The 57671-nt window shown below is 55.0% G+C and carries 52 protein-coding genes (2 of these 52 cut by a window edge); 28 read left to right on the plus strand and 24 right to left on the minus strand.

Features of this window, described 5'->3' with window-relative positions; all coding sequences use genetic code 11:
- From mdtC to SBO83_RS07280, 6 genes are all read left to right on the plus strand, one after another.
- Nucleotides 1-2037 carry the 3' portion of a multidrug efflux RND transporter permease subunit MdtC gene (gene mdtC, locus SBO83_RS07255; protein WP_396131003.1) on the plus strand. It extends 1080 nt beyond the left edge of the window, so the window shows 2037 of its 3117 coding nt (coding positions 1081-3117); the start codon falls outside the window, past its left edge; the stop codon is at nt 2035-2037.
- A complete protein-coding gene (gene mdtD / locus SBO83_RS07260) occupies nt 2034-3509 on the plus strand; it encodes a multidrug transporter subunit MdtD (RefSeq protein ID WP_396131004.1) in 1476 nt (491 codons plus the stop codon). Before mdtC ends, mdtD begins: the two co-directional genes overlap by 4 nt.
- Nucleotides 3506-4891, plus strand: coding sequence for an envelope stress sensor histidine kinase BaeS (baeS, locus tag SBO83_RS07265; RefSeq protein WP_353502919.1), 1386 nt, complete (start codon nt 3506-3508; stop codon nt 4889-4891). The genes mdtD and baeS overlap by 4 nt, the downstream gene beginning before the upstream one ends.
- Nucleotides 4892-5611: an envelope stress response regulator BaeR gene (baeR, locus tag SBO83_RS07270; RefSeq protein ID WP_396131005.1), complete on the plus strand. Its 720-nt coding sequence runs from the start codon at nt 4892-4894 to the stop codon at nt 5609-5611. It begins immediately after the preceding gene.
- A 160-nt stretch (nt 5612-5771) separates the two neighbouring features.
- Nucleotides 5772-6110, plus strand: coding sequence for a YegP family protein (locus tag SBO83_RS07275; protein WP_396131006.1), 339 nt, complete (start codon nt 5772-5774; stop codon nt 6108-6110).
- Between the two features lie 525 nt (nt 6111-6635).
- Nucleotides 6636-7781: a DegT/DnrJ/EryC1/StrS family aminotransferase gene (locus SBO83_RS07280; protein ID WP_396131223.1), complete on the plus strand. Its 1146-nt coding sequence runs from the start codon at nt 6636-6638 to the stop codon at nt 7779-7781.
- 4 nt (nt 7782-7785) lie between these two features.
- Here the strand turns inward: SBO83_RS07280 and SBO83_RS07285 are convergent, their stop codons facing one another.
- From SBO83_RS07285 to SBO83_RS07305, 5 genes are all read right to left on the minus strand, one after another.
- A complete protein-coding gene (locus SBO83_RS07285) occupies nt 7786-8070 on the minus strand; it encodes an FkbM family methyltransferase (protein WP_396131007.1) in 285 nt (94 codons plus the stop codon).
- A gap of 253 nt (nt 8071-8323) precedes the next feature.
- Nucleotides 8324-8722 (minus strand): hypothetical protein, encoded by a 399-nt coding sequence (locus tag SBO83_RS07290; RefSeq protein ID WP_396131008.1) that lies wholly within the window; start codon nt 8720-8722, stop codon nt 8324-8326.
- On the minus strand, nt 8715-9824 hold the full coding sequence (locus SBO83_RS07295) for a Gfo/Idh/MocA family protein (protein WP_396131009.1): 1110 nt from the start codon (nt 9822-9824) through the stop codon (nt 8715-8717). Before SBO83_RS07295 ends, SBO83_RS07290 begins: the two co-directional genes overlap by 8 nt.
- Before the next feature lie 10 nt (nt 9825-9834).
- Nucleotides 9835-11001 carry an ATP-grasp domain-containing protein gene (locus SBO83_RS07300; RefSeq protein ID WP_396131010.1) on the minus strand — a complete coding sequence of 389 codons (1167 nt, stop codon included), beginning with the start codon at nt 10999-11001 and terminating at the stop codon, nt 9835-9837.
- A 102-nt stretch (nt 11002-11103) separates the two neighbouring features.
- Nucleotides 11104-12138, minus strand: a complete 1035-nt coding sequence (locus SBO83_RS07305) for a glycosyltransferase (RefSeq protein ID WP_396131011.1) — start codon at nt 12136-12138, stop codon at nt 11104-11106.
- 304 nt (nt 12139-12442) lie between these two features.
- Between SBO83_RS07305 and trhP the strand changes: the two genes are divergently transcribed.
- The 9 genes from trhP to SBO83_RS07350 all read left to right on the plus strand — a co-directional run bounded on the left by trhP (nt 12443) and on the right by SBO83_RS07350 (nt 22623).
- Nucleotides 12443-13825, plus strand: coding sequence for a prephenate-dependent tRNA uridine(34) hydroxylase TrhP (gene trhP / locus SBO83_RS07310; protein WP_396131012.1), 1383 nt, complete (start codon nt 12443-12445; stop codon nt 13823-13825).
- Nucleotides 13826-14311: 486 nt separating this feature from the next.
- Nucleotides 14312-15223, plus strand: coding sequence for a lipid kinase YegS (gene yegS / locus SBO83_RS07315; RefSeq protein WP_396131013.1), 912 nt, complete (start codon nt 14312-14314; stop codon nt 15221-15223).
- Nucleotides 15224-15423: 200 nt separating this feature from the next.
- The gene (manD, locus tag SBO83_RS07320; RefSeq protein WP_396131014.1) at nt 15424-16638 is read left to right on the plus strand and encodes a D-mannonate dehydratase ManD; all 1215 of its coding nucleotides are present in this window, start codon (nt 15424-15426) and stop codon (nt 16636-16638) included.
- A gap of 10 nt (nt 16639-16648) precedes the next feature.
- Entirely contained in the window at nt 16649-17683 is a 1035-nt protein-coding gene (locus SBO83_RS07325; protein WP_396131015.1) for a Zn-dependent oxidoreductase, read from the plus strand.
- 112 nt (nt 17684-17795) lie between these two features.
- Nucleotides 17796-19085 (plus strand): MFS transporter, encoded by a 1290-nt coding sequence (locus tag SBO83_RS07330; protein ID WP_396131016.1) that lies wholly within the window; start codon nt 17796-17798, stop codon nt 19083-19085.
- 77 nt (nt 19086-19162) lie between these two features.
- Nucleotides 19163-20512, plus strand: coding sequence for an MFS transporter (locus tag SBO83_RS07335; protein ID WP_396131017.1), 1350 nt, complete (start codon nt 19163-19165; stop codon nt 20510-20512).
- 263 nt (nt 20513-20775) lie between these two features.
- Nucleotides 20776-21300 carry a superoxide dismutase [Cu-Zn] SodC gene (gene sodC / locus SBO83_RS07340; RefSeq protein WP_396131224.1) on the plus strand — a complete coding sequence of 175 codons (525 nt, stop codon included), beginning with the start codon at nt 20776-20778 and terminating at the stop codon, nt 21298-21300.
- Nucleotides 21294-21827: a DUF3455 domain-containing protein gene (locus SBO83_RS07345; RefSeq protein ID WP_396131018.1), complete on the plus strand. Its 534-nt coding sequence runs from the start codon at nt 21294-21296 to the stop codon at nt 21825-21827. The genes sodC and SBO83_RS07345 overlap by 7 nt, the downstream gene beginning before the upstream one ends.
- 157 nt (nt 21828-21984) lie before the next feature.
- Nucleotides 21985-22623 carry a response regulator transcription factor gene (locus tag SBO83_RS07350; RefSeq protein ID WP_353502933.1) on the plus strand — a complete coding sequence of 213 codons (639 nt, stop codon included), beginning with the start codon at nt 21985-21987 and terminating at the stop codon, nt 22621-22623.
- Here SBO83_RS07350 and SBO83_RS07355 read toward each other — a convergent pair.
- Both SBO83_RS07355 and SBO83_RS07360 read right to left on the minus strand, forming a co-directional pair.
- Nucleotides 22620-24056 carry a PAS domain-containing sensor histidine kinase gene (locus SBO83_RS07355; protein ID WP_396131019.1) on the minus strand — a complete coding sequence of 479 codons (1437 nt, stop codon included), beginning with the start codon at nt 24054-24056 and terminating at the stop codon, nt 22620-22622. The two genes, SBO83_RS07350 and SBO83_RS07355, sit on opposite strands and share 4 nt — an antisense overlap.
- A gap of 93 nt (nt 24057-24149) precedes the next feature.
- Nucleotides 24150-24719: an RNA polymerase sigma factor gene (locus SBO83_RS07360; protein ID WP_034792162.1), complete on the minus strand. Its 570-nt coding sequence runs from the start codon at nt 24717-24719 to the stop codon at nt 24150-24152.
- A 252-nt stretch (nt 24720-24971) separates the two neighbouring features.
- On the opposite strand from SBO83_RS07360, the gene sctW reads away from it, so the two are divergent.
- Genes sctW through sctU form a run of 11 tightly spaced genes read left to right on the plus strand, consistent with a single transcriptional unit; the run spans nt 24972 to nt 35715 of the window.
- Nucleotides 24972-26141, plus strand: a complete 1170-nt coding sequence (gene sctW / locus SBO83_RS07365; protein ID WP_396131020.1) for a type III secretion system gatekeeper subunit SctW — start codon at nt 24972-24974, stop codon at nt 26139-26141.
- Nucleotides 26142-26189: 48 nt separating this feature from the next.
- On the plus strand, nt 26190-28298 hold the full coding sequence (sctV, locus tag SBO83_RS07370; RefSeq protein ID WP_396131021.1) for a type III secretion system export apparatus subunit SctV: 2109 nt from the start codon (nt 26190-26192) through the stop codon (nt 28296-28298).
- Nucleotides 28299-28308: 10 nt separating this feature from the next.
- Complete coding sequence (locus SBO83_RS07375) at nt 28309-29280, plus strand: FHA domain-containing protein (protein ID WP_396131022.1); 972 nt, start codon at nt 28309-28311, stop codon at nt 29278-29280.
- A complete protein-coding gene (locus SBO83_RS07380; RefSeq protein ID WP_396131225.1) occupies nt 29274-30638 on the plus strand; it encodes a FliI/YscN family ATPase in 1365 nt (454 codons plus the stop codon). Before SBO83_RS07375 ends, SBO83_RS07380 begins: the two co-directional genes overlap by 7 nt.
- Nucleotides 30622-31089 (plus strand): type III secretion protein, encoded by a 468-nt coding sequence (locus SBO83_RS07385; RefSeq protein WP_396131023.1) that lies wholly within the window; start codon nt 30622-30624, stop codon nt 31087-31089. The genes SBO83_RS07380 and SBO83_RS07385 overlap by 17 nt, the downstream gene beginning before the upstream one ends.
- The gene (locus tag SBO83_RS07390; RefSeq protein WP_396131024.1) at nt 31086-31772 is read left to right on the plus strand and encodes a type III secretion system HrpP C-terminal domain-containing protein; all 687 of its coding nucleotides are present in this window, start codon (nt 31086-31088) and stop codon (nt 31770-31772) included. Before SBO83_RS07385 ends, SBO83_RS07390 begins: the two co-directional genes overlap by 4 nt.
- Nucleotides 31769-32872 carry a FliM/FliN family flagellar motor switch protein gene (locus SBO83_RS07395; protein ID WP_396131025.1) on the plus strand — a complete coding sequence of 368 codons (1104 nt, stop codon included), beginning with the start codon at nt 31769-31771 and terminating at the stop codon, nt 32870-32872. The genes SBO83_RS07390 and SBO83_RS07395 overlap by 4 nt, the downstream gene beginning before the upstream one ends.
- Entirely contained in the window at nt 32872-33537 is a 666-nt protein-coding gene (gene sctR / locus SBO83_RS07400; RefSeq protein ID WP_034792170.1) for a type III secretion system export apparatus subunit SctR, read from the plus strand. The genes SBO83_RS07395 and sctR overlap by 1 nt, the downstream gene beginning before the upstream one ends.
- A gap of 21 nt (nt 33538-33558) precedes the next feature.
- On the plus strand, nt 33559-33822 hold the full coding sequence (gene sctS, locus SBO83_RS07405) for a type III secretion system export apparatus subunit SctS (protein WP_034792172.1): 264 nt from the start codon (nt 33559-33561) through the stop codon (nt 33820-33822).
- 1 nt (nt 33823) lies between these two features.
- A complete protein-coding gene (gene sctT / locus SBO83_RS07410; RefSeq protein ID WP_353502943.1) occupies nt 33824-34630 on the plus strand; it encodes a type III secretion system export apparatus subunit SctT in 807 nt (268 codons plus the stop codon).
- Nucleotides 34630-35715 carry a type III secretion system export apparatus subunit SctU gene (sctU, locus tag SBO83_RS07415; protein WP_185689496.1) on the plus strand — a complete coding sequence of 362 codons (1086 nt, stop codon included), beginning with the start codon at nt 34630-34632 and terminating at the stop codon, nt 35713-35715. The genes sctT and sctU overlap by 1 nt, the downstream gene beginning before the upstream one ends.
- A 133-nt stretch (nt 35716-35848) precedes the next feature.
- On the opposite strand, the gene SBO83_RS07420 is transcribed toward sctU, so the two are convergent.
- From SBO83_RS07420 to SBO83_RS07470, 11 genes are all read right to left on the minus strand, one after another.
- Nucleotides 35849-36832, minus strand: coding sequence for a hypothetical protein (locus SBO83_RS07420; protein ID WP_396131026.1), 984 nt, complete (start codon nt 36830-36832; stop codon nt 35849-35851).
- Nucleotides 36833-37082: 250 nt separating this feature from the next.
- Nucleotides 37083-37271 (minus strand): HrpT family type III secretion system protein, encoded by a 189-nt coding sequence (hrpT, locus tag SBO83_RS07425; protein ID WP_185689494.1) that lies wholly within the window; start codon nt 37269-37271, stop codon nt 37083-37085.
- Between the two features lie 9 nt (nt 37272-37280).
- A complete protein-coding gene (gene sctC / locus SBO83_RS07430; RefSeq protein WP_353502946.1) occupies nt 37281-39323 on the minus strand; it encodes a type III secretion system outer membrane ring subunit SctC in 2043 nt (680 codons plus the stop codon).
- Between the two features lie 183 nt (nt 39324-39506).
- Nucleotides 39507-39734, minus strand: coding sequence for a type III secretion protein HrpF (locus SBO83_RS07435; protein WP_353502947.1), 228 nt, complete (start codon nt 39732-39734; stop codon nt 39507-39509).
- A 137-nt stretch (nt 39735-39871) separates the two neighbouring features.
- Nucleotides 39872-40492 (minus strand): type III secretion system stator protein SctL, encoded by a 621-nt coding sequence (sctL, locus tag SBO83_RS07440; protein WP_396131027.1) that lies wholly within the window; start codon nt 40490-40492, stop codon nt 39872-39874.
- Complete coding sequence (locus tag SBO83_RS07445; protein ID WP_396131028.1) at nt 40479-41090, minus strand: hypothetical protein; 612 nt, start codon at nt 41088-41090, stop codon at nt 40479-40481. The genes sctL and SBO83_RS07445 overlap by 14 nt, the downstream gene beginning before the upstream one ends.
- Nucleotides 41091-41109: 19 nt before the next feature.
- A complete protein-coding gene (gene sctJ, locus SBO83_RS07450) occupies nt 41110-41895 on the minus strand; it encodes a type III secretion system inner membrane ring lipoprotein SctJ (RefSeq protein WP_353502950.1) in 786 nt (261 codons plus the stop codon).
- A gap of 5 nt (nt 41896-41900) precedes the next feature.
- Nucleotides 41901-42263 (minus strand): EscI/YscI/HrpB family type III secretion system inner rod protein, encoded by a 363-nt coding sequence (locus SBO83_RS07455; RefSeq protein WP_185689489.1) that lies wholly within the window; start codon nt 42261-42263, stop codon nt 41901-41903.
- A gap of 64 nt (nt 42264-42327) precedes the next feature.
- On the minus strand, nt 42328-42546 hold the full coding sequence (locus tag SBO83_RS07460; protein ID WP_185689488.1) for a hypothetical protein: 219 nt from the start codon (nt 42544-42546) through the stop codon (nt 42328-42330).
- 139 nt (nt 42547-42685) lie between these two features.
- A complete protein-coding gene (locus SBO83_RS07465) occupies nt 42686-43669 on the minus strand; it encodes a sigma 54-interacting transcriptional regulator (protein ID WP_396131029.1) in 984 nt (327 codons plus the stop codon).
- An 826-nt stretch (nt 43670-44495) separates the two neighbouring features.
- Nucleotides 44496-45563, minus strand: coding sequence for a transglycosylase SLT domain-containing protein (locus tag SBO83_RS07470; protein WP_396131030.1), 1068 nt, complete (start codon nt 45561-45563; stop codon nt 44496-44498).
- A gap of 265 nt (nt 45564-45828) precedes the next feature.
- Here SBO83_RS07470 and SBO83_RS07475 point away from each other — a divergent pair, with 265 nt between their 5' ends.
- Complete coding sequence (locus SBO83_RS07475; RefSeq protein ID WP_396131031.1) at nt 45829-46353, plus strand: transglycosylase SLT domain-containing protein; 525 nt, start codon at nt 45829-45831, stop codon at nt 46351-46353.
- Here SBO83_RS07475 and SBO83_RS07480 read toward each other — a convergent pair.
- The 6 genes from SBO83_RS07480 to SBO83_RS07505 form a co-directional block, all read right to left on the minus strand.
- The gene (locus tag SBO83_RS07480; protein WP_353502955.1) at nt 46303-46728 is read right to left on the minus strand and encodes a type III secretion system chaperone; all 426 of its coding nucleotides are present in this window, start codon (nt 46726-46728) and stop codon (nt 46303-46305) included. The two genes, SBO83_RS07475 and SBO83_RS07480, sit on opposite strands and share 51 nt — an antisense overlap.
- Nucleotides 46729-46807: 79 nt before the next feature.
- A complete protein-coding gene (locus SBO83_RS07485; RefSeq protein WP_396131032.1) occupies nt 46808-51892 on the minus strand; it encodes an AvrE-family type 3 secretion system effector in 5085 nt (1694 codons plus the stop codon).
- Nucleotides 51893-52068: 176 nt separating this feature from the next.
- Entirely contained in the window at nt 52069-52533 is a 465-nt protein-coding gene (locus SBO83_RS07490) for a CesT family type III secretion system chaperone (RefSeq protein ID WP_396131033.1), read from the minus strand.
- A gap of 12 nt (nt 52534-52545) precedes the next feature.
- The gene (locus SBO83_RS07495) at nt 52546-54117 is read right to left on the minus strand and encodes a hypothetical protein (protein ID WP_396131034.1); all 1572 of its coding nucleotides are present in this window, start codon (nt 54115-54117) and stop codon (nt 52546-52548) included.
- A gap of 57 nt (nt 54118-54174) precedes the next feature.
- Entirely contained in the window at nt 54175-55743 is a 1569-nt protein-coding gene (locus SBO83_RS07500) for a hypothetical protein (protein WP_396131035.1), read from the minus strand.
- 163 nt (nt 55744-55906) lie between these two features.
- Nucleotides 55907-57211, minus strand: a complete 1305-nt coding sequence (locus SBO83_RS07505; RefSeq protein ID WP_396131036.1) for an Nramp family divalent metal transporter — start codon at nt 57209-57211, stop codon at nt 55907-55909.
- 441 nt (nt 57212-57652) lie between these two features.
- Between SBO83_RS07505 and SBO83_RS07510 the strand changes: the two genes are divergently transcribed.
- A protein-coding gene (locus tag SBO83_RS07510; RefSeq protein WP_396131037.1) for a type I secretion system permease/ATPase crosses the window boundary here: on the plus strand, nt 57653-57671 show its 5' end (the start). It continues 2147 nt past the right edge of the window; 19 of the gene's 2166 nt are visible here — the first part of the coding sequence; it begins with the start codon at nt 57653-57655; the stop codon falls past the right edge of the window.

Below are 57671 nucleotides of genomic sequence, written 5' to 3' on the forward strand. Positions count from 1 at the left end.
GGTCGCGCCACGCTTATTCCCGCCGTGGCGGTGCCGGTTTCACTGATCGGCACCTTCGCCGCCATGTATCTGTGCGGCTTTAGCCTCAATAACCTGTCGCTGATGGCGTTGACCATCGCCACCGGCTTTGTGGTGGATGACGCTATCGTGGTGCTGGAGAATATTTCTCGGCATATCGAAGCGGGGATGAAACCAATGAACGCCGCCCTACAAGGGGTGAAGGAAGTGGGTTTTACCGTGCTATCGATGAGCGTTTCACTGGTGGCGGTGTTTATCCCGCTGCTGTTGATGAGTGGCTTGCCGGGGCGCCTGTTCCGCGAATTTGCCGTGACGCTTTCTGTGGCTATCGGCATATCGCTGGTCGTCTCACTGACCTTAACGCCGATGATGTGCGCCTGGACGCTACGCGCCTCCTCTGTGCCAAAACAGCCGAAAAAGCGCGGGCTGACTAGCCTGTTGCTGCGCATGCAGCAGGGCTACGGGCGCTCGCTGAACTGGGTGCTCAACCACGCCCGCTGGGTAGGCGTGGTGCTGCTGGCGACCATCGCCCTCAACGTTTGGCTCTATATTTCGATTCCCAAAACCTTCTTCCCCGAGCAGGACACCGGGCGGCTGATGGGCTTTATTCAGGCTGACCAGAGCATTTCGTTTCAGGCGATGCGCGGCAAAATGTCGGACTTTATTCGTATCGTCAGTCAGGACCAAGACGTCGCCAACGTCACCGGCTACACCGGCGGATCGCGCACCAACAGCGGCATGATGTTTATTTCGCTCAAGCCGCTGTCCGAGCGAAAAAGCAATGCCCAAGAGGTGATTGCCCGCATTCGCGTGGCCGCCGCCCAAGAGCCGGGCGCGGGGCTTTACCTGTCGGCGGTGCAGGACGTGCGGGTCGGCGGGCGGCAGGGCAACGCCAGCTACCAATACACGCTGCTGTCGGACAATTTGCAGGATTTACGCCAGTGGGTGCCGAAAGTCACCGACGCGCTGACCAACCTGCCGGAGCTGGCCGACGTCAGTTCCGACCAGCAGGATAAAGGCGCAGAGATGCAGCTGACCTATGACCGTGCCACCATGGCCCGGCTGGGGATCTCCATTTCGGCTGCCAACGCCTTGCTCAACAACGCCTTCGGCCAGCGGCAGATTTCCACCATCTACCAGCCGCTCAATCAGTACAAAGTGGTGATGGAAGTCGCACCCCAGTACACCCAGGATGTCAGTTCGCTGAGCAAAATGTTTATTATCAACAGCGAGGGGAAATCGATCCCGCTGTCTGATTTTGCCAAGTGGCAGCCCGCCAGCGCGCCGTTGCAGGTCAACCATCAGGGGATGTCGGCGGCGGGAACGATATCGTTTAACCTGCCGGAAGGCGGCAGCTTGTCGGACGCCTCGGCGGCGATTGAGCGCACCATGACTCAGCTCGGCGTGCCTGCAACCATTCACGGCCAGTTCGCCGGCACGGCGCAGGTATTCCAGGAAACGCTGCGTTCCCAGCTCTTGCTGATTATCGCCGCCATTGCCACGGTGTATATTGTGTTGGGCATATTATATGAGAGTTACATTCACCCGCTGACGATATTGTCTACCCTGCCGTCAGCCGGCGTGGGTGCGCTGCTGGCGCTGGAGCTGTTTGGCGCGCCCTTCAGCCTGATTGCTCTGATCGGCATTATGTTATTGATTGGTATCGTGAAAAAGAACGCGATTATGATGGTGGATTTCGCGCTTGATGCGCAAAGGCGCGGCCAACTCACCGCCCGCGAAGCTATCTTTCAGGCCTGCCTGCTGCGTTTTAGGCCAATCATGATGACTACGCTGGCGGCGCTGTTTGGCGCGCTGCCGCTGGTTCTCACCTCGGGCGATGGTGCAGAACTCCGCCAGCCACTCGGCATCACCATTGTCGGCGGTCTGGCGATGAGCCAGCTACTGACGCTTTACACCACGCCGGTGGTTTACCTGTTCTTTGACCGATTGCGCAGCCGCTTTAGTCCTAACTCAACAACAACAACCAAAATTGCGCCATTGGCGGATACGGATTTATGACTTCACCGACAGAGATAACAGAAACACCCCCACCCGCACCTTTGCCGCCCTCGGTTCGCTGGCAGCTGTGGATTGTCGCCTTCGGCTTCTTTATGCAAGCGCTCGACACCACCATCGTCAATACCGCCCTGCCATCGATGGCGGTCAGTCTGGGTGAAAACCCGCTGCATATGCACAGCGTGGTGGTGGCCTACGTGCTGACCGTGGCGGTGATGCTGCCCGCCAGCGGCTGGCTGGCCGACCGTATTGGCGTCAAATGGGTGTTCTTCTCGGCGATTGTGCTGTTCACCGTCGGCTCGCTGCTCTGCGCGCAGTCCTCCAGCTTACAGGAGCTGGTGATGTCCCGCGTGGTGCAAGGCGTGGGGGGCGCGATGATGGTGCCGGTCGGGCGGCTGACGGTGCTGAAAATCGTGCCGCGCAGTGAATATATGGCGGCGATGACCATGGTGACGCTGCCCGGACAGGTCGGCCCGCTGCTTGGCCCGGCGCTCGGCGGCTTTTTGGTGGAGTACGCCAGCTGGCACTGGATCTTCCTGATTAATCTGCCAGTGGGCATCGCCGGTTGTATCGCCACCATCATGATTATCCCCAATTACCAGATGCAGACCCGGCGCTTCGACATCAGCGGCTTTGTGATGCTGGCGATTGGCATGGCGACGCTAACGCTGGCGCTGGACGGTAGCCGTGGGCTGGGGCTTTCGGGCTGGCAGCTGGCGCTGCTGGTGGCGGTGGGTTTGGCATCGCTCGGCATTTACTGGCTGCACGCGCGCGGCAATCTCTCCGCCCTGTTCTCCCTGCGCCTGTTCCACACCGCCACCTTTAAAATTGGCCTGATTGGCAGCTTCTTTGGCCGCATCGGCAGCGGCATGTTGCCCTTTATGACGCCGGTCTTTTTACAGCTCGGCCTCGGCTTCACGCCTTTCCACGCCGGTCTGATGATGGTGCCGATGGTGCTCGGCAGCATGGGCATGAAGCGCGTGGTGGTGCGGCTGGTGAACAAACTGGGGTATCGCCGGGCGCTGGTCACCGCTACGCTGCTGCTGGCCTTGATAACCCTGATCTTCCCACTGATTGCCATTTACGGCGCGTTCTGGATGATCCCTATCGTGCTGTTCTTCCAAGGGATGGTGAACTCGCTGCGCTTCTCGTCGATGAACACGCTGACGCTGAAAGACCTGCCGCCGCGCCTTGCCAGCAGCGGCAACAGCCTGCTATCGATGATTATGCAGCTGTCAATGAGCGTCGGGGTGAGCGTCGCCGGTATCTTCCTCGGCCTGTTCGCCCATCAGCAGGTGCAGGCGGGCAGCGAGAATATGCACACCGCCTTCCTATATTGCTATTTATGCATGGCCTTGGTTATCGCTATTCCGGCGTGGATTTTCTCCCGCGTGCCGAACGATGACCGAAAAAATGCCCTGATTGACCGTCGCCGCGCGCAAGCAGGCTCACCCGATCCGATGAGAAAATCATGAGACCAGGAATCACCGCCAAGCTGTTTATGGCTATCTTCTTCACCTGCGGCTTGGTGTTAATCACCATGAACTGGGGCGTGAGGATGAGCTTCGAACGCGGATTCATCGACTATATCCGCCAGAGCAATGAGCAGCGCGTCGAGCTGTTGGCTGACACCCTGCAAGACCAGTACAAGCAGCACGGCAACTGGGAGTTTTTGCAAAAAAACGACAAGCTGATCTACCAGATTATGCGTTCGTTTGAGCAGAGCAACGGCAGCAGCCTGCCGCCACAGGGCTGGCGCACCAAGTTCTGGATCCTCGACAGCCATGACCAGCGCATTGGCGGCTCCGACTACCCGATCCCGCCGGACATGCGCGGCCCGCGCCGCGTGATGGTGGTGAACGGCGTGACTATCGGCACCGTGCTGTCGACCCCCGCCGAACGCCTGACGCGCAATGCCGACATCAACTTTGATCGCCAGCAGAATCGCACCAGTTGGATCATCGTCGGTTTCACCGCCCTGCTGGCAGCGGCGGTCACTTGGCTGCTGTCACGCGGCATGTTGGCGCCGGTTAAACGTTTAGTGAAGGGTACGCACCAGCTGGCAGCGGGCAATTTCAGCACCCGCGTTAAAGTGGACAGTCAGGATGAGCTGGGCAAGCTGGCGCAGGACTTCAATCAGCTGGCGACCACCCTCGAGAAGAATGAGCAGATGCGCCGGGCCTTTATGGCCGATATCTCCCACGAGCTGCGCACTCCGCTGGCGGTGCTGCGCGGCGAGCTGGAGGCGATGCAGGACGGCGTGCGCAAGATGTCGCTCGACTCACTCGGCTCGCTCCAGTCCGAGGTGTCGATTCTGACCAAGCTGGTGGATGATCTGCATCAGCTGTCGCTATCAGACGCGGGGGCGCTGGCCTATCGCAAAGAAGAGATCGACATTGTTCATCTGATCCAACTGGCCGAGGCCGGTTTCCGTGACCGTTTCCAGCAAAAGCAGTTGACCCTAACTACCCAACTGCCGGAAAAAGTGCTGCTGTTCGGCGATCCGCAGCGCCTTTCCCAACTGTTCAATAATTTGCTGGAAAACAGCCTGCGCTATACTGATCCCGGTGGCGGTCTGGAAATCATCGCCAGCAAAAAAGACAAATCGCTGCATATTTGCTTTCAGGACAGCGCGCCGGGCATCAGCGACGAGCAGCTTCAGCGCATCTTCGAACGATTTTACCGTACCGAAGGTTCACGCAACCGCGCCAGCGGCGGCTCCGGCCTCGGACTGGCGATTTGCCAGAACATTGTCGAAGCCCACGGCGGGCGGATTAGCGCTAGCCATTCACCTTCCGGCGGCGTCTGTATGACGATTTGCCTGCCGCTTTCGATCCCACATGGACAGAGAAACTGAATGAACGACTCCACACTCTCCGCCAACGCGCCGTTGAAAATTTTGATTGTTGAAGATGAGCCAAAGCTAGGACAGCTGCTGGTGGACTACCTCGAAGCCGCAGGTTACGCCACTCAGTGGTTGTCCAACGGTAGCGACGTGGTGCCGCTGGTGAAAGCCAACCCACCGGCGATGATCCTGCTGGATTTAATGCTGCCGGGCATCAGTGGCCTGAGTATCTGCCGCGACATTCGCCAGTTCTCCGACATTCCTATCATGATGGTGACGGCGAAAACCGAAGAGATCGATCGCCTGCTGGGGCTGGAGATCGGCGCGGATGACTATATCTGTAAGCCTTACAGCCCGCGTGAAGTAGTGGCGCGGGTCAAAGTTATTTTGCGCCGCTGCGTGCGCCCGGTGGAGGGCGTCAGCGAAGATTTCGGCCTGCATATTGACGAAGCCTGCTTTCAGGCCAGCTATCAGGGCCACGAGTTGGATCTCACCCCAGCAGAATTCCGCTTGCTGAAAACCCTGTCGGTCAAACCGGGTTACGTCTTCACCCGCGAAGTGCTGTTGAATAATTTATACGATGACTACCGCGTGGTAACCGACAGAACTATCGACAGCCATATCAAGAACCTGCGCCGCAAGCTGGAGTCCATCGACGGCGATAAGGCCTTTATTCGCGCGGTTTACGGCGTGGGATATCGCTGGGAAGCCGAACCCTGCCAGCTCATTTGAGTGCCGTTACCGGCGGCTGATAAATGTAAAGAACCTGAGAGTCTGTTAAACAGATCACAGTTTTAGTTATAAAAACATCAGGCGGCAGAGTGCTGCCTGTGAAAAATCAGCCATTAACTACACTTATCTCTGGATGAAATCACTCACTGGAGAAACTTTTATGGCTACCGGTCACTACGAACTCAAGAAAGCCAAGAATGGACAGTTCCACTTTAATTTAAAGGCGAGCAATGGCGAGACTATTCTCACCAGCGAAATGTACGCCAGTAAGGCCTCTGCTGAGAATGGTATTGCCTCAGTGCAGACTAACTCCCCGGATGAGAAGCAGTACGAAGTGAAACCGGCAAAAGACGGTCAGCACTATTTTGTCCTCAAGGCGAAAAATCATCAGATTATCGGCGTCAGCGAAATGTACACCGCCGAAGCCTCGGCCCGTAAAGGCATTGCCTCGGTGACGAAAAACGGCCTAACCACGGATATCCGTGATTTGACCGCTTAGGTTCACCAGAAAATGGGGCGACTTGGAAAGGCAAATCATCCTTTACAACGACTATTTAATGGTCAAATCAGTCTCTGTGATATAAACATTAAATACCCACCTCAGTGGCACTTAAGTGATACCCCAATTGATAAATGACCAAATTTCAGGTTTTACATTGGGGTATCCATAAGTGTCACATGGGGAATTTACCCATTATTGAATAATAATGAATGCTCCCTAAGCACTTACTACCTTAGAAATATCATTTAACACCTCATTGAAGTCCGAGACTGTAAAGCCCACTTCCTTTCCGCTATAAGCGGAAGCTCCTCTTCCAGCCCACCTTTCCCGCTCTCTTCATCCCATTGAAATAAAACAATTTATTTAATGGCATGGGACTTGCTTAATCATTCTTTATTACTGAATTGTGAACAATGAAGTCCTGAGTTACAGCTATTGCTAATAGCGGTAATTCCGACCGATCCATTTCAAAAGCATATAACAGGCATTGCGGAACAAATGAAGACAGCTGACGCAGAAAAGATGAGTGCAATAACCGTAACAAAACCCTTCATGCCACCTTTAGATAAATATCTAGAGTATTTGAAAGATATATGGGCGTCCAAAAACCTTACCAATGGAGGCCCGTTTCACCAAAAACTGGAAACGGCTCTGGCTGAGTATCTAGGCGTGCCTTATGTCTGCTTATTTAACAATGCAACATTAGCGCTTATTGTAGCAATGCAGGCGCTAAGAATTCAGGGGGAAGTGATCACGACGCCCTACTCATTTGTTGCCACCGCACACAGTGTCATCTGGAATCATCTTACGCCGGTATTTGTTGATATCGATAAAAACAGTTGCTGCATGAACCCCCATAAAATTGAGCAGGCTATCACACCTAAAACCAGTTTAATCATGCCAGTCCATGTTTATGGCCGTAGCTGTAACACCAGGTTAATTGGCGAAATTGCCAATAATTATGGTTTGCGCTGTATTTATGACGCTGCTCACGCCTTTGGGGTTACAGATGAAGGCGGTTCAATTTTAAGGCATGGCGATCTTTCTGTACTGAGTTTTCATGCAACTAAAGTGTTCAATACATTCGAGGGCGGTGCAATCGTTTGTAACGACATTAATATGAAAAAGCGCATTGATTATTTGAAGAATTTTGGATTCGCTAATGAAACTAAAATTGTCGCATCAGGTATCAATGGAAAGATGAATGAACTTCAGGCGGCGTTTGGATTACTGCAGTTGGATTATATTGATGAGGCTATTTCCAAACGTAAAGCCATTGATAGCTTATATCGCGAGCTTTTAAATGAAGTTCCAGGGATCAGGAGTCCTGAACCATGGGATTCTGCGACCCATAATTACAGTTATTTCCCTATTTTTGTTAACACTGAATATCCTCTGACGCGAGACGCATTATACGACAAACTGAAAGAGGCGGGGGTGCACGCAAGACGCTATTTTTATCCATTAATATCGAATTTGCCGATTTATAGTGATTGCTCGGGTGCCACAGCTACAAATTTGCCAATTGCCAACGCAGTGGCGGATGAAGTTCTTTGCTTACCCATCTATCCTGATTTAACCCATGATGAGGTTGTCACGATCAGCGAGTTGGTGAAATCATCTGCTTGCGTTAGTCATCATACCCCCTCTTCAGAACGGGTTTTTTAAAAAGTTAAACGAGTACACGATCAACAGGAATTGCATAAAGCACTAATTCAAAGGACAACTCTGGATGATGGGCTCGTAAATAAAACCTGTAGTTTGGTGAAAGAGATTTAATAAATTGCGGGATCGTAACCAGATCCTCTGGCTTATGGTAGACGCTGATTGCCAGAACAGGTTGGTACGATTTAATGGTATCAGTGGCACCATGCAGGGCTTTGAGTTCAGAACCTTCGACATCCATCTTGATGAAAGTAGCTGCATCGTCCTGTAAAGTCGCATCAATGCTACCCACGATAATAGAATTTCCTGTGCTGCATCACTATTAATATGTGAAGAGAGATCTTTTCCTGAATGGAAATACAGAACAGACTCTTTATCCCAAACACCTTTATTAACACACTCGCAAAAATCCATTAAGCCTGTATTTTCTGTTAGCTGAAAAAACTTTTATCATCAGGATCAAAGGCGATAATACGCTGGGGTAACATTCTATTCTGTCGGGTAATTTCAGCCATAAAGGCTTCAATACTGTCACCATTGTAGGCTCAGTCGATAAAAATCTCATTATCCTTTAATTGAACCACGTTCTGAGGAAAATAATGTTGCGCTTCATAAACGGTATGGCAGTAGCTGCGTTCTGCACAGATTCGCTGATTGATAAATGCTACCATTTTCGCCCGGGATTTATCATCCGATAATTCATCATACAGAGTGCCCAAGGGCTGTGCATGGGCGAAGAAAAAATCGGCCGTATAGTATCTTGTGGTATTCACGCCAATAAAGGCGGGGTCGAATACCAGTATCTCCTTCGCAGTTCCCTTTAATAATTCAAGCCTCTCATCATCAACTATTTGTAGTGCGATAATATAGTTATAATACGCAGATCCTTCTATCAACTCCTCAATAGAAATAACAGGGACATAATGAAATGGAAAATCAGACATCTACTTTACTATTATGAGTAGCGCTGCGTTGAGCCTGAGTTAAAAAATTCAACCCTCTTATTGCTGCATCAGCACCAATAGCGAATGATATTTTCTCATTATTAAGACTTGCCGCGATATCTGCATAATAGTTGGCAAATGCTTCAATAAAACCGGCAGGATGCCCAGCCTTGAATCGACAATAACGCGATTGTGATGCGACTAAATTATTTGCCGCTGTTCTGTCAATCAGTATATTTTCACCATACACATTATTGAATCGCAAAATTTCCGGATCCATTTGCAGCCATTCAGCACTTCCTTTTTCGCCAAACACGCGAATTTTCAATCCATTTCGGTAACCTAACGCTGCTTTACCAAACCAGTAGTTACACACCATGTCATCCTCATAGCGTGAAACAATATTCACAGTATCAACCACGCCCGGGACCAGAGCAAAATGGCTGTTTACGGCATAAACATCCTTTGCATTCTTATTGGTCAGAAAATCGACTAACTGATGAAGATGGACACCCAGGTCAAGGTAAACCGTAGGAATATCAGCATCTTCACAGCGCCATGGCTGCGGAGAGGGAGCGTTTCCTTCAATACTCATTCGGGCAAAACCCTCCTGCGGCATCTCAACCATCACTTGCTGAATTTTCCCCAGCTCGCCTGTCTGAATACGCTGACGCAGCTCCCGTACCATCGGATAGCCGGTATAATTGAAAGTTACATATAGCCTTCCATCCAAATTTCCGATGGTTTTTTGAATATCCAAAGCATCCTGAACATTGCTGACCAGTGCTTTTTCACAAATAACAGTTAAACCATATTCAAGGCATGCCATCACGATTTCACGATGCGTGGGAGTTGGTGTCAGAATAACCACCGCATCTAACTTCTTATGTTCCGTCTCGAGAAATGCGTGGGCATCGCGATAAACGCGGTCAGTGTTAATCCCCCAATCCAGAGCCGTCTGTGTATTAATTTCGCTATTACGGCTGAAGCAGCCTGCAACTAATTTAAAATGGCCATCCATTTGACAGGCGATTTTATGTGCCTCTCCAATAGCGGAGTTTTTGCCCCCACCAATGAAACCTAAATCCAAAGGTTTTTTCATTTCACATTCCTTACTGCTCGTTAATTTGTATATAGTTTTTTAATTCAGGAGTTATCGTTTTAAGTGCTGAAAAATTATCAAGCTCGGCAAATATGACCCCAGCCCGATCATGGGGTGCCGGATTCACACTCTCTCCTGGTAATTTTAACGGCACTGTTTCAATGACCCTTCCATCGAGCTTGCTAAAGTCGAAAGTAGTAAATTGCTGAGTCTGTGAGAGTGAAACAGTGTGGCGCACAATCGCCCTGCATGGCGTGGGCCGTTGCAATTCAAAGGCACTTTTTAAACCAAGAAATGGCTGAGAAAAATAGTGGGAATAGGGAATTCCCGTCGAAAGTTCAATTAGGCGAGAATAGAGATCTCCCGGAGAACGACGCGTTAATTCAATCAACCAAAAACATGTTTCATTGGCGATAAACTGGGTATGTAATAAACCATCGGTTAGCTGTAGTTCTCTGACCAGAGTTTGCATACATTCGTGCACATTTTTACGAATACTTTCCGATAATGTGACGCTAATACAACTACTATTAACCTGCCACGGGTAAACCGTGCAGTACTCGTCGACAAAAAATTCACAAGCGATATTGCCATCGCGAATAAAAGCAGAGTGACTGTATAATTGCCCTTCGCAGAAGGTCTCGATGACTATCTGGCCCGATGCAGAAACTTCACGGGCGGTTTTAACCGCCGCATCTAATTCTGCCAGATTATTTATCTTTATAATGCCAAGCCCGCTATACGCATCTACCGGTTTTACCAATAGCGGCAATGGCAATCTTTTAGCATACTCAAGGTTATAAACCGCCTGTGGTATTGGATAACCCTGTTTATTGGCCCAACGGCGAAATGCATCTTTCATAAAGATGATTTCGCTCACCTCTGGCGTATCAAAGCCGGCTAACCCCAATTGTTGGGCAACCCAGGCTCCCGTTAAATAAGAAATATCGGTGACGCCGGGTAGCAAAGCATTAATGCTATGCAGTTGAGCAATATCCAGCACGGTTTCGCGACTAGCGTAGTTTTCGATGATGCTACGATCTGCAAATTGATGGCCCGGATCATGTTCTTTACCACTACACACCGTCACAAAAAAACCTTGTTCTTTTGCTATCTCAATAAATGGCACTGCGGAAAATCCCGCATCCAGAATAAGCACTTCTTTTTTTTGAGTCATAACCTATTCCCAACAATATCTATATCGATGTGGGTAATACTAAATATTGCCGCATCCGATTTAATTACTGGCATATTATTTATGTGCCCTCAGAACTTGAGCCTATTGTAAGCGCCGTCTCAACTCTTCCGCATGAGACAGCTTTGCGCGTTCGTCTTTAATAAAGTTTTCTTTTAGCCGGTATAAATCCGGCAGTACTGCAAGCCGGTCATCGCAATATTCAATGGAAAGTGAAAGATGTTTCTCAGCATCAATATAATTTTTATCGTCAACGCACGCTTTACACTTCAAAAAATGCAGAAGCGCATCCTTGGGTCTTTCAATTAACAAGCTATCAATCGCATTTTGATCAAGTGACCGGTTTTGCATGTAACGTGTCCAGCGAATATTCATGGCTGTAGGCCATGCATCTTCATCCATCCAGCAATCAAGAATCATCATTCTATTTTTATACATCAATGTTTCTTTATCTGCTCGATACCAGGTATTACTGCCATGACGGCAATAACAGGCAACAGTGCGTTTATCAGCTATAAATGGACCTTTCTTTGCCAGTTTGAGAAAAACATCCCAGTCTACCTGCATCAGACCTTTAGCAGGCTTTTCTATTTCGATAAAGGCAGATTTACGAATTAATGTTCCAATAAAAAGGATATGATTCCCATAGGTCAAAAGTGGCTCAAAAAGATCGCCAGAAAGGAATTTATCCTTATAATTACCCTTATATTCATGTCGACTTCCATCTTCATTCATAACCTCTATACCGCCATAACACAGCACTGCGGATTCATTATCCTCCATGATGGCGACTTGCATCGCAATTTTATCCGGATAAATGAAGTCATCAGAATCAACAACAGCAATATATTTGCCCTTTGAACTCAGAATGGCTTCAATCCCAGGATTTTCTTCCTGAGATGTACTATTGCTAAAATAGTTTTCTTTCCTATCAATAAATTGAAATTCATGCTTACGTTGATATTCTTTGATAATCTCTTGTGAGTCATCTGTAGACGCATCATCCACAACAATAACTTCAAGGTTTTTATATGTTTGTGAAAATACGCTATCTAATGCTCTTACAATATATTTAGCGTGATTATAGCTAGTAACAATAACACTCACGAGTGGCGACATAACCGATCCTCCTTTGCAAATGACTGTTGTTTTAGCAATATCTATGCCAACTTAAAAAACCTACAATAATCATTATGTTAGAAAAAGAAAGTGCTCATTACACTCTCTTTCCGGAAGAGGCGTTTCTCTTACGGAAAAATACTTTCCGGTTAGGCCTGCACTTTACGCAAAATTGATCTAGCCCCAGTAAACTTCAAATACCCACACTGATCGGCTGCTTTTTGCATTTTCAGAGGCTACAATTTCGGCCTTTCGTCGCCCCGCTATGGGACGGCCCTGACTTGATATCAGACTGAGATTGCTTATGTTTACTCCGGAATTACTCTCTCCGGCCGGTTCGCTGAAGAATATGCGCTACGCCTTTGCCTATGGTGCAGATGCGGTTTACGCCGGTCAGCCGCGCTACAGCCTGCGGGTGCGCAATAACGAATTTAACCACCAGAATCTGGCTATCGGCATTAACGAAGCCCACGCGCTGGGTAAAAAATTCTACGTGGTGGTTAACATCGCGCCTCACAACGCCAAGCTGAAAACCTTCCTGCGCGACTTACAGCCGGTGATCGACATGGGCCCGGACGCGCTGATCATGTCCGACCCCGGCCTGATTATGATGGTGCGTGAAGCCTTCCCGCAGATGGACATTCACTTGTCGGTGCAGGCCAATGCGGTGAACTGGGCGACGGTAAAATTCTGGAAACAGATGGGCCTGACGCGGGTTATTTTGTCCCGCGAGCTGTCACTGGAAGAGATTGCCGAGATCCGTGCACAGGTGCCGGATATGGAAATAGAAATCTTCGTCCACGGCGCGCTCTGTATGGCTTATTCCGGCCGCTGCCTGTTGTCTGGCTACATTAATAAGCGCGACCCTAATCAGGGAACTTGCACCAACGCCTGCCGCTGGGAATACAAAGTGCAGGAAGGCAAAGAGGATGATCTCGGAAATATTGTGCATCAGTACGAGCCGATTCCGGTAAAACAAGTGGCTGCGGCTGAAAAGGTCGAGCCTACACTCGGCGTCGGCCAGCCGACGGATAAAGTGTATATGCTGGAAGAGGCGATGCGTCCGGGCGAATATATGAGTGCCTTTGAGGATGAGCATGGCACTTATATCATGAACTCCAAAGACCTGCGCGCCATTCAGCACGTCGAAACCCTGACCCAAATGGGCGTGCATTCGCTTAAAATCGAAGGCCGTACCAAATCCTTCTACTACTGCGCCCGCACCGCGCAGGTCTATCGCCGCGCAATTGATGATGCCGCCGCGGGCAAGCCTTTCGACCCAAGCCTGCTGACCACGCTGGAAGGCCTGGCGCACCGTGGCTATACCGAGGGCTTCCTGCGCCGCCACACCCATGACGCGCAGCAGAACTATGAATATGGTCACTCGGTGAGCGATCGCCAGCAGTTTGTCGGCGAGTTTACCGGCAATCGCGTTGACGGCTGGGCGGAAATTGACGTGAAAAACAAGTTCAGCGTCGGTGACAGCGTCGAGATGATGACGCCAAAGGGAAATGTGCAATTCACCCTCGAAGCCTTACGCAACAAAAAAGGCCAGCCGGTGGATGTCGCACCGGGAAATGGTCATATTGTTTACGTCTCACTGCCGGAAGACATCAATTTAGAATTCGCTATTTTGTTGCGCAATCTGGTAGAGACTGACACGCGTAACCCACACGCTAAACCCTGACCTTAATAATTAGCGCTAATTACGCCACTAACCGTGGCGTTTTTTATTGGAATGAAATAAAACAAAAACAATAAAAAATCTAAAAATAAGAATCCGGTCACATTCAGCAACAGAGGCTTTAGATACTATCCTCTTCGCAATTTAGACGAATGAAAAATAAGTTATCCAACGATACTAAGAACCACCTCCTTGGCCGGCTCAATCTCCCTTGAGCTGGCTTTTCTTTTTTACAGAAGTTTATTATTGGCGGCACTCGTTCTATTAACAGAATAGGTTAATAGAATTAATAACTCCGATAATTAAATAGCAATTCATTCATGCGTTCAATTAACGCTCACCAATATTAATCTTCCTACTTAATTAATTCGCAGGGAATATCCCTAAGATTTGCCTTTTGAATACCTGATTATTCCGATAGCCGTGGTGGTTGTTTGTCATCTATCCTTAGAGGCAGAGTCTGAACCTTGTTACGGACAGGAGACATTAATGAAGGAAAGCATAAAAGAAACGCCCGAGGCGCTTCTGATAATAAATGGAAAAGGGGCAGGCAATGAGATGTTACGCGAAGCCATTTACGCCCTGCGCAGCGAAGGCGTTGCCCTTGCAGTCCGTGTCACCTGGGAACACGGCGACGCCGCGCGCTATGTGCATGAAGCCATTGATTTAGGTTGTGAAACGGTGATTGCCGGTGGCGGCGACGGCACCATCAATGAAGTTGCCACCGCGCTCGCCAAATTGCCAGAGGGTCAGCGTCCGGCGCTAGGCTTGCTGCCGCTGGGCACCGCCAATGATTTCGCTACCAGCTGCGGTATCCCGCCAGAGTTCGATCAGGCGCTGCGCCTGGCGATTAAAGGCCGTGCGGTGGATATCGATCTGGCGCGTGTTAACGGCGATCGCTACTTCATCAATATGGCTACCGGCGGTTTTGGCACGCGGATCACCACCGAGACGCCTGAAAAGCTGAAATCAGCACTGGGCGGCGTGTCTTACTTTATTCATGGCCTGCTGCGCATGGACACCCTTAAAGCCGACAGCTGCGAAATTACCGGGCCGGATTTTTCATGGGCTGGCGATGCGCTGGTGATTGGCATTGGTAATGGGCGTCAGGCCGGCGGCGGGCAGCAGATTTGCCCCGACGCTCTGATCAATGACGGCCTGCTGCAACTACGTTTGCTCACCTCAGAAGAGCTGCTGCCGTCGTTTATTCGTAGCCTGGTCAGCAATGAAGAGAATAAAAACGTTATTTCTATCTCTCTGCCTTGGCTGGAAATCAAAGCCCCCCATGACATGACCTTTAATCTGGACGGCGAGCCGCTCACCGGCACCGAATTCCACATTGAGATTCTGCCTAACGCCATTCAGTGCCGCCTGCCGCCGCACTGTGCGCTGCTGGGCTAACACCGCCCTTCCAGACTTTCGCTAGCTAATCCTCTGCCTTCTCCTTTCATGGGAGAAGGCCATCTCTATCTTCCCTCCTCCTAAGATCTTTGTGATCCCCACCAGCAAAATCCAATATGGATACTTGTATGGTAGTCAGCATAAAGCGTATTTTTCACTCAATGTACTTATGTCTTCCTGCTTGGAAAAAGGTCTGATTGATGAAAATTGTTAACGCTGAAGTATTTGTCACTTGCCCGGGCCGTAACTTCGTCACCCTGAAAATCACCACCGACGGCGGCCTGACGGGGATTGGCGACGCCACGCTCAACGGGCGCGAGCTGTCGGTGGCCTCTTATTTGCAAGATCACGTCTGCCCGCAGCTGATTGGCCGCGACGCACATCAGATTGAGGATATCTGGCAGTTCTTCTACAAAGGCGCCTATTGGCGTCGTGGCCCGGTGACCATGTCAGCCATTTCGGCGGTGGACATGGCGCTGTGGGACATCAAAGCCAAAGCTGCCAATATGCCGCTGTATCAACTGCTGGGCGGGGCTTCGCGCACTGGCGTGATGGTTTACTGCCACACCACCGGCCACTCCATTGATGAAGTGCTGGATGACTACGCCAAACATAAAGAGCTTGGTTTCAAGGCGATCCGTGCGCAGTGCGGCGTGCCGGGGATGAAAACCACTTACGGCATGGCGAAAGGCAAAGGTCTGGCATACGAGCCAGCTACCAAAGGCGTTTGGCCGGAAGAGCAGCTGTGGAATACCGAAAAGTATCTCGACTTCACGCCAAAACTTTTCGAGGCGGTGCGCAACAAATTCGGTTTCAACGAGCACCTGCTGCACGACATGCATCATCGCCTGACCCCTATCGAAGCCGCGCGCTTTGGTAAAAGCATCGAAGAGTATCGCCTGTTCTGGATGGAGGATCCGACGCCTGCTGAGAACCAAGAGTGCTTCCGCCTGATCCGCCAGCACACCGTCACGCCAATTGCGGTAGGCGAAGTGTTCAACAGCATCTGGGATTGCAAACAGCTGATTGAAGAGCAGCTGATCGACTATATCCGCACCACGCTGACCCACGCGGGCGGCATCACCGGCATGCGCCGCATTGCCGATTTTGCCTCGCTGTATCAGGTGCGCACCGGCTCGCACGGACCTTCTGACCTATCGCCAATTTGCATGGCCGCCGCCCTGCACTTCGACCTGTGGGTGCCTAACTTTGGCGTGCAGGAGTACATGGGTTATTCCGAGCAAATGCTGGAAGTCTTCCCACATAGCTGGACCTTCGACGACGGCTATATGCATCCGGGCGAAAAACCGGGGCTGGGCATTGAGTTTGACGAGAAGCTGGCCGCGAAATATCCGTATGAACCGGCACACCTGCCGGTGGCCCGTCTGGATGACGGCACTTTGTGGAACTGGTAAGGAAATCATCATGAAAAGCGTTGTTATTCAACAGCCTGGCCAACTGGTCATTACAGAGAAACCCTTGCCGCAGCCCGCGGCGGGCGAGGTACGGGTGAAAGTCGCCTATGCCGGAATTTGTGGCTCCGACGTGCACATTTATCATGGGCACAACCCTTTTGCTAAATACCCGCGCGTCATCGGCCATGAGTTTTTCGGCCATATTGACGCCGTGGGCGAAGGCGTGGAAAGCAGCCGTGTCGGCCAGCGCGTGGTGGTTGACCCAGTGGTGAGCTGCGGCCATTGCTACCCCTGCTCTATCGGCAGGCCGAACGTTTGCAGCACGTTGCAGGTTATCGGCGTTCACCGCGACGGCGGTTTTAGCGATGCGGCCTGCGTTCCGGCCAGTAATGCCTATGTGGTGCCGGACAGCATTCCAGATAAGTTAGCCAGCATGGTGGAACCCTTCACCATCGCCGCCAACATCACCGCCTTCCTCAAGCCACAGCCGCAGGACACCGCGCTGATTTACGGCGCAGGGCCGATGGGCCTGACGGTGATCCAAGTGCTGAAAGGGGTTTATGGCGTGAAACAGGTGATCGTCGCCGATCGCATTGATGAACGCCTGACCATGGCGCGGGAAAGCGGCGCGGACTGGACCATCAACAACCATCACCAGTCGGTAGCTGACGCGCTGGCAGCTGAAGGCGTGAAACCGACGCTTATCGTGGATGCCGCCTGCCATCCGGCTATTTTGCAAGAAGCGATCCTGTTGGCCTCGCCGGCGGCGCGCATCGGCATGATGGGCTTCTCCGGCGAAGCCAGCCCGTTAACCCAACAGAGTATTACCAGCAAAGAAATTTCTCTGTTTTCCTCGCGCCTCAACAGCCATCGCTTCCCGCAGGTGATTGAATGGATGGCGGAAGGGAAAATCAGCCCGCAGAAGTTGGTGACGCACTGGATGCCCGCCAGCGACGTTGAAACGGCCATGACCCTGTTCGAGAAGGACCAGCGCGCCTGTTGCAAGGTTTTGCTGCGGTTCCCGATGGAAAGCGCGCATGGTTAAAGCAGAAACCTGAAGTCCAGGAAGGGTGAGTTTTCATCCTTCTTTTTTAAGTCGTCAACACCCTACAGAACGCAACACTAATTAAAAAAACACAATACTCAGTGGAGCACCTATGTTTAAAAACCTACGCTGGATCATCGTCTTCCTGCTGTTCTTGGTCTACATGATCAACTACCTCGACCGCGTCGCGCTGTCGATAACCGTGCCGATGATTGAAAAAGAGCTGACCATCAACCCTGAGCAATTCGGGATGATCTTCGGCAGTTTCTTCTTCGGCTATGCCATCTTTAACTTCATCGGCGGGCTGGCGGTTGATAAGTTCGGCCCGACGCTGGTGCTGGGTATCGCCGTCGGCCTATGGTCAATCTTCTGCGGCATGACGGCTATCGCCACCGGCTTCTACTCCATGCTCATCCTGCGCGTGCTGTTCGGGATGGCGGAAGGGCCAATCTGCGCGTCGGCCAATAAGATGATTAACGGCTGGTTCCCGAAGAAACAGGCGGCCACCGCCATGGGGCTGCTTAGTGCCGGTTCGCCCCTTGGCGGCGCGGTGGCGGGTCCGATCGTCGGCTATCTGGCGATCTCCTTCGGCTGGCGTCCGGCGTTTATGGTGATTGCCGCGATTGGTATCGTCTGGATGCTGGTCTGGTTCTTTGTCGTGGCGGACAACCCGCTGAAAAGTAAGCGCGTTTCACCAGATGAGCTGCGTGTCATCGACCAGATGAAAAATGAAAATCTGACCCAAGAAGAGGACTTAGCGCAGGCCGCACACGGCTTGGGCTACTACCTGCGTCAACCAATCATCTTGGTCACCGCTTTCGCCTTCTTCAGCTACAACTATATTCTATTCTTCTTCCTCAGCTGGTTCCCGGCTTATCTGGTGCAGGCCCACGGCTTGAATATCAAGGAGATGAGCCTGACGACGGTTATTCCATGGATTGTCGGCTTCGTCGGCTTGGCGCTAGGCGGCATCATTTCCGATAAGATTTTCAACATTACCGGACGCCTGTTGCTGTCGCGCAAAATCATTCTGGTGGTCAGCCTGTTAGCCGCGGCGGTTTGCGTGGCGCTGGCAGGGGTAGTGACCAGCGTGGTGCCGGCAGTGGTGCTGATGTCGATTTCTATCTTCTTCCTCTACACCACCGGCGCTATCTACTGGGCGATCATTCAGGACGTGGTGCATAAGTCACACGTGGGCGGCACCAGCGGATTCATCCATCTGATTGGCAGCGTCTCGGGCATCATCGGCCCGGTAGTCACCGGTTATATCGTGCAGAACACCGGACGCTTCGACAGCGCCTTTATGCTGGCTGGCGGCGTTGCCGCGCTGGGCGCGATTCTGGTGTTCTTCGTCATTAAACCGCCTAAACACCTGCCACTCAGCGGCGTAACTCAGGAGTAATTCTCTCCTCCCCGCAGACCTTTTGCGGGGAGTAATTCCCTTGGTGAACCCGCTTTTTATCAACCGGAGCCCTGCCTATGTCTCAGGTTTCAACAGCACATTCAGACGCTAACGCCCCTACTACGCAAGAAGAACGCGCACTGTTAAGACGCGTCGCCGGAGCATCGGCGATTGGCACGGCGGCAGAATATTATGACTTCTTCGCCTACGGCACCGCCGCCGTTCTGTTCTTCGGACAGCTATTTTTCCCCAGCTCAGATCCGCTGGTCAGCACCCTCGCCGCCTTTGCGACCTACGCTGTCGGCTTTCTCGCTCGTCCGTTAGGGGGAATTGTCTTTGGGCACATTGGCGATAAAGTTGGGCGCAAAAAGGCTTTAGTGATCACCATTCTTATCGTCGGTCTGGGGACATTTTGTATTGGGATTCTACCGACCTACGAGAAGATTGGCTTCTGGGCGCCAGCACTGCTTATCTTCATTCGCGTGCTGCAAGGATTTGGCGTGGGGGGTGAACAGGCCGGGGCAGTGCTGATGACGGCGGAATATTCCCGCCCCGAGCGGCGCGGCTTCTTCGCCAGTTGGGTGCAGATTGGTGCGCCATTAGGCTTTTTGCTGCCGTCGGCGCTGTTTGCCCTGCTCACCTCTACCCTTAGCCCAAGCCAAATGTTGGATTGGGGCTGGCGCATTCCCTTCCTGCTGAGTCTGCTTCTGGTGATAGTCGGGCTGTTTATTCGCCTACGCATTGATGAATCGCCGGTGTTCGCTGAAATCCGCAAAACCAAGGCGGTGGAGTCGCGTCCGGTAGTCGAAGTGATCAAACTCTATCCGGGCATCATTGCCAAAGGGGTCTGCGCCAAGCTGATTGAAGCCTGCGCCTTTGCCATGTTCACGGTGATTATTTTAGCCTTCGGCAAAGCTAACCATCTGAGTGAAAGCATCTTGCTGCAAACCATGATTGTGGCGGTGATCCTCGAGATATTCGCCATTCCAATAATGGGGCACCTGTCCGACAAAATCGGCCGAAAACCAGTCTATATGGCGGGCGCGCTGCTGCTGGTGGTTGGCATTATTCCCTTCTTCCTGGTGCTCAAACATGACAGCTTCTGGATGACGCAAATCGCCATGATTTTGGCGCTGACCTTCGGCCACAGCATGTGTTACGCACCGCAAGCCTCATATTTCCCAGAGCTTTTCCCAACTCGCATCCGCTGCAGCGGCATCGCGCTTATCTGGCAAATAGGCTCGCTGATCGGCAGCGGCGTGCTGGGCTTGATCGCCGTGAAAATTTTGCAGGTCACCGGCGGTGATTACCACGGGCTGGCGATTTACATGATGGTGCTCGGCGTAGTGTCTATCATCGGGCTGGCCCTGCTCCCGGAAACCGCCCCGCGCAAGTTAAAAGGCGAATATCACAACTGGGGAGGTTAGACACGTTCAGCGCCTTCGTAGTTAGAAGGCGCTGTCTATACTCTTAGTGACGGTTTCACTGTCATCCGTGTCTTAACTCGCGTTGGAAATAATCGGTTTGGCTTATTAAAGCGATAGTCGCCCCAGTTGGAACCATTGTTGTTGTTATAACTACTTAGCTGAGGGCAAAACAACGAGGTGATAATCCTCGGTGGCGCCCCATAAGCTTGGCTGGTTTCCAGCATTGACTGTTCCAAGGGGAAATAATGACTTTACTACGCACAATCAAGCACGCTGCCCTACTCTCTTCCGCGTTGGCATTCGCCGGTGTGGCCCATGCCGCAACGATTCAAACTGTTCAAATGAATGAAGTCTTTGCCGATGGCACTTCTAAACCCGCCGGAACCATCACGGTTGAAGCAACCCAGTACGGCGTACTGTTTACGCCTAACCTGAAGGGCCTGCCGCCGGGCATCCACGGCTTCCACGTCCACACCAATCCGGACTGCGGCCCGGCTAAGCAAGACGGCAAAATGGTGGCCGGTCTGGCCGCCGGTGGGCATTTCGACCCGGCCCATACTGGCAAGCATGAAGGCCCGTGGGGCAACGGCCACTTGGGCGACCTACCCGCGCTGTATGTCGGCATGGACGGCACCGCGACTTACCCGGTCATGGCTCCTCGCCTGAAAATCTCTGACGTTAATGGCCACTCGCTGATGATCCACGCGGGTGGCGACAACCATTCTGACCATCCGGCCATGCTCGGCGGTGGCGGGGCGCGCATGGTGTGTGGTGTGACTAAATGGTAAGTATCACGCGTCCACGTTTAGCATTAGCCACGTTAGCCCTGCTGTCAGTCGGCGCATGGGCGGGTAACAGCGACGCCGTGGCGGGCAGCTGGAAAATGGCCTCTTGGGAGAAGTTACAGACCCAGCTCTATGCGCGCGGGGTGCAGATTTATCGCTGCGCCGCCAACGACGACAACCAGACCGGCAAGTGGGTGTTTCAGGCACCAGAGGCCGATCTGTTTAGCGATAAAGCCATGACGGATTTAGTCGCCAAACACTTCGACGGCCCACAGTGGCAGGCGCTGGACGGCAGTCAGGTGAGCGGCAAAGTCCGCGCCACCAAGGCCGCACCCGATACCAATGACATTCCGTGGTTGATTCTGTCCGGCTCGTCGCACCAGCTGCCGGGCATCTTCGCGCACGTCTCGACTATTCAGCGCGTTGACACCCACGGCGGTACCTCCGGCAAAGCGATTTGCGCCAAGGCGCAGTACGGCGCGACCCTCAAAGTGCCTTATACCGCGACCTATCGCTTCTTCACATCCTAAACAAATGTTAAACAGAAACGGGCTGAGTGACTCAGTCCGTTTCATTACGAAGGTTTAAGCTTGTTCCCCTTCTTTTCGCCGCTTACACTCACTCAAAAATCGATCATTTCCGGATTATTCCGAGTCGGTCGCCACAATAAGAAAAATCGTTATCCTCATGCAAACAACCATAAGATTAATGCTCGCCGACGATCACGTTCTGATGCGCGAAGGGCTAAAACAGATTTTTAATCTGGATAAACAACTGACCGTGGTCGCGGAAGCAGGCAACGGCGAAGAGGTTTTAGCCGCGCTGGCGCAGACTGAATGCGACATTTTGCTGCTCGATCTCTCCATGCCCGGCATCAGCGGGACAGAGATGGTGCGCAAAATTGCCAAAGATTGGCCGAGCCTGCCGGTGCTGGTCCTGAGCATGTATAACGAGCCGCAGGTGGCAATGACCGTGCTTAACAGCGGCGCGCAGGGCTTTATCACCAAGGATCAGGACCCGCAAACCCTGCTCAACGCCATTCATCGCGTCAGCCAGCATCAGCGCTATATCGATCCCAGTCTGGCGGAGGCGATCATTTTCTCCAACGGCGACACCAGCGAGCAATATCGCTACGCCACCCTTTCCCAGCGTGAGAAGCAGATCCTCTCCATGCTGACGCGCGGCGACAGCATTAACGCCATCGCCGACGCGTTGAAAATCAGCAATAAAACGGTGAGTACGCACAAGGCGCGGATGGTGGAAAAGATGCAGTTCAGCAGTAATGCCGAAATGATCCGTTTCGGCATTAAACATAACCTTTCTTAATATGATGCTGGTAATTCACCCGTGATGCGCACGTGAGTTCCCTGCTGCGGCTGGCTACAAAACTGTAATTCCCAACCCAGCATGGTGCAACGCTCGCGCATGCCCAGCAGGCCAAAAGCGGTAGAAGGCACGCTGTTGACGTCAAAGCCCTGGCCATTGTCGCGCACGTCAATAGCCAGCGAACTCCCGGTCTGAACCACTTTGATATGCACACGGCTGGCCTGCGCGTGGCGATATACATTGGTCAGCGACTCCTGCACCACGCGGAAAATCGCCGTGGTGTGCTCGTCGGAAAGCGCAATGTCATCCTCGCTCACCTCCAGCGTACAGCAGCAGTCGCGGTGATATTTATTCGACTCATCGCGCAGCCATCTTAGCGCCGGGATAAGGCCCATGTTGAGTACCGCCGGACGCAGAATAGTCGACAGGTCGCGCACAACGCGAATGGTACCGTCGACAATATCCTTCAGCGCCTGCATCTGCTCGCTGCACTCACGCCCTTCGGCATGCATCAGCGAGATTACCACCCGCAGCGTACTCAGTCGCTGGCCCAGCTCGTCATGAATTTCGCGGGCGATGTGCTTGCGCTCGTTCTCCACGCTGACCTGAATTTGCTGGGTCATCTGGCGCAGCTGCTCGTGGGTGCGTTTCAGCAGTTGGTCATCTTTGAACTGGCGAGTAATGTCCTGGCCGGTGATCAGCACTGATTTCAGCACGTGGCGATCGCTAAATTCCGGGATGAAGCGCAGCTGAAGAATCGACTCCTCTTCGCCATCGAGCTTGCGTAACACGTTCTCGAACAGCTTGCCGGTCTGCACTACGGAGCGCACCGACAGGGCGATTTGTTGGAACAACAGGCTGTTTTCCAACACGTTTTGTAATGTCTGCCCCACCAGCGGGCCGTCGACATAGTCCAGCCAGCGCTGGGCCGCCTCATTGGCGTACAGACAGCGCAGATGAGTATCCACGCGCAGCATAACGTCGGGCACGTTTTTCAACATGCCGCGCAGGCTGTTTTCGCGTTCGTAGTAAAAGCGGTGTAAATCGTTGCGGTGGCGCGTGTCGCAAATCACTACGGTCGCGTGCTGGCGCTGTTGGTAGATAAATCGGCTGGTGCAGACTTCAGCGGGAATAATGCCCTGCGTCTGGGTGGCATAAAAAACGTTAAATTTGTCGCCGTAGCTGGTGGTTTCCACTTGCCACAGCAGGGCCAAAATATTCTGTTCCTGATGCCCATGCAGAAAAGAGAGTATGTCTTTGCCATACAGCGTCTGGGCGGTTTCGCCCATTAGCTTCATCGCATGTCGGTTGGCGTAGGCGATCCGATTGTTGTCATCAATGATGTAAACCGATTCGCGCAAATTCTCGAAAGCCGCGTCGGTCAGATTGGTAGCGGCAGATAACTCTTCATGCTGCGGTTGGTTTTCTAGCATTGCCGGTTGATCCTTTGGCGCATTAACATCACCCTGCGTTCACAGAACAGGGCAACGTTATTGGCGACCAATTTTCATATTTTTCATGTGAAATTAGAAAGCGATATCCGGATCAAGCTCGTTTCGCAGTGACTGACGCAGGCGCGACAGCCGGGAACGGACGGTGCCAATCGGGATTGCCATTTCGAGCGCTACTTCCTGATAGCTAATATCACCGTCGACGATCAGCTGTAACATTTGCTGGGATTCTTCGGGTAGGTGCGCCACAACGCTGAGCACTTTGGTTAAGGTGCGGTGCCCGGCAGTGAGGTCATCTGGCTTGTCGTGGCAAGGCAGTTGGCTCAGCAGTTCATCGCTTAACTCATCGTGCAGGAAACTGGTGGCCCGCGATTTATAATAATTGCGCACCAGATTCAGCGCAATGCCGAAAACCCACGTCTCAGGGCGAGAAGCGCCCGAATACTTATGCTTGTTTTTCAACACTTCCAGCCACGTAGACTGAACTAAGTCCTCCACGTCAGCGTAGTTTGCCACGCGTTTACGGATGAAGTTAATCAGGCGCTTTTCCTGCTGGCTCATCACGCTCTCCCAACGAACTACCGGCACCGGCTGCGGGAAAGGCTGATCCACGTAGTGCATTTCATAATCTAATAATGCTGACATTTGAGAACTCCTTATAAGGGATGGAGTTACTCCTATAGCAAGCGCCGTGCCAGCATAAAAAACCACTTTAACCCATTGATTTATATAAATCACAAAGACGTATTAGGACCATTCTGAGTCTGAAGCGACACAGCTTTTTTAGCCACTTGTGCAACTTTTGACACAAATCCATCCCGGCTTTAAAAATTTCAATTCCTACGGAACCGCGCCGCATTACGCACCACACAACTGCATTGACCTGTAGAGGTGTTTATGCGAATTCATCCCCCCCTTCCGAAAGTACATCACCAGATTCAGCCGACGGCCGATGAGCTGAATGACATTGATGGCGGCGATAGCGACGACAGCGGTAAGAGCGTCACCACTCTGCGCAAGGTGAAATCACCGGCGGTGGAATTTGCCGAAGCCATGGAGAAAGGCGGGACCCAGCTGGCGGAGTCGATCGAAAGCCGTTCGAAGATTGACGAACAGCGCGCGGCGAATAACCGCCCGACGGGACGGCTGCGGGTGGCTATCGACAAAATCGAGCGCCTGACCGAGCTGTATCAGCTGCTGGACAACCAACCCTCTGCGACCCAAAGCAGGCAGCAAGGAGCGATTGACGCCCTGACCTCACGCAGCGGCGGCGCCACGCCGGAAGAGTATGTGTCTGCCGCCGACGGCGACCCGGCGGTGGCGGATACGCTGCTGCGCATGTCATTGGAGAAGGCGCAGAAGAGTCAGGACAGCGCGGCGATTGAAAGTATTCAGCAGGCGCTGGCCAGCCTTGGCAGCAAGTTCGGCGAACAGATTGCCGCTGGCGTAAACACCGCCGCCGCTATTTCTCTATTTACTACCCAGCCTGAGCAGAAACAGGCGATGCGCCAAATCTATTACAACTCGGTGATTGGTCAGCAATCCTCGGGGTCGATTTTCGACGCCCTGCTCGATAAGTTCGGCAAAGAGGGGTTCATGCCCGCCCTGCGCACCTTGCAACGCGCGCTAGCTGACGACATTGCCGCGCTGGCTCCGTCGATGACGCCGGTGGCGCTGCGCAAAGTGCTGAGCGGCCTGAATGACACGCGCTCCATTACCCACACCATGGCAGCGGTCGATACCCTGTTGCAGCGCATGAACAGCAAATATCCGCACATCTCTCTCGACGGCTCGCAGCTGACCCGCCGCCTGCTCAACCTGACCCAGAACGGCTTCTACGCCCGCGACCTGACCAATCTTGGGCAGGAAGTGGCTGGCCCGCAGCCGCAGCATCAGTCGGTGTTTTTCAACCAGCTTTTGCCGCTGTTGCAACAACTGCCGGCCACCCTGTGGCGCGACGATAAGAACCGTGGCAGCGCGCTAACCATGCTGCGCTCGCTGATTGGTGAGTACGTCACTTGGGAACAGAAAATGGCCCGACAAACTAAAACATCCACCGGCGGCTAATGCCCGTTCGTTACCCATTTTGAGCATGGAGATGGCCTGAGGCTGTAGATGAATACCCTATTTAACCTGTTAAATAAAATTGCCATCAGCGCGATGCAGCGCTCAGAAATTGTCGGGGCGGCTATCGCACTGGCGATCGTGTTCATGCTGATTATTCCGCTGCCGCTGCCCCTGATTGACGTGCTGATTGCCGTCAACATTAGCCTGTCTTCGCTGCTTATCGTGCTGGCGATGTACCTGCCAAAACCGCTAGCCTTCTCGACCTTCCCGGCGGTGCTGCTGCTGACCACTATGTTTCGCATGGCGTTGTCGATTTCCACCACTCGCCAAATCTTGCTGCAACAGAACGCCGGGCACATTGTGCAGGCGTTCGGCGACTTCGTGGTGGGCGGCAACCTGGCCGTGGGTCTGGTGGTGTTCTTGATTCTGACCGTGGTCAACTTTCTGGTTATCACCAAGGGGTCTGAGCGCGTGGCGGAAGTGGCGGCGCGTTTCACCCTCGACGCCATGCCGGGCAAGCAGATGTCCATCGACAGCGACCTGCGCGCCGGCATGATCAACGTGCAGCAGGCGAAAAAGCGCCGTGAAGATTTAGCCAAGGAGAGCCAGCTGTTCGGTGCCATGGACGGCGCGATGAAGTTCGTTAAAGGCGACGCCATCTCCGGCTTGGTCATCCTGTTCATCAATATGATCGGCGGCTTCTGTATCGGCGTTTTACAGCTGGATATGGCGGCGGGCGACGCGATGCACACCTACTCGATCCTGACCATCGGTGACGGCCTGATTGCCCAGATCCCCGCCCTGCTGATCTCGCTGACCGCCGGGATGATCATCACCCGCGTGTCGGGTAACGATGAGATTCAGGACAACAACATTGGTCGCGAGATCACCGAGCAGCTCACCAGTCAGCCGAAAGCCTGGATCATCTCCTCGTTCGGCATGCTGTGCTTCGCCCTGCTGCCGGGAATGCCGACGGTTATCTTTATTATTCTGGCCGCCATCACCTGTACCACCGGCTCCTTCCAGCTGTGGAGCGCGCGCAAGAAGGCCTCGCAGGTGGTGCATGAAGGGGGCGACGCCGTCGCACCTGACATGAACGGCAGCGAAGATCTGCGCTCCTTCAATCCGTCTCGCTTCTTCCTGCTCAGCTTCCCGGCAGCGCTCAATGGCGACCCGATGGTGGAGCAAATCACGGAAGAGATCCGCCGCATGCGTAACCGCATTGTCTATCGCTACGGATTTACTCTGCCGCCGTTCAATGTGGAATTCACCACCGCCATGCCTGACGACGAGTTTCGTTTCAGCGTGTATGAAATCCCACAGGTGATCGCCAGCCTTAGCCGCGATCGCTACGCCGTGGATTCGCGCTGGCTGACCGAAGAGCAGCGCAATGAGAACAACGGCCGCATGCCGGGCAACGAGCGCCGCAACGAAGGCCAATTCCTGTGGCTCAGTGACAACGACAGTCTGCTGCAACAGAAAGAGATCCCGGTGTGGAGCGCCTCCCAGCTGCTGCTCACCCGCATGGAGCAGGCGCTGTTCGCCAACAGCCCGCGCTTCCTCGGCTTGCAGGAAACCCGCGCCATTCTGGGCTGGCTGGAGAGCGAGCAGTCTGAGCTGGCGCAGGAGTTCCAGCGCATCTTCCCTCTGCCGCGCCTGACCGCCGTGTTGCAGCGTCTGGTGGCGGAACGCATCCCACTGCGCGCGGTGCGCAGCATTACTGAATCGCTGATTGAGCACGGCCAGCACGAGCGCGACGTCAACCTGCTGGTCGATCAGGTGCGCATCGACATGAAAGAGCACATTTGCCACCAGTATGCCGGTGACGACGGCATGCCGGTCTGGCTGTTGACGCCGGAAACCGAAGAAGTGCTGCGCGACAGCCTGCGTCAGACCCAGAGCGATACCTTCTTCGCACTGGATCAACAGCAGCACTCCCAATTACTAGAACGCCTAAGAGAGATCTTCTCACCCTTTGATTCGTTATCCGGCGTGCTGTTAACGGCGCAAGACTTACGCAGCCCGCTACGCATGTTGATTCAGGATGAATTCAACCATGTACCTGTCCTGTCGTTTGCCGAGCTGCAGTTCAATCTGCCGGTGAACGTGCTGGGCCGTATTGAGCTGAATACTTCACTCGAATCCTTCAACGCATAAGGACGTCATCATGTATGAGCTCAGAGTCTTAAATGGTCTTCATGAAGGTGCCGCACTCCCCCTCAGCGGCAACCTGTGGTGGATAGGCAACGCGGTCGAGAGCGACCTGCAACTTTGTGACAATGGCATCAAGGCGCGCCACTGTCAGCTCATGCGTCAAGACGACCCCTCGGGTCAGCCCGCTCAGTGGCAGATTCAGGCCGAAGACGGCGTGGTGTGCAATCGCGAAGGCGAGCGCCAGACCATGCCGTTCACAATCGTGCCGGGAGAGATTTTCACCCTCAGCGGCGTGTGGATCTGTCTGGAAGCCGCCGAAGCCGCGTGGGCCAGCGGCCCGGCCATCATCCAGCCTGCGGCGCAGTCCGTGGCCCAGCCCGAGCTGGCATTTCAGGCTGCCAGCAACGATGGCCGCATTGCGCCAACTCCGACGAAAAAATCGCTGATCAAACGCCTGCTGCCACCGTGGGCGCAGATCACCGCCGTGTCGCTGATGCTGCTGTTTGCCATCACTGTGACCAGCTGGATTTTACAGCCGGGCATGGCGGAACAAAGCACCGACACCACCGCGCAAATCAGCAAGCCGCGCCTCGACGATCAGGCCGCCATGCGCGCCGTGGTGGATCACATGCTGCGCGAGCGCCAGCTGAACAATCAGGTGAAAATCGACACGTCGCAAAAAGGCATTATCCTGCGCGGCTCGCTGGCTAAAGAACAGTTACCCATTGTCCAAAGAATGGTCGACAACGTGGAGAACAACTATCAGTTGGGCGTGCCGTTGATTAACGACACTGAGGCGCGCGCCACCACCCTGCCATTCCGCATTACGCAAATCACCGACGGCAGCAAGGCCAATATCGTCACTGACGACGGCCAGCGCTTGTTCGTGGGCGACGAGCACGACGGCTTCCGCTTAGTGCGCATCAGCGCGAGCGAAGTGCAGTTTAGCGGGCAGGACAATAGCGACATCACGGTGAACTGGTAATGAACGCCTCCGACGCACTGGACAGCTGGTATCAGCAACGCTCGCAGGCGCTGGGTGCCGTTTCGGCGGTGACCGCCAGCGGCAAAATTACCGGCATCAACGGCATTTTGCTGGAGAGCAGTTTGCCGCAGGCGCGCATTGGCGACCTCTGCCGCGTCAGCCGCAGCGGTGACGAAGAGATGATGGCGGAAGTGGTGGGCTTCAATCCGCATCACACCCTGCTTTCGGCGCTCGGTCCGCTGGACGGCGTGGCGCAAGGGGCCAAGGTGGTGCCGCTGTTCCAGCCGCACAGCATCGCGGTGTCCGAAGCGCTGCTCGGCAGCGTGCTCGACGGATTTGGCCGCGCCATTGATGAAGAGAGCATTTCAGCTTTTGCCTTATCCAGCGAACACCCTAATGCCACGCCGGTGCTGGGCGACGCCCCCTCCCCGACCGACCGCCCGCGCATCGACACCGCGCTGACCACCGGCATTCGCGCCATCGACGGCCTGCTGACCATCGGCGTGGGCCAGCGCGTCGGCGTGTTCGCCGGTGCCGGTTGCGGCAAAACGACCCTGCTGGCCGAGCTGGCGCGCAATACGCCGTGCGACGCCATTGTCTTCGGGCTGATTGGCGAGCGTGGCCGCGAGCTGCGCGAATTCCTCGACCACGAGCTTGACGCCGAGCTGCGTAGCCGCACCGTGCTGGTCTGCTCCACCTCGGACCGCAGCAGCATGGAGCGCGCCCGCGCGGCCTTTACCGCCACCTCGATTGCCGAAGCCTTTCGCGACAGCGGCAAAAGCGTGCTGTTAATCATCGACTCCCTGACCCGTTTCGCCCGCGCCCAGCGTGAAATCGGTCTGGCGCTGGGCGAACCGCCGGGGCGCGGCGGCCTGCCTCCGTCGGTTTACACCCTGCTGCCCGGCCTGCTGGAGCGCGCGGGGAAAACCTCTAAAGGCTCGATTACCGCGCTCTATTCCGTGCTTATCGAGCAGGACTCGATGAATGACCCTGTGGCGGACGAAGTGCGCTCGCTGATTGACGGTCACATCGTGCTGGCCCGCCGTCTGGCCGAGCGCGGCCACTATCCGGCGATTGACGTGTTAGCCAGCCTGAGCCGCACCATGTCCAGCGTGGTGGAAAAATCCCAGATGCAGGACGCCTCGCTGGTGCGCCAGCTGATGTCCTCCTATCAGCAGGTTGAAATGCTGATCCGCCTCGGCGAATACCAGCCCGGCAACGACGCCATGGTGGACGCCGCCGTGGTGGCGCAGGACGCCATCAATGCCTATTTGCGTCAGGCGGGCCGCTCGCCGACCGCCTTCGAAGATGTTCGTTACGCCCTTGCTGAGGTAAGCCGCTATGCGCCGACACATTGATGCTGAAACCCCGCCAGAGCCCGATCTGCAAGCCGAAGAGCTGCACCGCATTCTCAAAGTGCTGCTGCCGATCCGCAAACAACGCCTGAGCCGCAGTGAGCGCCTGCAACGCGCCGAGGCCGCCAAGCTGGTGGCCTGCGACCACGCGCTGAGCGCCGGTGAAGTGAAACTCACCGAGCATCGCGAGCACTACAGCACCGCCAGCGAGCTGGTGGATGCCCAGCACGTCGGCCAAACCGAGGCCTTAAACAAGCTGCGTAAGGCCCTGAATGATGAGCAGTCGCGCCGCCTCGCGGTCCAGCAGCAACAGCATCAACTGGCGCAGTTAGACGCCGACCGCCAACAGCAGCAGCTTCAGAATGAAAGCGCCCAGCGCGACGTCACCCTGCGCCAGCGCGAAGTGGAAAAAGTGGAGTATCTGCTCCAGCAACATCAAGGGAATCACTCATGATGCATCGCCCTCTGCTTCATCCATTGGCCCCCGTGGCCCGCCCGCCGCAGCACCATAACAGCGACGAGCAGGCCGAGGCTCAGGCGAGAAACCGCCCGGACCCGACGCCGAATGACAACAAGCCGAAAGCACCCGCGCAGCCTAAAAATCTGCCGTTTACACCGGCATCGAGCCAGCAGAGCAGCCGCCCTTCTGCGCCGTCACGCGGTGCGGACAAACAGCGGCTGAACCGCGATAAAGACGATTTCGCCAGCCTGCTCTCCGGTGACGACCAACCGCTGGCCCCACTGCTGCCGGTGATGCTGACCGACAACAACGCCGGGCAAAGCTTCCAGCCGATGCTGTCGGAAACCAGCGAAACCGCGCCATCTGCCCCGCCTCCGGCCTGCTGGCAGATTGTCGAACCGGCGCTGACGGAGGGTATCGACAAGCAGCCCGCCTTCCCGGCGACCTTCAGCCTGCTGCTACCGCAGCTGGGGGAGGTCACCGCGCAGGTGAACCAAAACACCAGCGGCGAGCTGGAAGTCGCGCTGGCCTTCTCACGCGGCAGTTTTGAGGCGGTGCGCGGCGCACAGGAGAACTGCGGCCGCTCGCTATCGCAGCGTCTGGGGCAGCGAGTTCGGCTGCGCTTCAACCTGCAAGACGGCCGCCCGCAGGACAGCACGCAGGATAAATGGGCATGAGTTCACTCTTTTTTAGACAGCAAAGCCGCGCTGAGGCCGATGCCCGCCGCTGGATAGGTAAGGGCCAGACACTGGCCTTCTTCCATGACAATCAGCCCGGCGAGCTGAGTCTTCGCCTGAGCGAGAACGCCGCCAGCGACGCCGATTGGCAGCGTTTTAGCTGTGCGGCGGGCACGCTGGCATTTAGCGATTTCGCCCCGCTGTTCTCCCTGCTCAGCGAATGCCCGGCGATGAGCGGCGACAGCGATGACGACGGCGAATGGTACTGGGGGCTGTTCAATCAGAGCCTGTTTAGCGAGGTGGCGTCGCTGTTTGGCAGCCTGCGCCCGCTGAACTCGGCATCCGGCAGCCCGGACGCGCTCTGCTTGCAGATGCAGGTCAGCTTTGCCGGTCAGCAGGCTCGCAGCCAGCTGCGCCTGTCGGCCGAAACCCTTAACCGGCTGGCGGCCACGCCCGGCTGGCAGCCACAAGGCGCGGCGCTGATTGAGGCCCTGCCGCTCAATTTGCCTCTGGTGGTGGCGACCTTCTCGCTGCCGCTGGAGGAGATAACCCAATTACAGGCAGGTGATGTTCTGCGTGCGCCCTCTTCGCACTTCAGCGTTGAAGGTGACGGCGTGATTAACATCGGACAATTGGCACTGCACGGAGCGTTACAACCTTCGCCCGACTCCCCGCACAGCGCCTACTTTTCACTTTACGATATCAAGGAGTTAACCATGAGCTATCCAAATGACCCACTGCTGCCTGAAGATGAAGATAATCCCTATCCACACGTGGATGAGACGGAGTCAGGGTATTACGCGCAAAGCGAAATGCACGGCGACATCGGCGGTGAGAGTCAGCTCAACGTGGCGCTTAACGCCCTGCCGCTGGAGTTAAGCATTCGCTGCGGGCAGCTCAAACTGACGCTGGGCGAATTGCAGCAGTTGGACGTCGGCTCGACGGTGGTGGTGGATAACGTCACGCCGGGCGCGGCCATGCTGTGTCACGGCAGTTTCCCGATTGCCAAAGGGGAGTTGGTTAACGTCGATGGTCGCCTTGGATTGCAATTGACCAGTATCATCAATAACCAGCCTGTTGGCGCCGAGAAAGGTGTGTAATGACCACCGACCTGAATGCCTTTAACCCGCTGGCGCTGGCGCTGCTGCTTGGCGCGCTATCTTTAATGCCGCTGGCGTTAATGATCACCACCAGCTTTTTAAAGATTTCCATTGTGCTGATGCTGACGCGAAACGCCCTCGGCGTGCAGCAGATCCCGCCAAACATGGCGCTCTACAGCATCGCGCTGGCCGCCACCTTGTTCGTGATGGCCCCGGTGTTTAACGGCATGCACCAGCGGTTTACCGACCGGCCGATAGACACCACGTCGTCTGAAAAGCTGGAAAGTACTTTAGCCAATGGCATTCAGCCCCTGACCGTCTTTATGCAGCACAACACGGACGCCGATATCGAGACGCACTTGCAGGAGAATACCCAGCGCATGTGGCCGAAGGATATGGCGGATTCGGCGGTGAAAGATCGCAATAACCTGATGCTGCTGATCCCGGCTTTTGTGCTGTCCGAGCTGCAAAGCGGTTTTAAAATCGGCTTCCTGATCTTCATCCCCTTCGTGGTTGTCGACCTGATTGTCTCCAACGTGCTGCTGGCGCTGGGGATGCAAATGGTGTCGCCAATGACCATCTCGTTACCGCTAAAAATTCTGTTATTTGTGATGGCCAACGGCTGGACGCGCCTGCTCGACGGGCTGTTCTACAGCTATTTGTGACGCTTTTGAGGGTGAGGAAGTATGGATATTATCTACATGTTTAAGCAGGCGATGGTGCTGGTGGTGATGCTCTCCGCGCCGCCGCTGGCCGTGGCGGTGATCATCGGGATCATCATCTCGCTGTTGCAGGCGGTGATGCAGTTGCAGGACCAGACGCTGCCTTTCGCCATCAAGCTGGTGGCGGTGGGGGCCACCCTTGCCCTGACCGGGCGCTGGATTGGCGTTCAGCTGCTGGATCTCACCCAGTCCGCCTTCGCCATGATGGCCACAGTGAACGCGCCATAAGATGTTAAGTACGCTGATGCACGGCCTGTTCAGCCATATTTTGGCGCTGGGCTTTGGCATAGCCCGGATTTTCCCCTGCCTGCTGATTGTACCGGCCTTCTCCTTTTTCACCCTAAAAGGCATGGTGCGCAGCGCGATCATTGTTTCGCTGTCGCTGTTTCTGGTTCCGGCGCTGCAACCCGCGGTATCGGCGCTGTCGGAAGATCCTTACGTGCTGCTGGGTATCGCCATGAAAGAGGTGGTGATCGGCATGTTCCTCGGCATCCTGCTCTCCCTGCCCTTCTGGATCTTCGAATCCGTCGGCGCACTGTTTGATAACCAGCGCGGGGCGATGTCCGGCGGCCAGCTCAACCCGTCGCTCGGCCCCGACGTCACCATTATCGGCCATATGCTGCAACAGTGGTTCATCATGCTGATGATGCTCAGTTTCGGCCTGTCGCTGATGACTCAGGTGATCTGGGATAGCTACCGGCTCTGGCCGCTGGAGTCCTGGCTGCCGAGCTTCACCGCACAGGGCTTCAGCTACTTCCTCGACCTGCTGGCCGATATGTTCACCCACATCGTGCTGTTCGCCGCGCCGCTGGTTTTGGTGCTGATGCTGCTCGACTTCTGCGTCGGCGTGCTGAGCATTTACAGCCCGCAGCTGCAGGCCACGGTGCTGACCGTGCCGCTGAAAAGCATCGTCGGCATTCTGTTTTTCCTGATGTATTTGCCGACGCTGGAATACCTCGCCAACCACCAGCTCTCGACATTCCATGACCTGATTGCCCATCTGGCGCTGGTCTTCCCGAAAGGAGGTCCTCTTTAGTGGCCGAAAAAACGGAGAAAGCTTCCCCCCAGAAACTTCAGGAAGCGCGACGCAAGGGGCAAGTCAGTCAGAGTCAGGACATCCCCAAGCTGCTGATTATGCTTGGCGTGACCGAAACCGTGTTCGCTATGGTGGATGAGAGTCTGGAGAAGCTAGAGGCGCTGATCGTGCTGCCGCTGCAACGCCTCGACCAGCCGTTCGACGCGGCGCTCAATGATATTGTCGGCAGCGCCCTGCTGCTGGTGGCGGTGTTTTTCATGATGACGCTGGGGGTGGCGGTGCTGCTGCGCATCGTCGGCGGCTGGGCGCAGTTCGGCCCGCTGTTCGCCACCGAGGCGTTGCAGCTCAAACTGGACGCGCTGAACCCAATGGGCAAGTTCAAGCAGATGTTTTCTGGCCGCCAGTTTGTGCAGCTGCTGGTGAGTATTCTAAAAGCCGTGGTGATGGCCTTTGTATTCTACAAGTTGATCACCCCAAAACTGGGGGAGATTGCCGAGCTGTCGACCACTTCGCTGGAGGGCTTTATCCACGCCGCCGTCGAGATCCTTGAGAAGCTCACTCGCACCATTTTTGGCGTACTGCTGGCCTTTGGCGTGGCGGACTACGGGCTGCAAAAATACTTCTTCCTCAAGCAGAACCGCATGAGTATGGAAGACCTGAAAAACGAGTATAAACAGAACGAAGGCGACCCGCACACCAAGGGCCACCGCAAACAGCTGGCGCAGGAGTTAGCCAACGAAGCGCCGAAAAAACGCGTCGCGCCGGCCGATGTGGAAAACGCCGACGTGCTGCTGATCAACCCTACCCACTTCGCCGTCGGCCTCTACTATCGCCCGGACGAAACGCCGCTGCCGAAGCTGGTGTTTAAGACCGAAGATGAGGAAGTGCGCGAAGTGATCAAAATGGCGCACGACGCCAAAATCCCGGTCATTCGCTATATCTGGCTGACTCGCACCCTCTACCGCACCACCCGCGAAGGGGCTTACATCCCGCGCGAAACCCTCAAAGCCGTGGCTCAAATCTACCGCCTGCTGCGCGAGTTGGAAGAGCAGGTTAGCGACCAAATTATTGAATACGAAGAGTGAAATCACGAACGAAAATGCCCAATAAAAAAGGCGACCTATGAGAGTCGCCAAAGAGGGTAATGCTGGTAAAACTTCTTATTATCAACTATTAACGACATCCTTGTCGTTCGGCACAACGAGAGGTACTAAGGTTTTAAACCAGTTGATTCATGGCCGCTTTGTTGATGTTACCGGCGGTCATTGCAGCGTCCATCCCGACCGAAGAACCACCAACGCCGCGCAGTTGCAGGTTCGGGTTGCCCATGTCGCCTTCCATCACGCTTTTCATCATGCCTTTGGCCTGCTGGAATTTTTTCACTGAGTCATCGCTCAGCATACCGCCGTTGCTCAGGGCATCTTCCCAGCTGCTGTTATGCTTGTTACCGCCCACCAGCCCAGGCAGTTTACCGGCGTCCGGCTTGCCAAAGATGTCTGGGTATTGGTCCATGAATTTACCCATTTCTTTGGCGGTTTCTTTCGAGCCACCTTCGATTTTATTCATGCCCGGGAAAGGGCCACTTTTGGCGGTCATATCGTCAATTTGTTGCAGACCGGCTTTGTTAGACATCGCGCTGCCCATCTGGTTACCCAGCTGCTGGAAGTTGCCCGGGCCTTGCATAGAAGCCGGGCTAAACTGGGACTGCTGTGGCGGCATCGCCAGGCCCGGGCCGCCGAAGCCGCCAGGCCCGCCGGTAGCGCCCATGCCGCCACCCTGTGATGGGTTGCTTAGGCCATTTTGCATCCCCTGACTGAACGCGCCAGCGTTAGCCTGACCCGCTTGGCCTGACTGGCCGTTAAACGGCGAATTCTGCGGCGTGATGCCCAAATCTTGCATGACTTCTGCCAGCAATTGTTGCAGCGAGCTGCCGCCGCCTTGTTGACCGCCAACCGGTGAGCCGCCGCCAAAACCGCCGCCCTGACCTCCACCGAAACCGCCCTGATTACCAAAGCCGCCCTGGTTGCCCTGTGCGCCCTGCGCACCATGCTGGCCGCCGAACAGCGCGTTAGTAATGGCAGCAGCCAGTTGAGACATAAAGTCACCGCCGCCCGAGTTCAGCGGGCTGAAGCTTTGCGTTGGCGCGGAGTTTCCAGATAACGGAACGGTAAAGGTCAGGGCACCGCCAATAGCATTATTCATTTTGTCGCCTCTCACTATCGTGGATATGTAGGAAAATGGGCATCTGCTAAAGATGTCCGGACTCGCTAACAATGTGCAGAAGTCTGATGATTAAGTGACAAAATCGGCTCTTGGGTTCCCCAATTCGGCAGGGAAATGCGCTTTATTTATGCGATAAATGGCAAAAGAAAAGTGAGAAATGATAAGAGATAAAAACTAGAAAAATCAGAAAACTGCGCCGTGTGCAATAAGCTGCACACGGCGCGTAGAGTTAACGACCGACCGGGATTTGAGAATAATCCTGAACGCCGCTGCGGATATCCGACGGCCACCAGATAGTCAGACTGTGCGGGTTAGACAAAGGACGGCAGGCCGCCTTGTCACAGCCGTTGTCATTGGAGGCCGCGCAGGCGCTGAGCAACAGGCTGGCTACCGCGAGTAATGCTAAACGAATCTTCATTGCAGCTCCTTAACGGGTGGTGCTCAGCAGAGAGGTACGGGTACGGCGAGCCGTGCCGCGCGACTCATACGCCACATAGATTTCAGCCGACTGGCCCGGTGCCAGCGACGCACTTGGCCAGACCGACACCGCCAGCACGTCCTGACCACGGCAGCTTGCTTCGTCGAAACGCAGCGGGGCCAGCGAGGTGTTGCGCACGAGTCCGACGGTGATCTGCACGTTTTTGTTGCTAAACCACTGGCTGTGCGAGGTGTCGTAAGCAATGCCGCGCAGCGGGTCGCACAGGGTGTTGATGCCCACGCCCTCGCCGCCCGGATTAAAGCCCGCCGGGATATCGCTCTCGGCCAAGTCGCGCATTGCGGATTCGACGTCATTCTTAATCGAGCCATATTTCTGGCGGCGCTGTACTTCTTCCAGCGAGCCATTCAGCTGGGAGCGGAACTCGTCGCCGATGTAGCGCGACGGGTCCACCTGATCCCCCACCAAGTGCGGCGTGATGATAAACAGGCGTTCGCGCTGCGAGGTTTCATGGCGCGTCGACGTGAACAATTTACCAATCAGCGGAATGCTGCCGAGGATGGGGATCTTATGCTCTTCGTCGCCGGTTTCACGCGAGTGGAAACCGCCCATGACCAGCGAGTTTTTCTCCTGAACCTGCGCCTGCGTGCTCACCACCGCGCGGCTGTCGCCGGTGGCCTGGCCGTCATCCCCCTTGTCCAGCTTGCCGTCTTCAACGTCAACAATCAGCTCAACCGTCGATTTGCCGCCGTTATCGATGGCGCGCGGGATCACCTGCAAGCTGGTACCCGCGGTCACTGGCGTGACGTTGGCCACGCGCTCGCCGACCGTGGAGATAAAGGCGGTCTGGCTGAAGTCGATCACCGCAGGCTGGTTTTCCAGCGTCAGCACCGACGGGTTCGCAACGATTGAGGCGTTGCCGTTGCCCTCCAGCGCCTGCACCTGGGCGAAGAAGCGCTGATAGTCGGTAACGAACAGCGTACTGCTGCCGTCGAGCAAGGTTGAACCAGCGGTGATGTTGCCGAAGCTACCGCCGAGGTTGGCGGAGAGCGCCGACATGGCGTGGCGGTCGACGTCAACGATCAGCGCATCAATCTCAATCAGCTTCTGCGGCACGTCGATTTGCGAAATCAGCGCCTGATACTGCTCGCGTTTTTTTGGATCATCGCGCACCAGCAGGGCGTTGTTACGCACGTCGGCGGAAACCAGCGGGTTCAGGCCGCTTTTGCCATCGTCAAAATCATCGTTGGAGCCGCGCGGATCGCCACTCTGGATCAGGCTGGAGAGAATGCTGTCCGCCTGCTGCTGCGACAACTGGCTCAGGCCGTCTTGCCCGTTACCGCTGGCCTTCACGCCCTGCGCGCTTTTATTGTTTTTCTTCCCCAACAGCTCGTTGAGGATGGTCGCCACCCCCGGCACGGTGAGGGTTTTGTCGCGATAATGAATTTCGCGGTCAGAGACCGAGGCGTATTTCAGCGGAAAGCTCATCATCTCTTTGCCGGTTTTGTAATCTTTCTCCTGCTCGCTGAACTGACTGACCAGCGCCACGTACTCCGGCGGGCCGGTAACCAGAATCACGCCGTCGTCGGGCAGTTCGCCGTAGCCAAATTTCGGCTCAAGCAGGCCGATACCGTCGAGGGCATCTTTTAAATCCGGGGCAGCTTCCGAGGAGACGCGAATACGCTTGGAGATCTGCTCAGACTGCGGGCTGATATAGAGCATGTCGTTGTAGACAAACCACTGGAACTGGTACTCAAGGCCGAGGCGGTCGAGGAAGGTCGCGGCGCTGTCGGCGCGCAGGCGGCCACTGACCGTGGCTTCTGGCACATTGCCCAGTTTCAGAGTGACGCCGTGGCTGCTGGCGAAGTCGGCCAGCACGGTGCGCAGCGGCGTGTTTTGTGCCGAATAGGCGTAGGCGCCGCTGCTCCAGCCGTCCGGGGCGCGGGCTGAGGCGCTAAAAGAGAGGCTGCCCAGGCTTAAAGCCAAAGTGGCGGCCATCAGGGTATGAGTCAGTGTGGTTGAAAAGGTCTTCATAGCGATTTTCCCCTCTGAGGGAGAATGTCTCTCTTCAATAAAGGACCCAGTCCGTTCGAAGAGATAAAAAGAGTCGTTGTGCGCATCGTTGCCCTGATTTCCGTCGAGTCTTAATGAGTGGATAAAAGCAAAAAACGGCTCTGAAGCTACCCAGATTCAGCCAGCCACGAGCCGTTGCAGACATTAGTTAATTGAATCGATGATGCCTTTGCTCAGATCGTGCGTGAGCGTACTCAACTGACCAGACGCCCAGTTAGCGGTGGATTCGCGCAGCATGGCTTGCTTGAATTCAACGATATCGGAGAAGTCCGGTGCCCCGCCCATCGAGTCACGGGCTAAGTCATAGACATTGGAATTGCTGGTTATCAGTGCCGAATCGAGACGGCGCTGTACCTTATCGAAACTGCTCATACTCACCTCCTGCTTTGACTAAAGGTGATAATGAGTAGCGGTGGACAGGAATTGGTTCCAAAAAAGCGGCGGGTTTTCATCAATGCTTTTATTTAATCAATGAAGATTGGGCTATTTAAACTGATAAATGAGGCGTTCTAGGCCGAAGCGCGCAGCAGCTGCGTTTTCAGAGCCTGCCAGCCAATGCGCAATTCACCACTGGCGGTTTCTAACAGCAGCTGGTCAGCCTCAAGGGATTCATCAAACTGCCGCTCCCACGTGAGATGCGGGCGCGCGTCAAGCCATTGAGTAATATGCTCTTTATTGGCCGGATGACACCACAGGGTAGCCTGCTGGCCGCGCGGCTGGGCCTGCAATAGCTGGCGCAGTAAGGCATTCATCTGCTGCGCCGGGCCGGTGTCTTCCAGCAGGCGCGTCATCACCTGATAAAGCAACTCGCTGGCTCGCCCGACAATCATCGCTTCCTGCTCGATTTGCTGCTCCTGCCAGCCAGCGAACAGGGTTTCCGCCCGGCTCAAAAACTCGGATTGGCTATTGGCGAGCAGGTCGGCAACCCGCTGCTCTGCGTCGTAGCGCGCCTGGTCAATGAGCTGCTGGGCCTGAATTTCGGCCTGTTGCACAATCTGCTCGGCCTGCCGCCGGGCCTCTGCCATCAGCAAAAGACCTTGCTGATGCTGGTGCAACATGGCCTGCGGTAGCCGAATGCTGTCTGCTGGCTGTGCCTCCGCCAGCAGTTCGAGGGTTTTAAGCTGCCACATCTTGCGTCTCCTGCGCCGGACCGGATGCCAAGGCTACCGGCAGTGAAGCCCGCCACAGCGCGGCTTCCCACAGCGGCAGCAGCTTGTTTGCCGCCAGTTCCGCGCCCTGCTCGGCTTCACAGGCAATAATCCACGGCTGGGGAAAGAGAAAACGCACGCGCTGCCAGCAACCTATCGGCAATACGTGGCGCAACAGCAACAGGATGGTTACTTGCCAAGGCGACGTAAGGTTTTCCGGCAGCCACAGGCCGGGGCGCAGCGCGCGGGAGATGCGCTTGCTCCACAGCCGGGCTTCTTCAGGCAGTAACTGTTCGTTGGCTTCGGGGGAGTATATACCGCAAATCTGGGCGGTCAGGCGCAGCGCTAAGCTCTGCTGCTCCGCCGTCAGCGCCAGCAGCTTGAGCGTCAAGGTGTGAGGGGCAGACGGCAGGCGGGCTTCAATGCCTAACTGGCGGGCAATCAGCTGCGGGTCGATAGACTGCAACCGCGCGATTAAAGACTCAGGCTGCTGGAAGAAAGCCAGACCCTGCCAACTCTCCTCCGCCTGCTGCCAATAACCCTCGGTCCACCAGTGCAACCAGGCTTGTGCCTCATTCATCGGTTATTCCCCCTGAATATCATGCGTTTTCTGGGGTGACGTCAGCGCCCTTTTTGGCTGACATGCGCCGCTGAATTTTCGGTTTCACCACCAGCGCGATGGCGATTAACGCCAGTATCACCAGCAGAGCCAGAAACAGCATTTTCACCGTGCCGTACTGGTTCATGGTCAACTGGAAAGGCCCGAGGTTGACCATTTCGATATGATCTTTGTAGACCTCTGCCGGAACAAACACGATAGACAGCGCGCTGTTATCTTTGCCCGCCAGCCCCGGAATACTGGTGGAAACCAGACGGCGAATTTGCGGCTCGATGCTGTCCGGGTCAAGGTCCGGCTGGTACTTAATGAAGACCGATGCGGAGGCCGGTTGGATCGGCTCGCCCGGTGCGACGCGCTCTGGCAGCACCACGTTAACCCGCGCCACCACCACGCCATCAATCTGCGCCAGCGTTGACTCCACTTCCTGCGATAAGGCGAATATGTAGCGCGCTCGCTCTTCGAGCGGGCTGGAGATAATGCCGCTTTTCTGGAATACCTCACCCAGATTGGTGCGCGCTTTGTGTGGCAAACCGGCCGCGTTGAGGATCTGCACGGAACGCTCAATGGTGTCCTGATCCACCAGCACGGTTACGCCGGTTTTATCGATCTGCTTATCGGCAGAGATTTTGTAGCGGGACAGCTCGGCGATAATGTCGTTGGCGTCGTTTTCGGTCAGACCGGTGTTGAGCACCACCCGTTGTTCGCATCCGGCTAAGGCCAAAACAATCAGCAGAGTGGAGAAGATCTTCAGCGCGATGTTAACCATGTTCATTATTGCAAGTTGGTCAGTTTGTCCAGGCCCTGTACGGACTTAGAGACGATTTTGGCGTTCATCAGGTTTTCTAAATCGTACTTCGACAAGTCGCCGCTCACTTTACTGAGTGCCATTGGGTCGGTAGAGCCAGCGGCTTTGGTTAGCTCATTGCTGATGTGGCGACTGTCCACGTTGATCTGCTTGAACATGCCGGAGACGTGGTTCAGCAGACCATTAGAATCATTGCCGTCGACATCGCTGCTCTGGCCAATTTCTGAGGCAAAGAAGCTGGCATCGGCGGGGGTCATTGCACTTCCTTCACTGCCTGACAGGTCAGGTGCCGCCAGCGGCTGGATAACAGGGGGTTGATTGATTTTCATAATGTCACTCCGCGACTGCACAGGAAGGGAATACAGGGAACCAGCATCGGTTCCCTGTTAACACTTAGAACGAAATTTTGTTCTGTTGGATAGCACTGATGAAAGTGGTCGCAGAACCTTGCACACCAGCGATCTGTGCGTTCTGACGGTCACGTTCCATTTTGGTCAGGGTGTCTGCAACAGACTGCCCTTGGATTGCATCGGAACCAGCTTGCAGAGCTTGGCTAGAAGCACTACCAGCGGCGCTTGACGCCAAACCACCAAGAATATTTAACGGGCCCATAGTGTTACTCCTCTCAAGGTGAATAGAGTGAATGAGTGTTCATTCACTAGTTGAGTAGGAATTGGCGGCGATGGGTTCCATCATGGGGTAATTATTTTCACGAATTTAAGCGGATTAAGAATCCGCCTAGAAAAAACAATTAATCCAAACTATTCAATGATTTAATTCGCTGATACAGCGTGCGGCGCGGGATCCCCAGCTCATTGGCTGCGCTGACAATTTTGTTCTGATGGCGCATCAGGCAATCTTCAATCAGGCAGTGTTCAATGCGGCGCATGCGCTCTTTCAGGCGGAAAGATCCGCTGTCGATACGCATGGCATTACCCAGAGGTGGCATGCCCAGCACAAAGCGTTCGGCGGCCCCTTTTAGCTCACGAATATTGCCCGGCCAGTCGTGCATGATCAGCGATTCACTAAGATTGGCGGTGATAGAGGGTAGCGCGCAATTTAAACGCAACGCCGCCTCCTGCGCGAAACGGGCAAACATTGGAATAATATATTTGATGCGGGAACGCAGCGCGGGCAGCGTGATTTTGATGGTAGTCAGTCGGAAATAGAGATCCTGACGAAACTGCTTCTGCTCAACCAGGCTTGCCAGCGGCTTTTGCGAAGCCACCACAATACGCAGATCCAGAGGAATTTGTTGCGTGCTGCCCAGTCGACTGACGCTGCGCGATTCCAGCACGCGCAGTAACTTGGCTTGCAGGCTCAGCGGCATACTGTCGATTTCATCGAGGAATAAAATCCCGCCGTTGGCACTTTCGATATAGCCCGCGCGGGCGTGAGTCGCGCCAGTGTAGGCTCCGGCCATAATGCCGAACAGTTCGCTCTCGGCCAGAGATTCGGGGATCGCCGCGCAGTTAATCGGCACGAAAGCCCCCTTGCAGCCGGAGCGCTCATACAGGCGGCGGGCGAAAGTGTCTTTACCTGTGCCAGTTTCCCCCTCGAGGGCGAGGTCAACTTTCAGCGGCGCTAAGGTCTGGAGCATGGAATCAAAGTCGCTATGAATATCCCACTCTTCACGCACTTCTCGCTGTTCAGGAATATCCTCATCCAGGGACTCTTCATAAACGTGGTGGTTTATTTTAGCCGGCTTTGTCGAGTTCGGAAGATTGTCTCTCATACTTTCCTCGCATCCATTTCTATCAAGAAAATAATAATGTTGTGATTATTAAAATAAAATAATGACTCAGGAATGAATTAGCGCCCGGTAGGCATATTAAAAGTTAAACATGCAGGAACGATGCATATTTAGTTTCTCTGACAGCGTTAATCTGCAGATAAATTATCACTAGAAATAAGACTGGCAATCAGGAAAACGGAATGAAGATTGTAGGGAAATCCTTACAAGGTTCAAATCATTAATAAAGATATTACTCAATACGGTTTTACCTATCACAACATTCAAAAACCACCCCCTATAGGTCATTATTTGCCTATTTCGGAAAATCATACCTTTCGCTCAAACAAGAGGTTAGCGCGGATCACCAGCAAAATGGTCAATTAAAGAGCATCAAAAAAGCGTTATACAATCAATGGGATGCTGGGCACGTTCCCAGTTTAATTTATTTTCAATCTTTGAATATATTTCCCCTAATGGACCGTGCCAGCCATTGAAAAAACCGATTAAAACTCGCTGAATCTTGCATAAAAATAGTGCGTCAGATCTCACTTCTTAACGAAATCTTAATATGATGCTCACCAGAATCGGCAAAAAAATCGTGCTTTGACATACTTCTTACAATTAGACATATCCCAGCCGACGCGAAATCCATAAGATTTGAGATTATTCTTACCACTTAACTGGGAATTTTATTAGAAAACTAAGCCAAATTAGGTTTCAGAAAAGTTATATCTTCAAAATAATAACCATAAAAAAATCCGATAATGAATTTCTTTCATTATCGGATGAAGTTTATTAAATCAATTCAAATGACATAATCCGCTATTTAGGCCGGTAATTGGCCTTGGCCTGATTCAATAATTTTAGCAAAGCTTAAAACATTATCGACATAAGGCGCGGCACCGGTTCCGGTTTTCGAAATATCCGACAGGTTGGATAAATTCACGTCATTCGGGCCCGAGTTATAAGCACGCAGACCTGCGCCAATATTTCCACCAAAGGCATTGGTCTGCTGTTTAAGATAGAGCGCCCCGGCCATAATATTGTTCTGCGCGCTGTTCGGGTCACCCGAAAGCAGGCCCGGGTTCTCTTTGGCCATCTCATTGTAGGTGTCTGGGTTGACCTGCATCAGCCCGGCGTCGGTTTTGCCATTTCCGCCGTTGGTGGAAGCCGCAGACAAGTTACCGCGAGATTCCGCCCAAATCTGACCGGCAATCACGCTGGCTGGCATTCCCGTGGCCTGCGCCGCGTTATTGATGGATTGACGGTAAGGCTCCAGCTGCGGCGGCAGGTGTAAGTTACCCGAACCACTGAGGCCAGCCATGCCCGAAGTCGCACCGGCCCCGCCCGCGCCGCTGGCTCCACTCGCCCCGCTAGCACCATTCGCTGCACCCGCCCCCGCGCCCGGTTGGGCTAACAGATTGTTGCCAACAGATGGGCCACCGCCGCCGCCGTCACCCAACGACGGTGCCGCTGAACCACCACCACCACCCGAAGAGGCCGACGGCGTGCTGTTCTGCTGGTCTGAATTGTCGCCGCCGCCCAGCATTTTCAACAGTTCTGACAGCAGCTGGCGGATCATATTCATCAGCTCGGCCATTTGCCCGCCGCCCGCGCCCGCCGCGCCATCCTGTCCCTGCATCGACTGCAATGGGTTAGTCGGAGCATTGTTTTGCGTTGGGCCATTAACGCCAGAGACTGATGGCGAACCGAAATCCACCGGCGTGATACCCGGTGCGGCGCTAAAGGTGACCGTTAACGGCATAGAAAGCGCGCCGGCCCCTGAATTATTATTGTTCACCGCACCACTATTGTTACCGACCCCGCCTGACGGACCGAGATCCGCCGGGGGAATGTACTGAGGGGTAAACCCCGAACCGTTAACATTCATCATTCTTCCTCAATCCTCATAATAAGTGATGCTTTTGCTCTCACACGGCGCTGCCACAGACCACCCGATTGAGCAACCCTGTTATGGATGAATCAAAAGACAGGAAGCCACGCTCATGGCGCTTCTACCCTGTCATTTGTGTGCGTCCTGTCGCGGGTTAGTTCCGAGCCATCACACTTTTTGCAAAAAACGCTATGCCGTGGAACCGCCGCCCGGCAACGGCCACATAAAAGTATTCGAATTTCAGCCTTTATCATGGAGCGCGGCGATGAAGCGACATTTGCTGGCCATCACTCTCTGTCTCTCCGCCAGCAGTCAGGCAAATTGCTTTAAGGACGCCGGAAAAGCCTTCGGCATCCCTCCTGCCCTGCTGCTGTCGATTGCCATTAAAGAGTCACACCTCAATCCGTCGGCGGTGAACAGCGCCAATCGCAACCACACGGAAGATGTCTGCATGATGCAGGTGAACAGCACGCACTTCGCCCATTTGGCAAGCCTTGGGGTGTCGCGCACTAAGCTGTTGAGTGAACCTTGTACCTGCGTGAATACCGGGGCGTGGGTGTTGTACGGCATGTTCCAGCAGTATGGGAAATCCTGGAACACGGTAGGGATGTATAACGCCGGAGCCGCGCCATCACGCCAACCGCAGCGCGATCGCTACGCCAGTGATGTACGCCGTATTTACCAGCGCCTGCTGCACAGCGTCAGTCAGGATACCCTGCTGACGCTGGAGCAAATGCCGTCAGGCCGGGAGAGCCGTCGGGAGGGTGTGGACGAATTCGCGAATAAATGACTGTACTTCGCTGGCTTGCTGAATGAAGCCATCAAGCAGGCCGGAGAAGTTGCGGTTATCCAACGAGGAGAGCGGCTGCTGAGTACACAGACGCAGGTTCTGCTCCTCCAGCGCCAGCCAGCAGCCACGCATGGCGTCCATCTCAAAGTTCAAGGTTAAAATGCTGTGTAGCAAGGCGGCAGAGCTGTTTGGCTCCAGCACCATCACCTGACAATGCAACACCACGGCGTCACTGCCCGGCGGTAACTCAATGATTGCAGCTTCTTGTTTCTGCGGGGTGAACAGTGCGCAAACGCCGTTTTCCAATTTCAGCGATGTATTCAATCGACGGCCATAGTGGCTCAATAAATTCTGCAAATATGCGCTTTCGTTCATCTTATTTTCCTGTGATTAACATTTCAGTTATTCATTTGCTGGCCCGCCGCGAAGCGGGCCGCGTCCCTAACCCAGACTCTTACCCTTTAATAACAAAACCCTGTTTCTGCGTGGCTGAAAGCGCCTGATGTATCTCTTCATTTGGACGGGTGATTTTCCCTTCCAGGGTGAATCCTGTTGGGTCGAGTTGGTCCTCCGCGTAGCTAAAGTTGATTTTGCCAAGGTTGACGCTCATCGCCACGGAGGCGCTGTTAGAGCCGCCAATCAAGAAGGCCGGGGTAGCGAAGCCGTCACCTTTGCTTTGCGAACGGGTAAAGCCAATCGACTTAATGCGCAGGTTGTCGCTGTTACTCAGCACGGCCACAATTTCTTGCGGGGTGATGCCGCCCACCTGCCATTCACCGGCCATTTTGTCCTTCTGCGACTCGTTCAGCTCCAGCGTCACCACGGCTTCGGTGCTGCTGTTTTGCTGCAACTCGCGCACCATCTGTTTCAGACGCGGGTCGTCATCCATCATCTTGGCAATACGGTCGGCGTTACTGTCCGATGGCCGGGTGCTAACCATGTGGAACAGGTTGTGGAAGAAGCTGTTGCTGTCGAGCTTGCTCAGGTTGCTGTAAGTGGAACGGTACTCGGCGGTGCCGATCTCCTTGCCTTTGCGCTCGGCCAGGATCTGCTGACGATTGCTCTGCGCCAGCTGCAAGATGGCGTCGCGCTGGGCATTGCCGCGCAGCGTAGTGCCCGGCTCGAACGGCGTATTGAGCTGGGTTTTGAAGTGGCCCACCAGCAGCTTGAGCTTCTCTGCGGGCAGCTTGCCCTCATCCTCTTTCAACTCCTCAAGCAGCTTATTGGTGGCCGGATCGGTGAACTGATCCCCCAAGGTTTTGATCAACTTGTCGATATGCACATCGGCCAGCGGCTGGACGTCTTTCAGCTGAAGGTTGATATTCTGACGGGTGCGGTTATCCACCGAAGCCTGAATGCTGGCCCCGGCCCCGGCAAACAGCGGCAAGTGAGTTTCATCACTGGTTTTCTGGTTTACGCCCACCGGGATAGCGATGTTGGCCCCGGCGTTAAACTGGTTAAAGGCGCGCAGGCGGTTGTCACTCTGCGACTGCTGTTCGCTGACATCGCGGCGAGTGGTGCTGCGCTCGCGCGTGCCGTTGAGCAGGTTAGCCCCGGCGTAAACCCCGCCACCAAAGCGGGCGCTGGTTGACGAGTTCTTCTCATGATCGTTGGTGATTGGTAGGCCGACGCTGGCGACGGCGGCGGCGTTGATATCCATACTGATACGCAGGGTGTTGCCGTTCTTCACGCTGTGATCCATCCCTTTATCCATCAGCGCCTGCGGGTCGAGGTTTCCCTCGGTCAGCGCGTCCAGAAACTCCGGCAGCTCGGCTTCGCTGAGGCTAAAGCTGATGCCGTTTTGCATCTGCCGCTGCAACATGGCCGAGACGGTTCCGCCAAGGCGGAAGCCCGGGGAAAGGGTGCGTTCGCTGTCCAGCGCAGTTTTGTGCTCGTGAAGATAATCAGTCAGCATGTTGTACCCCGCCGCGCCGAATACTGTGCCCGAGCCGCCGCCGTTGCGACCAAAGCTGACGTTGATGCCCGTCTCGCCGCGCGAGAAGTTCAGGCTGTAGCTGCGATCCACGTTGACCCGCACGCCGGGGCTGGCAAAGCCTTGCGAGCCGGGGATCATGGTGCCGGTCCCCGACGCGCCATAGGCCCGGTTGAAAGTGATGTCTTCGCCACTCTCCAGCGACAAAATCGTCTCCTTCATGCGGCTGTTCAGTTCGGCTTTATCGCTGGCGCTCATCACGTTGCGGCTGGTGACGTGCACCCCGTGATCCTCTTTAGAGAACGCCTTGGTCATCGACTTAATGGCGTCATAGTTGGCTTCCAGACCGCGGTTGTTGACGAAGCCCATGGAAGTGGCTTTTTTGATCGGGTTTTCACCCCAGGTCATGTCGCGCAGCTCGTTGAATTTCGACCGCAGGGTTTGCATCGCCGCCTCTTTCTCCGGCCCCTTTTTGGTCATCGCCTGCTGCATTTCGGTTAGCAGGTTATGCATGTCAGCCTGAGTCAGCGAGGTGAGGATCAGCTGCGATTTTACCAGCCCCACGTCGTCGTGGGTGTCGCGTTGCTTGCCAAAAGGCACCTCCGGTTTCTGATGGTTAAGCACCACCTTCTTGCTTTCCATCAGTGACAGAATGCTGTTCGCCGGGCTGTTTTCGCTCGACGGGTAATAATGCATCATGCGATTGAGGCTTTCGGTCAGTTCACCGTCGCGGGTACTGGCCGGGTTAAAGCGCCCGCTGCCGCTGTTCTTGGTTTTACCTTCGCCGAGAACTAACTGGTTGTTGCTGTCCACCACGCCATAGTGCTGGCCCAGCAGATTGGCGTGGTGGCTGGAGACGTCGGTCAAATCTTGGTTGAAGCGAATCAAAGCGCGTTTCAAATCTTCGTTGCCGGTCCAGTCCATGCTGTCGATGCGCGAACTGATTGGCGCGCGCGGCGCTTTTGCCCCCTCTTTAGAGTTGGCGGGATCGGCGGCGCGCAGGCGATTGAGCAACTCACCCTGCTCCTGATAGACCGGGCGCAGCCCTTCGCGACCGGCATAGCCATGCTGGAGAAAATATCCGGCGTTTTTCACCGGGCGCGGCGTTTCCATCGTCGGTTTGAACAAGAAGGCGCGTACCCGCGATTTAAACGGCGTTTGCACCCGCAGGCCGTCTTGCCCAGTGGAACCGGCAATGTTGACCTCGCGCTTCACGGTGATGTGGGTGCCCGGCAGATGGGTGTCTTTGGTTGCTACTTCGAGGCGCTGGAAGACCTCTTCCGCCACGCGTTTTTCAGGGCGCTCGTCTAAGTCCACCAGCCCCTTTTTCCATTCGCCTTCGTGCAAGGTAGCCTGATCGCCCTCTTCATTGCTTAGCAACAAGTTGTCCGCGCCGCGCTGGGTCAGAGAGGTGTACTTCGGCCCCTCGCGCGGCACTTCCATAATCTCCGGTTCGGGGGTGCCCGCAGGCATTGCAGGCAATTTCGGTTCGGTGGCCGGGACGTTTTCGCGCGCCAGCCCGGTCGTCTGGCCCTTCTGCCACGAGGTCGCGGGCAGGCTGAACAAGGCACCCTCTTCGCTAAGCAGGTACATTTGCTGGTTTTTGCCCAGCGCCATATCGACGATTTTCCCCGCCTTGCCGCCGTCGTTGAGTCCCGCGATGGCGGTTTTCAGCGCGTCGGCTTTCAGGGTTTGGGTACTGACCTTTTCGCGGCGATTCTCTTTGTTAATCTGCTGGTATTGCACGTCACCGTCGCCACTCAGCGCCACAAAGCGCCCTTCTGATAACGCATCAATCGCCACGGTTTTCTGTTTTTTGTCCAAGCCGCCCGCTGGCAGGTCGGCCTTGACGCTGTTCTTCACCCGGCCCAACGAGAATAAGCTGCTGTCGTGGCGGATTTCATCACTCGACAGGTTGACCTTCAGACGGCGCAGCTCGCCTTCATTGAGGATCCACGGCTGGCCGTCCTGCCCGCGCCGCAGCTGCTCGGCAGACTCTTTCGACGCCACCCAGCTTTGGGTGGCGCGGTCGAGGTAATGCACCTTGCCGTCGTGCAGCGCCAGTTGTCCGAGCGGGCCGAAATCCATGATGCTCTTAGCTTCGGGTTCCGGGCGCGGCAATCCTTTCTGGTTATCCAGCACCATGCTGTCGCTGAGACACCAGCTCGACACCACGTTGTTGCCATTAAGCGTAACGGCGTGCTGCTGGTTCTGCATATCTTTTAACTTGGCGTGCAGCTGCTGCTGGTCATCGGTGAACAAGGATTCCACCCGCACGCCCTGCCCAAACTGCATCGTCAGGTTCTGGTTGAGCGCGGCAGGCACTGGCTCAAAGGTCATGGTCTGGCCACCGTTGGTCGGCAGCTTCGCCTGATAAAGCTCACCAATGTTGTCCGTGGCGTAGAGCATGTTGTTGTGCAGCGCCAGCGCGCTCGGGGCAAAGCCTGCCGGAGCAATCGTCATTTTCTGCGCGGCGGCCATCGGCGCATTCAGCTGCGGGTAGAAACTCAGTTGCTGCTCGTGGCTGGTTTCATCGGCAGTGAGGATCACGGCGTGGCCGCTGGCGTCCATCGCCACCTGCGAGATTTTCCCCGGCGCCTGTAGCGACTTGCCGGTGGTCAGATCCAGCAGCTTTTTGTCGTCGGCAACGGCATAAAGATGGCCATTGCCCTGCTGGCTGAGCTTGGACATCTTTCCGTCGAAGGCGTCGTGCACCTGCCATTCGCCGCTGGCGGCATCGTGGCGATAAATCTTTTTCTCATGCAGCCGCAGGGACTCTTCCCCCTTGGCGGTCCGATGGCTAAATACCCCGGTCAGTTCACTTTGAATGGCGGCATCAGGCAATTTTGCTCTGGAGGCGGGTCGCCCGCCGGGCGTGAGGATCTCGGCGTGCTGGCTGTTGGCACTCAAGCGAACCTGATGATTTTCAGTCGAAGTGGATTGCAGTACCGGCATGCGCCCGGTGTGGGTTTCTATCGGCTTCTCATAGGTTTTGCTATTCACCATACCGACCAAGTTCAGCGACGACTGCTGCAAAGAGATCAGCCGACCGCGCGTATCCAGCAGCACTTGCTGACCATCGCTAGCATCATGACCCTGATATTTATGTTCGGAACGCCCTAGCGTGACATTGAGCAGCCGGTCAAAAGGCGGGTTGCCGTCCGGCACGCTAAAGTGCGCCTGCCCCTTGCCATTGAGCGCCACGTTGACCTTCGGCGGCGGCGCGTTGTCCACTGCACTCAGCTCGGCCTGGGTTTTAGCTCCCCAGCCGTCGCTGCCGGGCACCCCCAGCGCGGTGCTAAGTTCGGAAAGCTCGGGCAGGCGTGGCGGAGCGAGATCCTGAATGCCCGCGCCAACGGGTTCATGCTTTGAACGCAAAAAACGTCCAAACACGCCGCCGCGAGACAGCTTCCCTTGACAGCTCTGTTGCTTAATATCGTTACGCGGCGTAGCGCTGTGAGCTAAGGTGCCGCCCCCCGTCTGGCGTGGCCTGGAGGGTTGCTGGGCGAGATGGCTAGCAGAGGTTGTCCCCTGTTGCTGGCGGGCAATATCTGCATTGCTGATCATGTGACTCGGTTTAAGCAGTGCGGAAAAATTAAGTGCCATAGTGATAATCCTTATGCAACTACGGGGGAAGTATTAATTTATCTACACAATATGTGTGGCGGGGGGGGAGTTGGTTCCAGAAAAAACCAAGCCCCTGGCCGCATTCGGGCAAAAAGGGGCAGGATAACAGCACTAAACTTGATGATTTTTAACGATAAATCTTCAATTATTAATTTTTAAAAATTATGCCTTTGGCGAATCATTAACTCATGAGCAGCAGGCACCAGTTTCTTGGCTTTCGGGCTGCCCGACGGCTGGCGCAGGCGTTCACTGACCTGCATGGCGTGGGATAAAAAGCGATTGAGCATGGCGGTCAGCTCAATGCCCTGCCAGTTCCCAATCTGCAACTCGACCCACAACACGATGAACTTGTCGGCGGTGGCGCTGTGATGAAACGCCGGAACCTCCTGATTAAAACCGTTCATCTCCAGCAGCTTCCAACCCAGCTCGCCATCGTCCTCGCTCATCGGCTTACCCAGCCGCGTTGCCATCAGCAAGCGCCCGCTTTTTGCCCCGGAGAGGTGCAGTTGCAAATGCTCAAAGGCTATCTCATAGTTCCACGCCGGTCCCAGCGAAGAGGGGTCAGCCCCCAGCCCTTCGAACAGTGGTTGAAGATGATAGTAAAAATCCTCCTGTTCCATTTCGACTCTTCCTTATAAGTTGCTTAGATTATCGAGAGCGCTCGGGAAGGCGCTGCCATGCTCTTGCTCCAACGCGTTCATCATTTCTAATAAGGTATCCGCCGCGTCGGTGTCCGAAGGCGCGCGCCGCGCCGCGCTGGACGCGCCAAACACCACCGACTGCGCGGCACCGCTCGACCCAAAAATTGACGGGCCAGGGCCGAGAGTTGGGCTTGGCGGCGCAGAGGGCTGGCTGTACTCGCTGTCAGAATCCGAGTCATAGCCAAAGGCTGGCGCATCGTTGCTCTTCTTGGTCATCAACCCTTTGGTGGAGGAGGCGTCGTCGGCCTCGTCTTCCGAGTCACTCGGCAGATGGCCGTAATCGCTTTCAGAGTCGCTAACACTTTCCGTTGGAGCGGCGGCAGGCGCGGCGACAGCCTTAGCTGGGTCACCCGGAATCGCCCCCTGCATGCGCGGCGGCACGATGGCATTCACGTCAGTCGGGTTAGCGACAAACACGCGCGGCACCAGCACCTGCGGGCGGAACAGGCCGTTAATCAAGGTATTCACATCTTCGTTTTCCAGCATATCCTGACGCACACCCGGCGACAGCGAACGGCAGCGGTCGATGATCGACAGCGCCATACCGCGCTTCATATCACTGCCTTTGAACACGCTGTTTTTGGCATCAAAATCGAATTTTCGCTCGTGCTTATTCAGCTCAAAGATTTCGTTAATTTTGGCGTTCGGCGGCAACTCATTGAGGGTCGCGAAGCGTTTGCTCGGGTCAGGCAGTTGCCCTTCCAGCACGTCAAGCAGGTGTAGCGTGCCGTGCTGCTGGACATTCGGCGAATCGAAGTCGAAGCGCACCACGTCTTTACCAAAGCGGCTGGACTTCTTCTGCAGCTCTTCGCCCGATTCCAACGCAAAGAACACGTTGTCGTCGTTGGCAAGGTCGGCGATATCGGCCTCCGAAGAGTTTTCTCGCGGGAACTCCACGCCATCGCGGATCAACTTTTGGCGCGACGAAAGCGAGATCTTGCCGGTGGCCGGATCGCTGATTTTATCCAGCGAGTTGGTGGCGTGGGTAATGCGCAGCGGCGACTCGAGCATTTTCTTCAAAAATGCCTGTTCGAAAGGTGCCAGCGGCTGGTTCATCAGCGGCCCCTGCAACCTGACATGCAGGTTTTTGAGGTTCTCGCGGGAGAGTTTATCGATCGAACTGTTGCTCGGCACCCCGCGCCAGTGGGTGCCTCGGGCCAACATCTCTTTGTTGATTTTCTGCCCCATATTGCGGCGCATGGCGTAAGTCACCATCTTCGCCGCCTCATCTTCGGTGTAGTTTCTCACCGGGCGCTCGCGGGTGGAGACGCTTTTCAGCGCACCGGCCTGATGCGCCTCCCCTTCGTCATCTTCCTGAATCGGGAACATGTCCCATTTCGACGCCAGCGCCCCCGCGCCGTGTGAGGAAACGCTAACCTGCTTGGCCTGCCCGGCGGCCGTCTGGCTGCTAGCCTTGGCGGTGCCCGAGGCCCCACCGGATTTTGAAATATTCAGCGGCGCGACTGACGCCAGCTTGGGCATAGAATTAATGGCAGAGCTCATAACAAACCTCCCGCATACGGCTGGTGCTGGCTTCAACGAAAAACATCACAGTGTGGATCATAAAAGTGCCTGCGCATCTTCGGCCGCAAAGGCGTTCATCATCTCCAGCAGGGTGTCGGCGGCGTCGGTGTCCGACGGCGCGCGGAAAGAACCGGAGGAAGATGAGGAGGAAACTGAGCCGGGTGACTGCGTGCCCAACAGCGGATTTCCGCCGCCGGAAGATGAACTGGTCGGCGACGAAGAGAGGAAAGAGGCATCCGGAATAAACGGCGGAATGGCCGCCGAGGTGGCGTGGGAGCCCATCGGGAATTCTTCGTCAGAGCTGTCGTCATAGCTAAAGGGCGCGGCGCTGCCATAGGTCGGCAGGTCATAATCACTGAGCAGGCTGCCGTAATCACTTTCCGAGTCGCTGTCGGAGTCTGCCGCATCCAGATAGGAAGTCAGCAAGGCGTCGAGCGCACCGGCATCCACCGCCGCCGAGCGAATATTTTCTACCTCGCTGATATCGGTCGGCTTGCCGACAAACATACGCGGCACCAGCACCTGCGGGCGGAACAGGCCGTTGATCAGGGCGTTAATGTCCTCTTTCTCCAGAATGCTGGCCCGCAGCCCTTCTGGCAGCGCGCGGGTTCGGTCGATGATCGCCAACCCGAGGCCGCGCTTCATATCCTTGCCTTGAAACAGACTGCCCTTCGGGTCCATGCCATAGCGCGAATGCTCGTGCTTATCCAACATGTGCGTGGTCCGCATCTGGTCGCGGTGGGGTAAGCTTTTCAATGTGTTGAGATGTTTGACCGCCTCGGGGAAACCGTTGAGCACGTCAAACAGGTGCAGCGTGGCGTGCTGCTGCACCGCCGGTGAATCCAGGTCAAAGCGCATCACGCTTTTGCCGAAACGGCTGGACGGCTTCTGAAGTTTTTCTCCCGATTCCAGCGCAAAAAACACGTTGTCGTCATTGGCCAGCGCCTGAATATCCATTTTCGAGGTGTTATCTCTCGGGAAAGGCACGCCGTCGCGCACCAGCTTTTGCCGCGAGGAGAGCGACACCACGCCGGTATCGGTATTTTGCACTTTATCCAGCGCATTGGTGGCGTGGGTGATGCTGAGCGGCGACTCCAGCAGTCGCTTCATAAAGGCTTTTTCATAAGGGGCCAGCGGCTTATCCAAGGCTGGCCCCTGCAAGCGAATGTGCAGGCCTTTGATGTTTTCGCGCGACAGGGATTTGACGGTGGTTTCTGGCGTCAAATCATCCCAACGCGCTCCTTCCGCCAGCATCTGTTTATGAATTTTCTGCCCCATGTTGCGGCGCATGGCGTAAGTGACCAGCCGCGCCGCCTGATCCTCACCCTCCGCGCCGACAAAAGCTTTGCCCTCACGCGAGCGCGGCGTGACGCTTTTCAGCCCGCCCGCGTCCTGTGCCGAAGCTTTGCCCTGCTCATCCGAGGCCGACATTTTCCACTCCGACGCCATCGCGCCAGAACCTTTGGAAGAAACGCTCACCTGCTTCGCTTGCCCGGCGGCGGTAAATCCGCTGGCCTTGGTGCTGCCGCTCGGACCCGAGCTGGAGCCGGCCCCGGAGGTTTTCACCATGGATGGAAGAGGTACAGAACTGATGGCTGAATTCATAAATGCCTCCGGACAAAACGCAGAAGGCGCGAGGCACAAAGCAGAGCCATGCCGCGCGCGGGTCTTGGTTATGTGGAGGTCGGGGCGGAAAAGTTCCCCCTTAGCTCAGCGAATCAATCGCGCGAAAGCCAAGGGGAAAAAGCAAGAGAGGCGGGGTTAAGGTTTATTCAAGACCGGGGATGTTCACCCCAAAAATTTGCAGCAGCAGGATGATATTCAGCGCCACAATCACCACGGTGCCAAGAATGGAGATCCCCGCAGTCAGCCGGCTATTGACGAACTCGCCCATGATGTCGCGACGGCGGGTGAACATCACCAGCGCAATCATCGGCGCGGGCAGCGCCAGACTGAGCACCACTTGGCTGTACACCAAAGCATCTGTGGCATTCACCCCCAGCGCCACCACCACAAAGGCCGGGATCATCGTTACCAGACGCCGCAGCCAGATAGGAATACGGAAGCCCACAAAGCCCTGCATGATCATCTGCCCGGCCATGGTACCGACCACCGAACTGGAAATACCGGAGGCGATCAGCGAGAGCAGGAAGAAGCCCGCCGCGCCAATCCCCAGCAGCGGTGTCAGAGTATGGTAAGCCGTTTCGATTTCCGCCACGTCGCTGTGCCCGGCGTGGAAAGCGCTGGAGGCCATGATCACCATGGCGATATTCACCAAACCTGCGATGCTCAGGGCAATCACCACTTCGATATTAGAAAAGCGCAGCAGTTTGCGGCGTTCGCCCTGATTCTTGGCGTGGGTGCGGTGCTGGGTCAGCCCCGAATGCAGGAAAATGGCGTGCGGCATGACGGTCGCGCCGATGATCCCCACTGAAATGGTCAGCGCCTGCGCGTCCGGCAGCTGTGGGGTGATCATTCCCAGCCCGGCGGCGGCCCAATCGACCGGCACGATAAACATTTCCACCAAATAACACAGGGCGATGATGGCGACCAGCCCGCCAATCATCAGCTCAATCGGCCGGAAACCGCGTTTTTCCACCATCAATAGCGCGTAGGTAATCATCGCCGTAATCCCCATGCCGACCAGCAGCGGCATATGGAAAAGCAATGACAGCGCCAGCGCGCCGCCGAGGAATTCGGCGAGATCCGTCGCCATGGCCGCTATTTCACTGACGCCCCACATGCCCCACACCACAGGTTTAGGGAACTGGTCGCGGCACATTTCGGCGAGGTTTTTGTTGGTGACGATCCCAAGCTTGGCGGAGAGCGCCTGAAACAGCATGGCGATGATATTCGCCATCACCACTACCCACAGCAGCGTATAGCCGTAGCGCGATCCGGCCTGAATATTGGTCGCGAAGTTACCCGGATCCATATAGGCGATCGAGGCGATCACCGCCGGACCGGCGAACAGCAACGGCGTCATCAAACCGCTTTTGCGGCCCGACAGCGCGTTATCGATCGCGGCGTTGGTTCTTTCAGTTAAGGAAGAACTCTGACTTGTTCCACTCATCCTGCACCTACCCTGTTCTTGATTGTTATTTTTTTGTGTAGTTTTCACCCGGCTGTAACGAATATAGCATTGGCTATACTCTATGGCGCAAGCTTAGTTTGGTGGTTATTAGGCACATTATGTTTCAAAATATGAAAATCCAGAAAATGCGCGAGATTATGAAAATGAAATGATTTTTTTTACCGATGAAATCGATAGGTAACATTTTAAATATAATACCAACCCATGGTATTTCGCATTATTCACAATGCATCAAGCGCATTTTTAATACTCTTTTAAGTTGCCACGAATAAGCCTTTACCGTAAATTCATTAACAGAACTTTCTCGGGTATTAATTCATAGAATCAATATAAAAGGCTTAATACATTATTTGAATAACAAGGACTGTTAATTATTTAGGAATATCTTTCTAGATCTCGCTTAAATAATAGAAATTATATATGAATGGATTGAACCCAT

The organism is Ewingella allii, assembly GCF_044430645.1.
GTDB lineage: Bacteria > Pseudomonadota > Gammaproteobacteria > Enterobacterales > Enterobacteriaceae > Ewingella > Ewingella allii.

Coding starts and splice junctions, on each gene's coding strand:
- sctJ (WP_353502950.1), bottom strand. CDS start 41,895: ATGGTTAACATCGCGCTGAAGATCTTCTCCACTCTGCTGATTGTTTTG.
- SBO83_RS07290 (WP_396131008.1), bottom strand. CDS start 8,722: ATGTCTGATTTTCCATTTCATTATGTCCCTGTTATTTCTATTGAGGAG.
- sctT (WP_353502943.1), top strand. CDS start 33,824: ATGTTAAGTACGCTGATGCACGGCCTGTTCAGCCATATTTTGGCGCTG.
- SBO83_RS07305 (WP_396131011.1), bottom strand. CDS start 12,138: ATGTCGCCACTCGTGAGTGTTATTGTTACTAGCTATAATCACGCTAAA.
- SBO83_RS07390 (WP_396131024.1), top strand. CDS start 31,086: ATGATGCATCGCCCTCTGCTTCATCCATTGGCCCCCGTGGCCCGCCCG.
- SBO83_RS07325 (WP_396131015.1), top strand. CDS start 16,649: ATGAAAAGCGTTGTTATTCAACAGCCTGGCCAACTGGTCATTACAGAG.
- SBO83_RS07420 (WP_396131026.1), bottom strand. CDS start 36,832: ATGAATAATGCTATTGGCGGTGCCCTGACCTTTACCGTTCCGTTATCT.
- yegS (WP_396131013.1), top strand. CDS start 14,312: ATGAAGGAAAGCATAAAAGAAACGCCCGAGGCGCTTCTGATAATAAAT.
- SBO83_RS07355 (WP_396131019.1), bottom strand. CDS start 24,056: ATGCTAGAAAACCAACCGCAGCATGAAGAGTTATCTGCCGCTACCAAT.
- SBO83_RS07455 (WP_185689489.1), bottom strand. CDS start 42,263: ATGAAAATCAATCAACCCCCTGTTATCCAGCCGCTGGCGGCACCTGAC.
- SBO83_RS07485 (WP_396131032.1), bottom strand. CDS start 51,892: ATGGCACTTAATTTTTCCGCACTGCTTAAACCGAGTCACATGATCAGC.
- sctW (WP_396131020.1), top strand. CDS start 24,972: ATGCGAATTCATCCCCCCCTTCCGAAAGTACATCACCAGATTCAGCCG.
- SBO83_RS07350 (WP_353502933.1), top strand. CDS start 21,985: ATGCAAACAACCATAAGATTAATGCTCGCCGACGATCACGTTCTGATG.
- baeR (WP_396131005.1), top strand. CDS start 4,892: ATGAACGACTCCACACTCTCCGCCAACGCGCCGTTGAAAATTTTGATT.
- SBO83_RS07275 (WP_396131006.1), top strand. CDS start 5,772: ATGGCTACCGGTCACTACGAACTCAAGAAAGCCAAGAATGGACAGTTC.
- SBO83_RS07475 (WP_396131031.1), top strand. CDS start 45,829: ATGAAGCGACATTTGCTGGCCATCACTCTCTGTCTCTCCGCCAGCAGT.
- SBO83_RS07345 (WP_396131018.1), top strand. CDS start 21,294: ATGGTAAGTATCACGCGTCCACGTTTAGCATTAGCCACGTTAGCCCTG.
- SBO83_RS07470 (WP_396131030.1), bottom strand. CDS start 45,563: ATGATGAATGTTAACGGTTCGGGGTTTACCCCTCAGTACATTCCCCCG.
- SBO83_RS07280 (WP_396131223.1), top strand. CDS start 6,636: ATGAGTGCAATAACCGTAACAAAACCCTTCATGCCACCTTTAGATAAA.
- manD (WP_396131014.1), top strand. CDS start 15,424: ATGAAAATTGTTAACGCTGAAGTATTTGTCACTTGCCCGGGCCGTAAC.
- sctC (WP_353502946.1), bottom strand. CDS start 39,323: ATGAAGACCTTTTCAACCACACTGACTCATACCCTGATGGCCGCCACT.
- baeS (WP_353502919.1), top strand. CDS start 3,506: ATGAGACCAGGAATCACCGCCAAGCTGTTTATGGCTATCTTCTTCACC.
- sctR (WP_034792170.1), top strand. CDS start 32,872: ATGACCACCGACCTGAATGCCTTTAACCCGCTGGCGCTGGCGCTGCTG.
- SBO83_RS07480 (WP_353502955.1), bottom strand. CDS start 46,728: ATGAACGAAAGCGCATATTTGCAGAATTTATTGAGCCACTATGGCCGT.
- mdtD (WP_396131004.1), top strand. CDS start 2,034: ATGACTTCACCGACAGAGATAACAGAAACACCCCCACCCGCACCTTTG.
- SBO83_RS07500 (WP_396131035.1), bottom strand. CDS start 55,743: ATGAATTCAGCCATCAGTTCTGTACCTCTTCCATCCATGGTGAAAACC.
- hrpT (WP_185689494.1), bottom strand. CDS start 37,271: ATGAAGATTCGTTTAGCATTACTCGCGGTAGCCAGCCTGTTGCTCAGC.
- SBO83_RS07330 (WP_396131016.1), top strand. CDS start 17,796: ATGTTTAAAAACCTACGCTGGATCATCGTCTTCCTGCTGTTCTTGGTC.
- sctV (WP_396131021.1), top strand. CDS start 26,190: ATGAATACCCTATTTAACCTGTTAAATAAAATTGCCATCAGCGCGATG.
- SBO83_RS07335 (WP_396131017.1), top strand. CDS start 19,163: ATGTCTCAGGTTTCAACAGCACATTCAGACGCTAACGCCCCTACTACG.
- SBO83_RS07375 (WP_396131022.1), top strand. CDS start 28,309: ATGTATGAGCTCAGAGTCTTAAATGGTCTTCATGAAGGTGCCGCACTC.
- SBO83_RS07495 (WP_396131034.1), bottom strand. CDS start 54,117: ATGAGCTCTGCCATTAATTCTATGCCCAAGCTGGCGTCAGTCGCGCCG.
- trhP (WP_396131012.1), top strand. CDS start 12,443: ATGTTTACTCCGGAATTACTCTCTCCGGCCGGTTCGCTGAAGAATATG.
- SBO83_RS07435 (WP_353502947.1), bottom strand. CDS start 39,734: ATGAGCAGTTTCGATAAGGTACAGCGCCGTCTCGATTCGGCACTGATA.
- SBO83_RS07490 (WP_396131033.1), bottom strand. CDS start 52,533: ATGGAACAGGAGGATTTTTACTATCATCTTCAACCACTGTTCGAAGGG.
- SBO83_RS07300 (WP_396131010.1), bottom strand. CDS start 11,001: ATGACTCAAAAAAAAGAAGTGCTTATTCTGGATGCGGGATTTTCCGCA.
- SBO83_RS07395 (WP_396131025.1), top strand. CDS start 31,769: ATGAGTTCACTCTTTTTTAGACAGCAAAGCCGCGCTGAGGCCGATGCC.
- SBO83_RS07385 (WP_396131023.1), top strand. CDS start 30,622: ATGCGCCGACACATTGATGCTGAAACCCCGCCAGAGCCCGATCTGCAA.
- SBO83_RS07360 (WP_034792162.1), bottom strand. CDS start 24,719: ATGTCAGCATTATTAGATTATGAAATGCACTACGTGGATCAGCCTTTC.
- SBO83_RS07465 (WP_396131029.1), bottom strand. CDS start 43,669: ATGAGAGACAATCTTCCGAACTCGACAAAGCCGGCTAAAATAAACCAC.
- sctL (WP_396131027.1), bottom strand. CDS start 40,492: ATGTGGCAGCTTAAAACCCTCGAACTGCTGGCGGAGGCACAGCCAGCA.
- SBO83_RS07460 (WP_185689488.1), bottom strand. CDS start 42,546: ATGGGCCCGTTAAATATTCTTGGTGGTTTGGCGTCAAGCGCCGCTGGT.
- SBO83_RS07295 (WP_396131009.1), bottom strand. CDS start 9,824: ATGAAAAAACCTTTGGATTTAGGTTTCATTGGTGGGGGCAAAAACTCC.
- sctS (WP_034792172.1), top strand. CDS start 33,559: ATGGATATTATCTACATGTTTAAGCAGGCGATGGTGCTGGTGGTGATG.
- SBO83_RS07505 (WP_396131036.1), bottom strand. CDS start 57,211: ATGAGTGGAACAAGTCAGAGTTCTTCCTTAACTGAAAGAACCAACGCC.
- SBO83_RS07445 (WP_396131028.1), bottom strand. CDS start 41,090: ATGAATGAGGCACAAGCCTGGTTGCACTGGTGGACCGAGGGTTATTGG.